This is a genomic window from Sphingomonas sp. SKA58 (assembly GCF_000153545.1).
Classification (GTDB): Bacteria; Pseudomonadota; Alphaproteobacteria; order Sphingomonadales; family Sphingomonadaceae; genus Sphingobium; species Sphingobium soli.
The window spans coordinates 305,838-348,044 of record NZ_CH959306.1 but is presented as its reverse complement, the minus strand read 5'-3'; the positions used below and the strand labels follow the sequence as shown (position 1 = coordinate 348,044).

The following is a 42,207-nucleotide window of genomic DNA, read 5'->3' as shown; positions in this document are numbered from 1 at the left end:
GACCGCAAGGGCGAACGGCGCGCCCGCGGCAGCGCGCGCAAGGCGTGAGACAGCGCGCATGACCAATCGCCTGGCCGTGTTCGATTGTGACGGAACGCTGGTCGACAGCCAGCATAATATCTGCGCCGCCATGACCCGTGCGTTCGAGGCGGTGCAGATCATGCCGCCAGAACGGCTGGCGATCCTGGCGGTGGTCGGGCTGTCGTTGCCGGTCGCGATGGCGCGTCTGCTGCCGGAGGCGGAGAGCGATTTCCACGACCATCTGGCCGAGCATTACAAACAGGCCTTCCGGTCGCTGCGGCAGGACAATGCCGTGTCGGAACCGCTTTATCCCGGCATTGCCGACCTGGTCACGGAACTGGATGCGGCGGGTTGGCTGCTGGGCGTGGCGACAGGCAAGTCCGATCGCGGCCTCAATCTCTGCCTCACGCATCATGGCATCATTGACCGATTCGTGACGCTCCAGACCGCCGACCGTCACCCGTCCAAGCCCCATCCGTCGATGCTGCTGACGGCGATGGCAGAAGCAGGCGCGGCACCCGAGACAACAGTCATGATCGGCGACACGAGTTTCGACATCGATATGGGGCTGGCGGCCGGCGCGCGCGCGATCGGCGTCGCATGGGGCTATCATCCGCCGCAGGAACTGACAGCGGCGGGCGCGCATGGCATAGCCATGGACAGCGCAGACCTGCGCCGCCATATCGGCGCGCCATGAGCGACAGCCCCCCTCCCCCACCCGTTGATCCAGAAAAGGTCGCGCGGCAGCGCCATTTCGCCATCGGCCTGTTCCGTCTGTCCGGCGCCTTCATCGTCATGTTCGGCTTCCTGGCGATCATGCAGCGATTTTCCTGGGTGCAGGGCGGCAAGGCCAAGGCGTTCGGGACCATCATGGTGCTGACCGGCCTGTTCCAGTTCGTCGTGGTGCCCCGCCTATTACTGGCGCTGTTTCGCAAGAGGCCGCCGCAATGAAACGCTTTTACAAGGATGTGGCCATCGTCGCGGGCAGCGAAGGCTTTGCCATCGAACTGGATGGCCGGGCCGTGCGCACGCCCGCGCGCGCGCTGCTGGCGCTGCCGACCCGGAACCTGGCCGAGGCCGTCGCGGCCGAATGGCGGGCGCAGGAGGGCGAAATCAATCCGGCGGCGATGATCTTCACCGGCCTGTCGAACGCAGCCATCGATCACATCGCGCCCAATCCGGGGGCGTTCGCGGCCGGCATCGCCCGCTATGCGCAGAGCGACCTGCTCTGCTATCGCGCGGACGGCCCTGACGCGCTCGTGGCGCGGCAGGCGGCGGCATGGGACCCGCTGCTGGACTGGGCGGCCAGCCGCTATGATGCGCCTATGATCGTGACCCAGGGTGTCATCCCAGTGTCGCAGCCCGAAGACAGCCTCGCGCGCCTGGAGGCGGCCGTGCGAACGCATGATCCTTTCATGCTCGCAGGATTGTCGACGCTCGTAACGCTGAGCGGATCGCTGATATGCGGGCTGGCGATCGCCGAGGGCGGATATGATCCCGAAGAGCTATGGCAGGCAGTGCAGGTCGACGAACAATGGCAGAGCGAGCAATGGGGGGAAGATTCAGAAGCAGCGGCGCGGAACCTGCTGCGCGCCCGCGAGTTTTCCACAGCCGGAGCGTTTTGCACGATGAGCCGAGTTTAAGGGACTCGGAACCGGGCTATTGCTTCGTTCATTGAAGGAGTTGAGACGCGCGGAAATCGCGCTGGATCGATTGTTTCGATGCAACCAGTTCAAGGAGACCCTGACATTGGCCCGATATGCCAAATTCGCCTATCTGACGTTCGCCGCGCCGCTTGCCCTGGCCGCGCCCGCCATGGCGCAGCAAACGCCTGCTGCTTCGACCAGTCCGGCAGCTCCAACCACTCCGGCTACCCCCGCCGATCCGGCAGCGCCAGCTGACGCCACCACAATGCCCGCCGATGGCGCCACCACACCCGCGCCGGCCACAACGGCACGCGAAATGACGCCGGACGAAATTGCCGCTTTCAATCAGGCGGTGACCGACTTCACGGCTGGCCAGAGCGCTCAGCAGGCCGGCGACAATGCCGGTGCCGTGGCAAAATATGACGCGGCGATCCCAGCCATCCGTACCGCAGTCGAAGCCGATCCCAGCAAGATCGACAATGTGAACTTCCTGGCCAATGCACTATACGCAGACGCCGCCGCCTATGGCGCGATGGGGCAGATGGACAAGGTGGTGTCGCTGTACGACGAGGCCCTGCCCTATTGGCGCAAGGTCGTGGAGGCCAAGCCCGAGGATACGGCCAGTCGCAATATTCTGGCCGGCATGCTGATCCAGATGGGCAACCAGAAGCTGGCGGCGCAGGACACGGATGGCGCTGATCCCTATTATCAGGAGGCGCTGACGCTGGCCCGCAAGTCCGCCGCCGCCCAGCCTGCCGACGCGGTGAGCAAGAATATCCTTCTGTCCGCACTGATCGGCGCCAGCCAGACGACGACGGAAGAAGGTCTGCGCGATGAAGCGTTGAACATGGGCAAGGCGATGATGGCCGACGGCACGATCGACGCGACAAATCGCCCTTCGATCGAAATCATGACCGGCGCGAAAGCCAGCTGAATGACGGGCCGGGATCAGGCATGGACACGCCTGATCCCGGCACATCGCGTCATCCCTGATCTTGATAGGCCATTTGCAATACGCCCCAGTGGCGTCCGCAAATGTGGATGGATGCAATGACCTGTTTCAACAGGATAATGGCGCCTTCGGCAGTGGGGCGGCGATAGGCCTTGATGCAAAAGGGTTGCGTCGTACGGCACTGCTCGCGCGTATCGGGGAAATCGAAAATCAGCCCCTGACGCGAATGTTCGGCATTCCAGACTGACTGCCCCGGACGTTGGGGATATGCGCGCTCCGGCATGGCGACCGCGCCAAAGGCATTGCGGTCCGTAAAGGTCATGCCGAACAGGCCCGTATAGGTCTTTGCCATTTCCTGGCGCACGCGGGCTGCCGGAACCATGATTGCTTGCACGGGATGGGTATATTGTTCAGGATCCGTGCCGGATATCGGCACATAGTCTTCGCTGAAAACGTCCGCTTCGGTGATATGCCCCTGAGCGATCGCCTGCTCGACCGCATCGGCCACGGCCTGGGCTGATTCGAGGCTGAACCGTATATAGGGCGAATCGGGAATATCGACGCCGCTTTCGGCCAGATATTGGAGCAGCAGATTGGTGTCTTCGCTGGCGCTGGTGATGCGGCGGGACAGACGCTGCAAACCACCGGCATTGTCGCTGGACGTGCTGGCCAAGGCTGACAGCCCCGCCCGGATTTCCCCCGCAGAACCCACCATCGACCCGATGCGTTGCGCGACCGTCTCGCTGTTGCTCGACAAATCCAGCATCAGCGCGGCGAGGCGTTCGACCAGCGCTTCGATATTGCGCGTATCGGACTGAGCCGTCCGGGCCGTCTGGGCGCCCCGCGAAATGCTGTCCAACATGCCGTCCGCCTCACCGGTCAGCGCAGCGATTGATCGTTCGATCGTCTGGGTCGCCGCTCCGGTTTCCTGGGCGAGCTTTTTCACCTCCGCCGCGACTACGGCGAAACCTCGCCCGGCGTCGCCAGCGCGGGCGGCTTCGATCGTGGCGTTGAGCGCAAGAAGATTGGTCTGGCTGGCGATGCCGCTGATGACGCTGGTGACATGGGCGACGGTTTTGAGCGCCTCACCAAAGCCATCGAGCCGCGCATGGATGCGGCTGACCTGCTCGATCAGGTCCACGAAATTCATATTGGCTGCCGACAGCTGCCGCCCGGAATCATCGATGATCGAGCGGGCTGCAATAGCCTTTTCGCGGGCATCCTGTCCGGCAAGCGACACGCGTTCGCCATCCTGCGAAAGCTGGGCCGCGGCAGAGCTGATGGCTTCAATCGTGCATGCCTGCTGCGTCACGCGTGTGGCCAATTCGCCGATATCGGCCTGAAGATCGAGCGTGCGGATGCCAAGGTCGCCAGATAATTTGGCGACCTTCATCACCGCGCGCGCGACATTGTCTGAATGCGTGTCCCTCATCACCATGTAGCCTTATGCTGGCATAGTAAATTATCGGTTAGCGCCACTTGCTTACCCTCTAGAGTGTCCCCGCGAGCGCGAGAATGACGCCTGCCGCGACAAGAATGAGACCAGCCAATTCGCTGCGACGCACGGTTTCACGCAGGTAGAAATGTCCGAACGCCATGGTGAATGCCACCTCCACCTGACCCACGATTCGCACGAGCGCGACGGGAGCGGTGGCAAAGCCGGTAAACCAGCAGGCCGAACCCAAGGCCGACAGGAGGCCGACCTGGCCGGACACGCGCCAGCTGCTCAAGACCCTGCGCATTTCGGCCGGCTCCCGCCACAATAGCCAGCCGCCCTGCATCACAGTCTGCAACGGGACCGTGACCGCCAACACGATCAAGGCGGCAAATACCGGAGTGTCGGTGTCCACACCCTGCGTCGCGCGGCGGATGCCGATCGCCGTGAGCGCAAAGAAAAAGCCGGAGGCGATGCCCGTGACTGCGGCTGGCTGACCCAAGGCGCGCACAAAATCCCATAGGCCCAATTTGCGACCGCCGGTCGACAGCAGCATGACGCCCGCGACCCCGCAACCGATCCCCGCCCAACTAAGCGGGGGCAGCGTTTCCCGCAGAAGAAAGAAAGACAGCACAGCGCCTTGGGCGGCTTCCGTTTTAGAATAGGCTGTGCCAACCACGAAATTGCGATACCGGAACGCACTGATCAGCAGATTGGTCGCGATGATCTGCGCCAGGCCACCAGCGCCGCAGAACAGCAGAAAATCCGCATTCAGCCGCGGCCAGGGGGTCGGAAAGACGACCAGATACAGTGCCAGCAGCGCCGTCGTGAAGGGCATGCCGTAAAGATAGCGGACAAGGCCCGCCCCGTTCAGGGAGAGACTTTCGCTCACCCGGCGCTGAACCGCCGTGCGCCACGCCTGAAGCGCGCCGGCGACCAAGGTAGCCGGCAGCCAGATGGGTGAACTGAACATGCCGCGTCCTATAACGGGGACGCGCGCCCCGTCATCCCATCATCGCAACCAAGGTGAAGAAGAGCGATAACGATATGCAGGCAAAACCATAGAGCAGCGGCAAACGCAGAAACGTGCTTGTTCGCGACAAATGGTAGGCATCCTTGAATTGCCGGTACATATGCCACGCCGCGAAAAGCAGCAGCCCGGTCGTCACAATTCCGCTGGTCACATGCAGCGCCGTCAATATCATCGACAAGGAGAACAGCAGCGACATAAAAGCAATGGAATAGGTCACGTAAATGGCGTGATCATATATTTTATAGCGGCGGCTGAAGGGAAAGAGCAGCCACATGAACGGCAGCGAGATCAGGATCAGCGCCCAGGAAAATTTATAGGCGTTGGCCTTTAGCTTGTAGTAAGCGAGTTCGGGATTTTTTGCGGCGGCGTTGATGGTTTTTCCCACTGTCTTCGCGACGCCGCCATTGACGCCGTCGGAGGTCAGGGAGTTGGCGATATTGCCGGCCAGCGTCAATCCTTCCCGGTCCTCCCGCGCATCCTCCAATGTGCTGGCCAGTGCCTTGCGCCGTTCGCTCGACAGATTGGGCTTGGCCAGGTCTGCCTCCAGCGCGCGAATGCGGGCGTCAGCCTTTGCCTGTTCCTGGGTGAGTTCGGCCCGGGCGGCTGCATTCATCTGCACGCCCTTGCCTTCGCCTTCCGGCCCGTGATGGCTGGTCAGCGAAAAGACCGCATACATCAGGAAGGCACTGAACAAAAACAGCGCGAAAGGCGACACGAACTTCGCCCGCTCCCCATGCACATAACGCCGTGTCAGCTTGCCTGGCCGCAGCGCGAGTTCGGGCAGCGTCGTGAATATCTTGCCTTCCAGATGCAGCACGCCATGCACAAGGTCATGCCCGATCGCGGCGAAGCTGCGATGCATATGCGCCGCCTGGCCGCATTGCGCACAGTAAGGCCCGCCAAGCGGCGCGCCGCAGTTCAGACAATCGCCATGGCCGGCCTGGTGCGCCTCCCCATGGGCGGGCTCGACAGCCCGCGCCAGCATCGCCCCGGTGACCGCGTCACCTGTCGCCTCGATTCCCCCGTTCATACCGGCAGACTATCAGCGGTGTATCACCAACGCCAGACAGCGAATGAGCGCCTTACGATGTTGTCGGATCAGGCTGCGCCAAGCTTGCCCGAATACAGCAGCCGGCCCTGCCCCAGCAGTCCCAGCACCTGTGGCACCAAATGCGGCGCGACGGCAAAGCAGCCTTCGCTGCGGCCGCATTTGCCCCAGGTCGCCACATGATCTTCCGTCACATAATCCGCGCCATGAACGACGATGGCGCGCGCTTCGGCATTGTTGTTCTGGGGATCAAGCCCGGCAAGACGCATCGACCGCCCATGCTGGCCGACATATTCCGCCTCCGTGCGGAACGCCCCCCGGCAACTGGCGAGGGAATTGAATTCGTTGGAGAAGCTATGCAGCCAGCCGGAATGGCCAGGGTCCGATCCCCGCCCGTGCGACACGAGATAACTATTTGCCTGCCCGCTCACCAGGTCGACGATATGCATCCGCATGTCCTTCGATGGGGCGTCGAAATCGACGATGCCGACACGGTCACGCAGAGGGAAGGCCGATCCATGCTGGTCCAGCGCGGCGCGCGCGCGATCCAGCAGCGCAGCATAGCGCGGCGTCGGCCTGGCAGGCGCAGCCGCGACAGGAGGAACCGGAGACGGCGCAGCGGGTTGAGGCATGACGGGCGGCGCGGCACGGCCCATGCTGTCCGACAGAAACGAAAAAGCGAGCCCGCTCAAAGCGAACTTCGTAAAATTGCGGCGATCCATGGCCGCTCTTATAGCAAAAGACGCGCGCCGATTGAACCCGGGCTCTGGCCGGTCACTCGCTGCTGTTGCTCGCTTCGTCGGCGGGCTGCACCGCTTCGCCGTCACGCGGAAGGCGCGACGTCATGCCGGTCGCCTCCGCGTCATCGAGAATCTGTTGCTCCTGTGAGATTGACGGCGGCGGCGCAACAGGGGCGGCCTCGACCTCGTTCTTCGGCTCGGGCATCGGTACGTCCGGTTCCTCGACAATCACATTTTCGACTGGCGGTTCGACCAGATTGTTGACCGGCGCCGGGGCATCTTCTTCCTTTTTGCCGCAAGCGGCCAGAGCAAGGGCGCCAGACAGCGCGATCAGGGCGAATTTACGCATGGAATCAGTCCTTTGATGCGATGGAGGCGGGAGCGGGAGCGGCGGTGGGATCGGCGCGGCTGCTCGATGCCTCGATCTTTTGCGCCAGCAGTTTGTCCCAGCCATAGGGGTCGTTGCGGAAGGACACGACGCCATCACCATTGGCGAAGGCCGTCCAGTAGAGGAGGTAGACCGCGACATCCTGAGGCAGCGACACCCGCTGCGTCTTGCCTTCGTCGATCAGGTTCTGGATCTGGCCGTTGAGGTCGGGGGAGGCGGCGACCATCTGCTCGGCCAGCGCCACCGGCTTTTCCAGGCGGATGCAGCCGTGGCTTGCCAGGCGATCATAGCTCGAAAATTTGCCGCGCGCGGGCGTGTCGTGCAGGTAAACGGCGAACGGGTTGTTGAAGTCGAACTTCAAACGGCCCAGCGCGCTGTTGGGACCTGCCGGCTGCACGATGCGCTCGCCCCCTTCGGGCGTCTTGACGATCTTGTAACCCTGCCGGATCAGCGTCGCCCGTCCTTTAGGGAAAAGTTCACGCCTGGCGATCGACATCGGCACATTCCAGGGCGGATTGACGACAATTGAATGGATGCTGGACGACAGCATCGGCGTCTGGTTATCCGGGCTGCCAGTAACGGCACGCATGGAGGTAACCGGCTGATCCCCTTCGAACAGGGTCAGCACGGCAGCGGCGATGTTCACCTGTACCCGATTGACGGGCAAGCTGCGCGGCATCCAGCGCCACCGTTCCATATTGGCCATGATCGCGGCGATACGATCATCAACGCCGACGTTGAGCGCGGCAAGCGTTCGGGCATCCAGATTGCCGGTGGGGTTGAGGCCATAGCGGCGTTGCGCCCGTTGGATGATGTCGGCCAGTTTTTCGTCCGGCGAGACGCTGGGGTCCTCCATAGCAATGCGTTTGCGAATAGCGTCGGACGACGAAGAGGCGGACAGCGACTGCCAACCGCCCTGGTCCCGAATTGCCTCGTAGCGGGCGAGCCCCTGCCGCAATGTCTCATACCCCGCCCAGGGCGGGGTCAGCCGGTTGGCCCAGCGGTCTAGATCATCGTCGGAAACGGCCTTGGCCAAGCCGGGGCGCGGATCGAATTTTTCCGGGCGCAGCGCCCAGATGTCGAGGAAGTCGGCCGTGTCGACGCGCCCGGTGCTGAGCGCGCGGGCGCGGTCGAGCATGGCATTCACAAGCGCTTCGCCATGGAGCGGGCCGCTGCGCTTCTGGCGGGCCATCAGCCCCTGCGCCGCGCCGGTCTTGAGCCAGTCATTGGCCCACGCCTCCTGCGCGGCGGACAGCGGCGGAATAGGAACGGGCGGACGAATTGCAGGAATGGGCTGCACCAAGCCCGATCCAGGCAGGGTTGGCGCAACGGCGGGCGGCGGCGTCTGCGCCAGGGCTGGTTGAGCGGCAAGCGATGAAGCGGCAAGGCCTATCATCGCCGCGACGGGAAAACGGGTCATGGAGGGGCGGTTCATGCTGGACCAGATAGCGCAAAGCTCTCTAGGTTCAAATCGCGATAGTGGAAAAGATCATGCTGCACGTTGTTCACCATCCTGCCTATGTCTCCCCTGCAACACCCGGCAGCGCCTATCGTTTCGACAAATATGGGCTGGTGATGGATGCCCTGACAGAGAGCGGAACGGCGATGACGGTTCATACGCCCGAGGTGATGCCGCGCGAATGGATCGAGGCCGTGCATGACCCCGCTTATGTGGACGAGGTGATAAGCCTGAGCGTCCCGCCCGAAAAGATGCGCAGGATTGGATTTCCGATCACCGATCGCGTGGCGACGCGGTCGCTGCTATCGCCGGGCGGCACGTGGGCCGCCGCGCGGCTGGCGAAAATCCATGGCTATGCAGCCAATGCAGCGGGCGGCAGCCACCATGCGCTGCACGACACAGGCGCTGGATATTGCGTGTTCAACGACCTGGCGATCGCGGCCACCCGGCTGATCGCGGAAGGTGACGCGAAACATATCCTGATCCTGGATTTGGACGTGCATCAAGGAGACGGCACGGCGGCGCTGATGGCGGGGCGCACCGACGTCTTTACGCTATCCATTCATGCCGAGCGCAACTTTCCCGTGCGCAAGGCGCGATCCAGCCTGGACATCGGGCTGGAGGATGGCATCGATGACCATGGTTATATGGCGGTCCTGACTTATGCCCTGCCGCGCGTGCTGGACGACTTCGCGCCCGACCTCATCCTGTATCAAGCTGGAGTCGACCCCCATGGCGAGGATCGGCTGGGCAGGTTGGAGCTGACCGACGCCGGCCTTGACGCGCGGGACCGTTTTGTCCTGCGACAGGCCCGCAAGCGCACTATTCCGGTCGCCAGCACCATGGGTGGCGGCTATGGCGCGAATCGCATGCTGATTGCGCGGCGCCATGCGGACTGCATGATCCGCATGGCGCAGGAAATGTGAGACTAACGGATCAGTGGGTGGTGGACGCATTTGCAGCGACCCTGGATTCCATGATTTTAGCCGCGATCAGGCCCGCAGCGGCGAGCGCGACGAAATCGCTGAACGCAAGATAAAGGAAATAGCCCCAGGGCGCATGGTTGAAGACCGGCTGACCGATATGCAGCCAGAGCACGGCCGCAATCGAAAACAGGATGGTCACGCGCATGCGGCTGCCGAAATCGGCCAGAGCGAAACGCAGCGCGAGCGCGATCAGGATACCGACCGCCAGCGCGAGGATCAGCCCGCCGATCAGGGACGCGCCATCAGTGACGGGAAATCCACTGCTGTTATAGAAGACCTGGGCGATAGGGCCGCGACCATAGAGGATGGTGCCCTGCGCGGTGGCCGGATCCGGGATGACATAGACGCCGGTGCCGGTGGCGTTCAGCCCCTGGGCGAGCGCAGCCTGAAGATTGGCGCTTTCCTGATCGCCCGCGCGACTGAACGCGAGTGCGCTGAGCGGCGTGCCCCAAAAGATGAAGCCGATAATATACATGGCGAGACCGCCAAGCAGCCCCCCGATGACCGAACGAACCATGATAGACCCCCATCCCTGCGGTGAAATCGCCGATTAAACGCGGGGTGAGGCAATTTTATCCGTTCAGTCGGACGGTCGGGCCGCCTTTTCCACGATTCCCGACACACCTTCGCGACGATCCAGCTCGTCAAGGACGTTATCCAGCGGGATATCGAGATCAGCCAGCAGCATCAGCAGATGGAAAAGCAAGTCCGCGCTTTCGCCCACAGCGCCGGCGCGGTCGTCGGCCATGGCCGCGATCACCGTTTCCACCGCTTCCTCGCCGACCTTCTGCGCAATCTTCGCGCGGCCTTTGGCCGCCAGCTTTGCGACATAGGACGCCGTCGGGTCAGCCGTGCGCCGCTGGCGGATGGTCTGTTCGAGATGATGAAGAGTCGCGCGCATGGGGCGCATCAAGCGCCGCGCGCGCGACCCGTCAAATGAATTTTACTTCCGGCGATTCTTGCGGCGCGCGACAACGGCGCGGCCACACAGTACGGCCGCGCCCATCGCGAACAGCGCCATCTGCTCGGGCTCGGGCACCGGCGTCGGCGTGCCGCCCGACGAACCGCCAGTGGACGAGCCGCCGCCCGACGAGGACGAACCACCGCCGCACTTGCCAAACCAGCATCCCCAGGTGGCCTGCGCCGGCGCGGGCACGGCTGCGCCCATCAAACCAGCGACCCCAACCATCAAAAGCATCTTCCCGTATTTCATGTCACACCCCTGCTGCCAAAGAATGAAATAGTTCTAGGGCTGGAAATACGGGACACGCACGCATCTTTCCAATGGATTAACCACGATAATGGCGGCGGGAATGTATCATTACGATCCACCCGTCAATCAGGCGGCGCGGACCGGCACCCCTGCTGCCGCCAACGCGCGATGCGCGTCGCCCACGCTATGCTGACCAAAATGGAAGATCGAAGCGGCCAGAACGGCGCTGGCATGCCCCTTGATCACGCCGTCGACAAGGTGATCGAGCGTGCCGACGCCGCCGCTGGCGATCACGGGCACGGATACCGCGTCGGCAATGGTGCGGGTGAGCGCCAGATCATAGCCCTGCCGCGTCCCGTCCCCATCCATCGACGTGACCAGCAATTCGCCAGCGCCCAGTTCCGCGAGGCGCAGCGCATGCTCCAGCGCGTCGATGCCAGTGGGCTGGCGCCCGCCATGGGTGAAGATTTCCCAGCGCCCCCCCCCAACCTTGCGCGCGTCCACGGAGCCGACGATACACTGGCTTCCGAAGCGATCGGCGATGTCGGCGACCAGTTCGGGACGGACGACCGCGGCGCTGTTGACCGCGACCTTGTCCGCGCCCGCCAGAAGCAGCGCGCGCGCGTCATCCGCGCTGCGCACGCCGCCGCCGACCGTGACCGGCATGAAGCACACCTCCGCCGTGCGCCGCACCACGTCCAATATCGTGCCGCGCGCCTCATGCGTGGCGGTAATGTCAAGGAAGCAGAGTTCATCCGCGCCGGCCGCGTCATAGAGCCGCGCCTGCTTCACCGGGTCGCCGGCATCCTTGAGGTCAACAAAATTGACGCCCTTGACCACGCGGCCATTGGCGACGTCGAGGCAGGGAATGACGCGGGTGCGGACGGTCATGCCGCCGCCTGCGCGACCGCCATGGCCGTCTTGAGATCAAGGCGGCCGTCGTAGAGCGCCCGGCCGGTAATGACGCCTTCGATCCCTTCATCGGCGTGAAGGCTAAGTATGCGAATGTCGGCAATGCCCGCCACGCCGCCGCTGGCGATCACCGGAATGTCGGTCGCGCGCGCGAGATCGACGGTTGCGTCGATATTGCATCCCTTGAGCAGGCCGTCACGGCCGACATCGGTGAAAAGCAGGCTGGCAACACCCGCATCTTCAAACCGGCGCGCCAGATCGACGACCGGCATGTCGCTCTTTTCCGCCCAGCCGTCAGTGGCGACGAACCCATCGCGCGCATCCACCGCGACAACGATGCCGCCCGGAAAGTCGCGGGCCGCCGCCTTGACGAAGGCGGGGTCCTTGAGCGCCGCGGTACCGATGACGATACGTGACACGCCAAGATCGAACCAGCGTTCCACGGCCGCGCGATTACGGATGCCGCCGCCCAACTGCACATGCCCTGGGAAAGCGTCGATGATTGCCTCGACCGCAGCAGCGTTGACCGCCTCGCCAGCAAAGCTGCCGTCCAGGTCCACCACATGGAGATGCTGCGCGCCTGCCTGAGCAAATATGTGCGCCTGCGCAGCAGGATCATCGCCATAAATGGTGGCGCGATCCATGTCGCCTTCGGCCAGCCGGACGACCTGGCCGCCTTTAAGGTCGATGGCGGGAAATACGATCAGGGACATGAGCGAAACCTTTACGCGCAGCGGCCGTCAGGGCCGCCAGTCGAGAAAGCGGGACAGGAAGGACAAGCCATAAGCCTGGCTTTTTTCCGGGTGAAACTGACAACCGATGATCGTGTCGCGCGCGACCGCAGCGATCAGCGGGCCGCCATGATCGGTCCGGGCAGCGACATGAGCGGGATCGGCCGCCTCGAAATGATAGCTGTGCAGGAAATAGGCTTCCCCCGGCTGGAGCAGACCCGGCGCGCCCGTCAGCGCCACATCGTTCCATCCCATATGCGGCACCTTGGCCTCGGCGTCGGCCGGTTCGATCCGCCGCACCGTGCCCGGAATCCAGCCCAGCCCTTCATGGCGGCCAAATTCCTCGCCCGCGTCGGCGAGCAGTTGCATGCCCACGCACACGCCCAGGAAAGGCGTGCCCCGCTGATTCACGGCCTCACCCATCGCCTCGACCATGCCGGGAATCGCGACCAGCGCGTCGCGACAGGCCCGGAACGCACCGACGCCCGGCAGCACAATACGGTCGGCCCGCGCCACCACCTCCGGATCGGCAGTGATAGCGACGTCCTGCGCGCCCGCTTTTTTCAGCGCATTATGCACCGAATGAAGATTGCCCGCGCCATAGTCGATGAGGGCGATGGTCATCGGCTTACAACATGCCCTTGGTCGACGGGATGGCGTCGGCCTTGCGCGGATCGACCTCCACCGCCTGACGCAACGCCCGTGCCAGCCCCTTGAACGCGCTTTCAACGATATGATGATTGTTGCTGCCGTAAAGCAGTTCGATATGCAGCGTGATGCCGGCCGCCTGGGCGAAGCTGTGGAAGAAATGCTCCACCATTTCGGTGTCCCATTCGCCCACCTTCGTGACGGTGAAGGGCAGCTTGCACACCAGCCATGGACGGCCGGAAATGTCGAGCGCAACGCGGCTCAGCGTCTCGTCCATCGGCGAATAGACGCTGCCGTAGCGGCTGATCCCGCGCTTATCGCCCAGTGCCTTTGCCACGGCTTCGCCAATGGCGATCGCGGTGTCCTCTGTGGTGTGGTGCTGATCGACATGCAGGTCGCCGACCGTCTTGACGGTCATGTCGATCAGCGAATGGCGCGAAAGCTGTTCGAGCATATGGTCGAAAAAGCCGATGCCGGTCGACACGGCGTAAAGCCCGGTGCCATCCAGGTTGACGGTCACATCGATCTGCGTTTCCGCAGTGTTGCGGTGAATTTCGGCCGTGCGCATGGCCGCCCTATAGCGTGTGGGACGCAGCATGCAATGTGCGCGCGCACGCTGGAGCGGGCTTGACCCCATGCTTAGGGCCGTTAGGACATTGCGCCATGAGCGATGACCTGCCCGACAGCCTGATTCCCTATGACGAAATCGTGCAGGAGGCGCTGCGCGCGGTCGTCGGCCGCGTGCTGGACGAAGTGCAGCAGACGGGCGGGCTGCCTGGGACGCATCATTTCTACATCACCTTCAAGACACAGGCGCCGGACGTCGACATTCCCAAGCATCTGGTCGAACGCTTCCCTGACGAAATGACGATCGTACTCCAGAATAAATTCTGGGACTTGAAGGTCAGCGATCAGCATTTCGAGGTGAGCCTGACCTTCAACCAGGTCGCGGCGCATCTGGTCATCCCTTTCAGCGCGATCACGGCCTTCGTCGATCCGGCCGTCAATTTCGCGCTCCAATTTCAGGTGCAGTCGGATGAAATCCCCGAACCGCATGACGAAGCGGAAAATGACGGGCCGCAGGTGACGAACGAGGATGGATCGAACGTCGTCACGGTGGATTTCGGCAAGAAGAAATAAGCGGCGGCCTACGCCTCTGGTTCAAATCGCATCGCCTGTTACAAGGTCCGCATGCGCAGTCTCTATCCACCCATCGAACCCTTTGCCTCCGGCCATCTCGACGTTGGCGACGGGCATCGCATCTACTGGGAACGGTGCGGCACCCCGGGCGCCAAGCCTGCCGTCTTTTTGCATGGCGGACCTGGCGGAGGCTTCAGCCCCGAACATCGGCGGCTAGTCGATCCCACCCGCTACGATCTGCTGCTGTTCGACCAGCGCGGATGTGGGCAGTCCACACCGCATGCATCGCTGGACGCAAACACGACCTGGCATCTGGTCGCCGATATCGAACGGCTGCGGGCCATGATGGGCGTCGACCAATGGCTGGTGTTCGGCGGCAGTTGGGGATCGACGCTGGCGCTTGCCTATGCGCAGACGCATCGCGCGCAGGTGAGCGAACTGGTGCTGCGCGGCATCTTCACCATCCGCCAGTCGGAAATAGACTGGTATTATCAGGAGGGCGCGAGCCGCATCTATCCCGACAAATGGGAGAGGTTCGTCGGCCCCGTCCCTGAAACAGAACGCGGCGATCTGGTTGCGGCCTATCGACAACTGCTGACCGGCGACGATCCTGCCGCACGGATCGCTGCGGCGCGGGCCTGGAGCGTGTGGGAGGGCGAGACCGTGCGCCTGCTACCCGACCCGGCGCTGTCGGCGGTGCATGACGCGGATGATTTCGCGCTCGCCTTCGCACGGATCGAAAATCATTATTTCACGCATCGCGGCTGGCTGTACGATGGTCAATTGATCGCCAATGCCGCTATATTGGCCGACATTCCCGGCGTCATCATTCATGGCCGCTACGACATGGCCTGCCCCGCCGAAACCGCCTGGGCCTTGCACAAGGCGTGGCCGCAGGCGCGCTTCGAACTGATCGAGGGCGCGGGCCATGCCTATAATGAACCGGGAATATTGGACGCACTGATCCGCGCGACCGACGATTTTGCAGGCTGAAGGGGGAGCATGCAATGATAAGATTGACCGGAACGGGCATGCTGGGCATCGCCATCCTCTTCATGGTCACGCTATCCGGCGTTCTATGGGGCTGTCCGGCCTATAATGTCTACAGCAAGGAACAGTCGGGCCGCGCCGCCTTGGCCGAAGCGCAATCCTCCCGCCAGATCGCGGTGCTCGAAGCGCGGGCGCGGCTGGAAAGTGCGAAGATGCTCGCTGATGCAGAAGTCGTGCGCGCAGAAGGCGCGGCACGTGCAAACCGAATCTTGCAGGATAGTCTGGGCGGTCCGGACGGCTATTTGCGCTATCTTCAGATTCAGGCCATCGACGCTAAAGATGCGAGCATCATTTACGTCCCAACCGAGAGCGGATTGCCTCTGCTGGAAAGCAGCCGGCTGGCGCCACGGACGAATGCGGCTAACTGATTTGGAACTGTCGAACGAAACCTGCTTTTGCCTTGAAAGAACGCGACCAGGAGTGGTGCAAATGATGACACGGATGCTGGGATGGGCGATGGTGCCCATGATCGCAACGCTTGCCGGTTGCGGGGAGCCCGCCAGGGATCAGGCCGTGACCGGGGACAATCAGGCCATCGCTGAAAGCGGCGCTGCGGCGCAGGTCGCCCAGCTGACGCCCGAGCAGCGCAATGGTGTCTTCGAGAAGGCGATCCGTGATTCGGGCGTCGCGTGCCCCGCCGTCACGGGATCGGAGCGGACGGAGATTCGACCGGGCGTCAAAGGCTGGAAAGCGCAATGCGACAATGACAGCGCGCATCTGATCGAAATCACGCCGGACGGTACCGCGAAGGTGACAAGCCGGACTTACTGATAACGGATTAAGCGGCGTAGATGGCAGGGCGGTAGCGGGCTTCCGGAATGGGATGACCGTGCTCGCGCGCGAAATCGAGCCATAGCCCGATCGCTACTTGGACCTCCGCAATGGCTTCACCTGGCGTGTCGCCATGCGCGGAGCACGGTTTGAGGTCAGGCACATCTGCAATCCAGACCTTGTCCTCTTTCGACCAGAAGACATTGATGTGATACTGATGGTCCATCATTCGTCCATGCTGAGTCCTTGTGCTTCGATCATATCAAGGAATTGCTCGACCTGATAGGTCTTGGCATCCTTGCCATTGGGTTGGATAATCAAAGGACGGTCGATGCCGGCGCGGCCGTAGACATGATGACTGCCGCTGACGCGGGTAAGGCGAAAGCCGAAGGCTTCGAGTAGCCTTTGGAAATCGCGAAAGCTGATGTTGCGGCTGCCTTGGAGCAGTCGTTGCAAGAGTTTGGCGGGTTTGACCATCGGGACATCCTTTCGATCCAACTTTTGCCAACTCGTGACATCGATTTGAATCGACTTCGCTATCCCTGGGCGGAAACTCTTGGATTGGTCCGGTAGCCCTAGCGCCCGAATTTCCGCTGTGTCTTCCCATATCGCAGCTTCCGCGTCCCCGGTTTGCCCTCCGTCGCGCGGCCACGTGGGGCGGCAACCTGCTCGTCTGCGGGCAGGCCAAGTTCCTCCGCTTCCAGCTTGCGGATTTCGTCGCGAATGCGGCCGGCTTCCTCGAACTCCAGATCGGCGGCGGCGGCGCGCATCTTCTTTTCCAGGTCCTCGATATAGGCGCGCAGATTGTGGCCGACCATATGCGGGCGATCGTCCAGCCCAGTGTCGACCGTGACCTGATCCTTGGATGCCACATGGGCGATGATGTCCCCGATCTGCCGCTTGATCGTGGTCGGCGTGATGCCATGCTCCAGATTATAGGCTTGCTGCTTCTCGCGCCGTCGCGACGTTTCGTTGAGCGCGCGTTCCATCGACCCGGTGATGCGGTCGGCATAGAGGATCACGCGGCCCTCCACATTGCGCGCCGCGCGGCCAATCGTCTGAATGAGCGAGGTTTCGGAGCGCAGGAAACCCTCCTTGTCCGCGTCGAGGATCGCGACCAGCCCACATTCAGGGATGTCCAGCCCCTCGCGCAGCAGGTTGATGCCGATGAGAACGTCGTAGACGCCCAGCCTCAGATCGCGGATCAGTTCAATGCGCTCCAGCGTCTCGACGTCGCTGTGCATGTAGCGGACCTTGATCCCGGCTTCATGCATGAACTCGGTCAAGTCCTCGGCCATCCGCTTGGTGAGAGTAGTCACGAGCGTGCGATAGCCCTGCGCCGCGACCTTGCGGCATTCGTTGATGAGGTCATCGACCTGATCCTCGACCGGCTTGATCTCGACCGGCGGGTCGATGAGGCCGGTGGGGCGGATCACCTGTTCGGAAAACACGCCGCCGGTCTGCTCCATCTCCCATGTGCCGGGGGTGGCGGACACGCTGACCGTCTGTGGCCGCATCGCGTCCCATTCGTTGAAGCGCAGCGGGCGGTTGTCGATGCAGCTAGGCAGGCGAAAGCCATATTCGGCGAGCGTGATCTTGCGCCGGTGATCGCCCCGCGCCATCGCGCCGATCTGCGGCACGGTCTGGTGGCTTTCGTCCACGAACAGCACGGCATTTTCAGGCAGATATTCGAACAAAGTCGGCGGCGGTTCGCCGGGCAGGCGGCCAGTCAAGAAGCGGGAATAATTCTCGATCCCCGCGCAGCTTCCTGTCGCCGCAATCATCTCCAAATCAAAATTGGTGCGCTGCTCGAGCCGCTGCGCTTCCAGCAGCTTGCCCTCGGCGACCAATTCCTTCAGCCGCTCGGCCAATTCGAACCGGATCGCTTCCATGGCCTGCTTCAGCGTCGGGCCGGGGGTGACATGGTGACTGTTGGGGAACACTTTCACATAATCGAGGCTGGCGATCTTCTTACCAGTGAGCGGATCGAATTCGACGATATCCTCAATCTCGTTGCCGAAGAAGCTGACGCGCCAGGCCGTGTCCTCATAGTGCGAGGGGAAGACTTCCAGATTGTCGCCCTTCACGCGGAAATTGCCGCGGGCAAAGCCTGCATCGTTACGCTTATACTGAAGCGCGACGAGTTTACGGATGATTTCGCGCTGATCCTCCACCCCGCCTTTCTTCATCGAAAAGGTCATGGCCGAATAGGTTTCGACCGATCCGATGCCATAAAGGCACGACACCGACGCCACGATGATGACGTCGTCGCGTTCCAGCAGCGCGCGGGTGGCCGAATGGCGCATCCGGTCGATGCTCTCGTTTACGCTCGACTCCTTCTCGATATAGGTGTCGGACCGCGGCACATAGGCTTCGGGCTGGTAATAATCATAATAGCTGACGAAATATTCGACTGCATTGTCGGGAAAGAAGCTCTTGAACTCGCCATAGAGCTGGGCCGCCAAAATCTTGTTGGGCGCAAGGATGAGCGCGGGGCGCTGCAACGCCTCGATCGTCTTGGCCATGGTGAAGGTCTTGCCCGAGCCAGTGACGCCGAGCAGCACCTGGTCCTTTTCGCCTTGCCTGGCCGCCGCCACCAGTTCGGCGATCGCGGTGGGCTGGTCGCCGGAGGGTTCATAGTCGCTTACCAGCGTGAACGGCCGCCCGCCCTCGCTCTTTTCCGGGCGCGCCGGACGATGCGGGACGAAGCTCTGGCCGGTTTCCGGCTCGGACAGGTCGGTGCGGATTTGAATTGTCATCGCGCCTTGATATGGTACCGGAACATAAGGGGTGCAACAGGGAGATCGGACGATGCGCGGAGCGTTTTTGACGATGCTGGGCTTGACCATGACGCTAGCGGCGTGCGGGGACCAGCCAGGCGAAAAGGCCGGTGACATTGCCGCGACCGACGCCATGAGCAAGACGCAGGTGAAAGAAGCCGTGGACAAGGTGCAGTTGAAACCCGGCCAGTGGCAGGGGCGCTTTACCATCCAGGACATCGACCTGTCCGGCATGCCCGGTGCGCCGGCAACGATGGAAGAGCAGATGAAGCGGATGATGAGCCAGACATCCCTCACCTATTGCGTGACCCCCGAAGAGGCCGCCAATCCCGGTGCGGAAATGTTTTCGGGGCAGGAAGACAAGAATTGCCGCTTCGCCGATTTTTCTGCCACGAACGGCAAGGTGAAGGGCCGCGTCTCCTGCAAGGCGGAGGGCGGCACCATGAACGCCGCCATGTCGGGCAGCTACGCGCCCGACAGCTATGCGATGGACATGGACATGAAGATGGAGGGCGGCCCCGAAGGCCAGACCATGGCAATGACAGCGCGTTCGGAGGGTAAGTGGATCGGCCCGAAATGTGAAGAGAATAAGTGATCGTCCGGCTGATCCTTTTACTGTCACTTAGCCTGAGCATCTGTTGCGGGCTTGCGAACGCTGCCGAACCGGACACGATCGTGGTGAACGGTCAGCGACTGACGAAAGAGGAAGCGCGCGCACGGGCGACCGACTTTGTCCGGCGCCTGGGCGTCGTCCAGGGAGACAGGCCGGCCGCGCGGTGGTCGTCGGGCATTTGCCTCAAGATCAAAGGTGTTTCGGCCGATATCGCGGACATTGTTGCGGCGCGCATGACGTCGACGGTCCAGAGGGTCGGCGCTCCAATCGCGGCGCGGAAATGCGAAACCAACCTTTTGGTCGCATTCGTAAGCGACGGACAAGAGCTCGCCGCCCTTGTCAATGAACGGCAGCCCGGCAGCATGACGGATATCCAAGGTCCAGAACGCCGCGAATTGCTCGAAGGCGATGCGCCTATTCGCTGGTGGTATACGATTGCCTATGGATCGGGCGACGGCGACGCCCTGTCATCGACCCCCTCTCCCATCACCGGGGGCAATGGCGAGGCAGGGGCATCCATATTGCCCGATGGCGTGCCAACGGGTGGCTCCTATGCGCCGAGCCTCATCCGCAGTCAGGCGATCCGGCTCATAAGTGCTGCCACCGTCATCATCGACGTGAACAGGGCCGAGGGCATCACGTTGAACGCCGCAGCGGATTACGCCGCGTTCGTTGGCCTCGCCGAAATCCGCCGAAATTCGCCGTCTTCTGTTCGATCGATCATCAACCTCTTCCAGGCTGAATACGGGTCCGACAGCCTGACGGACTGGGATTTCCGTTTCCTCACCGAATTATATTCTCTTCCGCTCAACCGTCTGGGTCGGCTTCAGCGCGGCTATCTGGTCAAGGCGCTTGTCGACGATGATGATATTGGCGAGGGTGAATAGGGATTTGCCCTGCTGGCTCTGCGGCCGGCCATTGGGCGCGCGGATCGAGTGGCATCATCCTGTGCCCAAGAGCCGGGGCGGGCGGGAGACGGTGGCGGTGCATCCCCTTTGTCATCGCACCATCCATGCAACCTTTACCAACGCGCAGCTGGCGCGCGACTTTGCCGGCCCCGCCGACCTACGCGCAGCCCCGGCGATCGCCACCTTCCTACGCTGGATCGAGGGAAAGCCGGCCGATTTCCATGTGCCCACGCGCGGCGCCCCACGACGGCGATGACAGGCCCCGATGTGCTTTGGTCTTGCACTTTGCGGCCGGGCAGTAGAGCCTTGCGCCATGGATCGATAACGGTTGGGAAGAGAGGATATGCGATTTGTGATGCTGGGCGCGATGGCCGCCCCGATGCTGGCCCTCGCCGCGTGCGGCAGTGATCCGACGCCCGCGCCGCAGGCCGAAGAGCCGCCCATCGTCATGCAGGCCGGGGAATGGGAACTGACCCGCAAGACCACCGGCTATAATACGCCGACCGTGACGCCCGCCCAATATCAGGAGGCGTTGAAGCAGATTGGCGAGGAGAAACTGTGCATTGCCTTCGACGCCGATAATGCGCCGGACGCCGATGCACTGGCCGGACCCGAGGGGCAGGATTGCGTCTACAAGGACAAGCTGGTGCGCAAGGGACGGCTGATCGCGACGCTTAGCTGCAAGGCCGGCGCGGGCGTGTCGGAACTGGTGGTGGAGGGCAATTATACCAACGACAGCATGACGCTGGGCACGACGATGACCAAGACGGAGGGCGGAAAGCCGGTGCTGCGCACCACGCACGACCTGACCGCGCGGCGCGTGGGCGATTGTCCGAAGGCGGGCTGACCCGGCACGCGACATCGACTGCGACAGGTGCACGGCTTTGCGCCGGGCTTCCGATAAACGCGACAGCCATGCACCCGCTGTCGCGTTTGCCGAAATGCCCCTACCCCGCCTTGCTCCGCGCCGCCGCCAGCACATCACCGGCAAGCCGCGCGTAATCGGCGCAGGCGCGCTGGAGCGCCGGGCCGCTGCCCGCGTCGCGCCATGCGCCGAAACAATGGCGATTCTGCGCCGCGCGCATCTGCCGCAGGCGTTCCCGCACTTCTACAGGCAGGCCGAGCCGCGGGGCGAAGCGCCGCCACGCTTCGGCGGCGCTGAAGATCCGGCGCTGCGGATGGACGCCAGGGTCCACGCCGGCGGCCACGCCCAGCCGGTCTAGGCGGTCGGCCTCGACAATGAGGTCGGTCAGGAACAGGTCCAGTTCGCGCAGGCCATTGCCGATGAGCCGGGCGGGCATGGCGTCACGGCGGCGGCCGCAGGCGTCGGGGCTGCTGCCTGTCGACATGCCATTGGCAAGGAAGGCGGCGGCGCGTTCGATACGGGCGACCTGATCGGCCAGAGCCGAGTAGGGATCGCCCGTCGCGGTCAGCTTTCGTCGCCCATCCGCAGCGCGGCAATGAAGGCTTCCTGCGGAATCTGCACGCTGCCATATTCGCGCATCCGCTTCTTGCCTTCCTTCTGCTTGTCGAGCAGCTTTTTCTTGCGGCTGATGTCGCCGCCATAGCATTTGGCGGTGACGTCCTTACGCATCGCCGCGATGGTTTCGCGCGCGATCACCTTGCCGCCGATCGCCGCCTGGATCGGGATTTTGAACAGGTGGCGGGGGATGAGGTCCTTCAACCGTTCGCACATATGGCGGCCGCGCGCTTCGGCGGCCGAGCGGTGGACGATCATGGAGAGCGCATCGACCGGCTCATTATTGACGAGGATGCTCATCTTGACGAGGTCGCCCTCGCGCGTGCCGATCTGGTGATAATCGAAGCTGGCATAGCCGCGGCTGATCGATTTCAGCCGATCGTAGAAATCGAACACGACTTCGTTGAGCGGCAATTCATAGGTTACCTGGGCACGCCCGCCGACATAGGTGAGGTTCTTCTGGATGCCGCGCCGGTCCTGACAGAGCTTCAGGATGCTGCCCAGATATTCGTCGGGGCAGTAGATCACTGCCTCGATCCAGGGCTCCTCGATCATCTCGATATGGTTGGGATCGGGCATGTCGGCGGGATTGTGCAGATGGCGCACCGTCCCGTCCTTCATATGCATGTCATAGACGACCGATGGCGCGGTGGTGATGAGGTCGAGATCATATTCGCGGGTCAGCCGCTCCTGGATAATTTCCAGATGCAAAAGGCCCAGAAACCCGCACCGAAAACCGAAGCCCAGCGCTGCAGAGGTTTCCATTTCGAACGAGAAGCTGGCGTCGTTAAGGCGCAGCTTGCCGATAGAATCGCGCAGCTTTTCAAAGTCGTTGGCATCGACCGGGAAGAGGCCGCAGAAGACGACGGACTGGACTTCCTTGAATCCCGGCAACGGTTTGGTTGCCGGGTTCTTGACCGTGGTGATGGTGTCGCCCACGCGCGTCTGGCTGATGTCCTTGATCTGCGCGGTGATGAAGCCGATTTCGCCCGGTCCCAACTCAGCCAGCTGCTCGATCTTGGGCCGGAAACAGCCCACCCGGTCGATCAGATGTTCGGTGCCGCCGATCATGAACTTGATATTCTGGCCCTTCTTGATGACGCCATTCATGACGCGCACCAGAATGACGACGCCGAGATAGGGGTCATACCAGCTGTCGACCAGCATCGCTTCCAAGGGCGCATCCCGGTCCCCCTTGGGCGCGGGGATCTTGGTGACGATCGCTTCCAATATGTCGTCGATGCCGATCCCGGACTTGGCGCTGGCCAGCACCGCTTCGGACGCATCGAGGCCGATCACCTCCTCGATTTCCGCCTTCACCTTTTCCGGTTCGGCGGCCGGCAGGTCGATCTTGTTGATGACGGGCACGATTTCGTGATCATGCTCGATCGACTGATAGACGTTGGCCAGCGTTTGCGCCTCCACCCCCTGGGCGGCGTCGACCACCAGCAGCGCGCCTTCGCAGGCGGCCAGGCTGCGCGAGACTTCATAGGCGAAGTCAACATGGCCTGGCGTGTCCATGAGGTTGAGCGCGTAGGTTTGCCCGTCCTTCGCGACATAATCGAGGCGCACGGTCTGCGCCTTGATCGTGATGCCGCGTTCCTTTTCGATATCCATATTGTCGAGCACCTGCGCGCTCATTTCGCGGTCGGTCAGGCCGCCGGTGCGCTGAATCAGGCGATCGGCCAGGGTCGATTTGCCATGGTCGATATGCGCGATGATCGAGAAGTTACGGATCTGGGACAGGTCAGTCATCGGCGCCCGATAGCAGCGATTCTCCGCCCTGTCAGCACGGCTGACGCGCGGTGCGCCATCTGTAGGCAAGTGGGTCACTCTATGCTAAGGGAAGCGCTCCTTTGCCGGGTCGCGCCATAAGAAAAAACGGCTGAACTTCACCGCATCAAGGGGAAAATTGGGGCAATGTCGAAAATCCTATCCGCGCTGGCCGCCACGGCGGTTCTGACCGCCGCGCCAGCGACGACCATCGCGCAGACCAACATGAGTTCTTCGGGCAAAACCTACAAGGACGGCACGACCAAGGGCGCGTCGTCCGGCCGGCGCTCGCAGGAGCGCGCAACCCGCGAAATCCCGCACTGCACGAAGATGCTGGGAACGGTCGCGATCGTCGAACCGGACAATCAGTGGTGGCGCGAACTTAATCTGGGCAGTCCAGAGGCCATCCTGAAGGTGTTCGTCCAGCAGTCCGGCTGTTTCCGCATGGTCAACCGCGGCCGGTCAATGCAGAGCCGTGCGATGGAACGCGCCATGGCGGACGCCGGCGAATTGCAGGCCGGATCGAATCTGGGCAAGGGCCAGGTGAAGGCGGCGGACTATTATCTGGAGCCCGACATCGTGTCGTCCAACCGCAATTCCGGCGGCGGCGGCATCGGCGGCGCGCTGGGCGGCCTGATGGGCGGCTTTGGCGGCGCGATCCTGGGCGGGCTCAACATCAAGAAGAAGGAAGCCAATGTCACCCTGTCGATCGTGAACGCGCGCACGACAGAGGAAGAAGCGCTGACCGAAGGCTATGCGCGCAAGACCGATGTCGGCTTTGGCGGCGGCGCAGGCGGCGGTTGGTGGGGCGGCTTCGCGGCGGCCGGCGGTGCGGGCTATCAGAATACGGAGATCGGCCAGGTCATCGTGCTGGCCTACCTCGACGCCTATACCAAGCTGGTGACGCAACTGGGCGGCTTGCCCGACAATGCAGCGGCGGCAGCGCCCGTCGCGCAATAAGGGTTGGCAGCAAACGAAGCAAAAGGGCGCGGCCAGCGATGGCCGCGCCCTTGTCATGTCTGGCTGGGCGTCACGCCGGGTATGAGCATGCGGGCGGTGCGGCGGCGCTTCCACCAGGCAAGGATGGCTTCGCCTGCCGGCCGTTCAACCAAGCGATTGATCGCGGTGCCGAGCAGCAGCGCCACGGTGAAGGCGGCAGCAAAGCCGATCCAGGGGCTGTAGCCGGCTTTCGCCATTTCCAGCATGATGACGAAGCCGACATGCTGATGGATGAGGTAGAAGGAATAGCTGATCCCGCCGAGCCAGATCAGTGGCTTCATGCGCAGGAAGCGAAGCCGCCCGTTGATGAGGGCGGTGAAGGCCGCAAGCAGCACGACGCCGACCAAAGTCACATCCCATGTCTCGATCGTCGCGATGGATAGCAACGCCAGAACGGCATAGGGCACCTGCTGCTTGAGGCTGCGCTCCCCCCGCCAGCAGCGATAGGCGAGCATGCCGATCACGAAGAAGGGCGTGTAGCGTAGCACAAGCAGCATGATGACGCGTTCAGGCATGTCGGGCCAGGCCCAGTAAAGCCAACGCAACAGCAGCCATCCCGCCAGCAGAGGCTCCAGACGACGCGTGCCGGCGAATTTCCAGATGCTGATCATGCAGAAATAGAAAGCGATCTCCACCGTCAGCGTCCAATAGGCGCCATCAACCTCCGGCAGGAAGGCGAAACCCTGGAGCATGGTGAAATTGGCGAGGATGGCGACGGGGCCGATCAGCAATTGTGTCGCATGGGCCAGATATTCAACCGCCAGCGTCAGCAGCATCGCCACGAGATAGGCGGGATAAAGCCGTGCGAACCGGTTGACCATGAAGTCGGCGACCGTGCCAATTCGATCGAGGGTGAAGAAGATCGCAAAGCCCGAAATGGTGAAGAACAGCAGCACGCGATAATTACCGCCGGGGAAGCTGAACGGGACATGCGCCGCTTGCGGAAAAAGCTCATGGAAGCGCGTCGAATAATGGAAGATCAGCACGCACAGCGCCCCGATCCCGCGCAAGGCGTCCAGTTCGGTCAGGCGACCATGGTTGAGCTTCGGGCGATCCATGCGCCTCTATAGCAATCAAGCAGCAACAAGTCCGCCACGAAGATGGTTAACCAGACATGATAAGCGGCCGATTTGCAGCGCGGCCCTTCCCGCTTTGATACAATCTGACCAAGGTGGAGCGCTCAACGTGATCATGATCATCCGCGCGGGTTCCCGATGCGCAAAGAGCCGGCGCTGCCCCATGCAGCGCCGGCTCTTGGTCAGGTGCCATGAGCGGCTATCCCGCCCTGTCAGAGGAACGGCGCCTTAGAGCGCCTTGCCATCCAGAATGGCGGCGATCGCCTTGGTCACGTCATCCATGTCCGCCATGCCGTCCACGCGGGACACAATGCCGCGCGCTTCATAGACAGGCAGGATGGGCGCCGTCTTGGCGCGATATTCGGCCATGCGCGTGCGCACCGTTTCCTCATTGTCGTCAGGACGGCGCTTGAATTCGTGGCCGTGGCACTTGTCGCATTCGCCATCGACCTTGGGCTGCTTGAAACGGTCATGATAGCCCGCACCGCAGGTGGCGCAGGTAAAACGGCCGGTGATGCGATCCACCAGTGCGTCTTCATTCACCTCAAGCTCGATGACATGGTCGAGCGTTCGATCGCGGTCCGACAGAATGGTGTCGAGCGCATGCGCCTGCGCTTCGGTGCGGGGATAGCCGTCGAAGATGACGCCGGTTTCGGGCGAGAGGGCGTCCAGCGCCTCGCCGATGATGCCCGACACAATCTCGTCCGACACCAGTTCGCCCGCTTCCATCACGGCCTTGGCCTTGAGGCCGATCGGCGTCCCCGCCTTCACCGCTGCGCGCAGCATATCGCCCGTCGATAGCTGCACCATGCCGAGATTGTCGACGAGGCGCGCCGCCTGCGTGCCTTTGCCCGCACCTGGAGGGCCAAGCAGAATGATGTTCATTGCGCGCATACTCCCCTGTTCGTTGCGCTGTGTCAGAGTGTCGGCGCGCCCCTCAGCGCAACCGCCCCTTGAGCTTCGCCTTCTTGATCAGATCCCCATATTGATGCGCCAGCAGATGGCTCTGAATCTGGGTCACCGTATCGACCGTAACATTGACTACGATCAGAAGGCTAGTGCCACCAAGGTAGAAGGGGATGCCCGCACGCGCGATCGCGAATTCCGGCACAAGGCAGATGAAGGCCAGATAGGCCGCGCCGATGACGGTGATGCGCGTCAGCACATAATCGAGATAATGTTCGGTATTCTTGCCCGGACGGATGCCGGGGATGAAGCCGCCATTGCGCTTGAGATTATCGGCCGTTTCTTCCGGATTGAACACCACGGCGGTGTAGAAGAAGCAGAAGAAGACGATGCCGAGCCCGTAAAGCGCCATGTAGACCGGGCTGCCGTGCGACAGATACTGGTTCAACGTCAGCACGAAATCGCCGAGCCGGCTTTCGCCCGCGACCGTCTGGCCCGCAAATTGGGAAATGGTCAGCGGCATCAGCAGCAGCGAGCTGGCGAAGATCGGCGGAATGACGCCGGCGGTGTTGACCTTCAAGGGCAGATGGCTGCGGTCCGCCTGCATCAGGCCCTGGCGCGTCTGGCGCTTGGGATACTGAATCAACACCCGGCGCTGCGCCCGCTCCATATAACAAATGAGCAGGATGAGGCCGAGCGCCATGACGATGACCAGCATGATCAGCAGGCCCGAAATGGAGCCTTCGCGACCCGATTTGAACAGGTTGCTCAGCGTCACCGGCAACTGGGCGACGATACCGGCCATGATGATGAGCGACACGCCATTGCCAATGCCGCGCGAGGTGATCTGCTCGCCCAGCCACATCAGGAACATGGTGCCGCCGATCAGCGACACGACCGCGGTGAGGCGGAACAGCAGGCCGGGATCGACCACCGCCTGGACGCCCGACTGCGCGCCGAAGCTTTCAAGGCCAGCGGCGATGAAATAGCCCTGCACCGCGGTCAGGCCGACCGTGCCATAGCGGGTATATTGGTTAAGCTTCTTGCGCCCGCTTTCACCTTCCTTCTTGATCGCCGCGAGTTGCGGCGAGAGGGAGGCGGCCAGCTGCACCACGATCGACGCGGTGATATAGGGCATGACGCCGAGCGCGATGAGGCTCATGCGCGACAACGAACCACCCGAGAAGGTGTTGAAGATGTCGAGGATGCCGCCATTGGTCTGCGCATACAGCGTCGACAGCGCGGTCGGATCGACCCCCGGCAGCGGCACGAAGCTTAAGAAACGGAACACAATCAGCGCGCCAAGCGTAAACCACAGGCGCTTCTTGAGATCGGTCGCCTGGCTGAATTTCGCGAGGCTGAGATTGGATGCGAGCTGGTCGGCTCTCGATGCCATGGTGGCTGCCCTTCAAAATCACTCTTGGGCCGGACAGACGCCCGACCGGAATCGCTAACCCCTTAAGCACCCAACTCCGTTCATGTCGAGCGAAGTCGAGACACGGAGCAGTCAGCCTTGCGTTTCTCGACTGCGCTCGAAACGAACAGGGAGAGGAGAAGCGTTCGGAAACCCCGAAACACATGACCCCGCCGACCCATATCGGGCAGCGGGGTCCTGCTTGCAAGACTCGTTGGTCAGTTCAGGCCTTGGTTGCGGCCTTCTTGGCCGCCAGGGCGCTGCCCTTCTTGGCCTTGGCCTTTTCCGCGGCCGGGACGACTTCGATCACTTCGACCTTGCCACCCGCCTTTTCGACGGCTTCGACAGCACCCTTCGACGCACCGGCAACCAGGAAGCTGACCTTCGCGGTCAGTTCACCCTTGCCCAGCAGGCGAACGCCATCCTTGCCGCCGCGGGCCAGGTTCGCTGCCTTGAACGCGGCATGATCGAGCGTCGCGGCAGCGTCCAGCTTGCCAGCGTCGATCGCCTTCTGCACTTCACCCAGGTTCACGATCGCGTAATCCTTGGCGAAGATATTGTTGAAGCCGCGCTTCGGCAAACGCATGTGCAGCGGCATCTGGCCGCCTTCGAAGCCATTGATGCTGACGCCCGAACGTGCCTTGGCACCCTTCTGGCCCCGCCCGGCGGTCTTGCCCTTGCCCGAGCCGATACCGCGGCCCACACGCATACGCCCCTTGCGGGCACCGGCATTGTCGTTGAGTTCGTTGAGTTTCATGTTCGCACTCGCTTTCGCTTTTATCGCGCTGGTCCCTGCGGGACCCTCTGAAGGAAGCGCCCCATAGCGCTTCCGCTAAAAAAACGAAAGAGGGGTCGCCCCCTCTCCCGCTTCAATCTTCATGGATGGAAGGCCTTAGCCTTCGACCACTTCCACCATATGGGGCAGCTTCTTGATCGCACCGCGGACTTCCGCCGTGTCTTCCAGCTCCACCACGCGGTGCATCTTGCCAAGGCCCAGGCCGATCAGAATCTTCTTCTGGCTCTCGGGGCGGCGGATCGGCGAACCGATCTGCTTGATCTTGATGGTTGCCATGTCCTGTTACTCCGCAATCGCTTCGGCGTCGGCCTGCGCGACGTCCGCCGAGGCACCACCGCGACGCAGAAGGTCGGCGACCTTCTTGCCACGACGCTGCGCCACCGACTTGGGGCTGGTCTGCTCGCCCAGCGCCGCGAAGGTCGCACGGATCATGTTATAGGGGTTCGACGTGCCGTTCGACTTGGTCACGACGTCAGCAACGCCAAGGCTTTCGAACACGGCGCGCATCGGACCGCCCGCGATGATGCCCGTACCGGCCGGGGCCGAACGCACCGTCACCTTGCCCGCGCCAAAATGGCCCAGACCATCATGATGGAGGGTGCGGCCTTCCTTCAACGGCACGCGGACCATCGCCTTTTTCGCGGCAGCGGTCGCCTTGCTGATGGCTTCGGGCACTTCGCGCGCCTTGCCATGACCGAAACCGGCGCGACCCTTGCCGTCACCGACGACCACCAGAGCGGCAAAGCCGAAGCGCTTACCACCCTTCACCGTCTTGGACACGCGGTTGATGTGCACCAGCTTCTCGATCAGTTCTTCGCCCTGATCCTCGTCACGGTTGCCGCGACGATCATCGCGACGACCACGGCCGCCACGATCACCACGGTTGCGATCTCCGCCCCCGCGGTTGCCACGACCACGGCCGGGGCCGCGATTTTCGGTCTGGGGCTGCTCGCCGCCTTCGACGGCGGCAGGTGCGCCAGGCTGGGCCTGGATTTGGTTTTCGTCAGCCATGATCAGAACTCCAGCCCGCCTTCGCGGGCGGCATCGGCCAGCGCCTTGACGCGGCCATGGAACAGGAAGCCGCCACGGTCGAACACGACCTTGGTGACGCCAGCGGCGGTCGCCGCAGCGGCGACGCGCTTGCCGACATCGGCAGCGGCTTCGGCGGTGGCGCCAGTCTTGGCGCGCACATCCTTGTCCAGAGTCGAAGCGGCGGCGACGGTCTTGCCGGCGGCGTCATCAATGACCTGGGCGTAGATGTGACGGCCCGAGCGATGGATGCTCAGACGAGGCTTGTCACCCGAACGCGCCTTGAGCCCGGTACGAACGCGGCGACGACGCCGATCGAAGAGGGAAAGCTTTGCCATCTTACTTCTTCTTCCCTTCCTTGCGGAAGATGAACTCGCCGTCATACTTGATGCCCTTGCCCTTATAGGGTTCGGGCTTGCGCCAACGACGGATTTCGGCGGCCACCTGGCCAACCTGCTGCTTATCGATGCCGCTGATCTCGACCGTGGTGTTATCCGGGGTCTTGATCTCGATGCCCTCGGGCACCGCGAAATCGACGTCATGGCTGTAGCCGAGCTGCAGCTTCAGGGTCTTGCCCTGGGCATTCGCACGATAGCCGACGCCGGTGATCAGCAGCTTCTTGGTGTAGCCTTCGGTAACGCCGGTGATCAGGTTGGCGATCAGCGTGCGCTGCATGCCCCAGAAAGCGCGAGCGCGCTTGCTGTCATTGGCAGGCTGCACGGCGATCTTGCCGTCCTCGACGTTGTAGGTCACTTCATCAGCCAGCGGAATGGCGAGGGTGCCCTTGGGCCCCTTCACCGACAGCTGACCATCAGCGATGGACGCGGTCACGCCCGAAGGTACGGTGACCGGCTTTTTGCCAGTGCGGCTCATCAGAACACCTCCGCCAGCACTTCGCCGCCGACATTCTGCTCACGCGCTTCAGCGTCGGACAGAACGCCGCGAGGCGTCGAGACAATCGTGATGCCTAGGCCGTTGCGCACGATCGGCAGTTCCTTGGAACCTGAATAGACGCGGCGGCCAGGCTTGGACACGCGGGCGACATGCTTGATCGCCGGCTGGCCCTCGAAATATTTCAGCTCGATGCGCAGGCCGGCATGCTTGCCGAGCGCTTCCTCGGAGTAGCCGCGGATATAGCCTTCACGCTGCAGCACGTCGAGCACGCGGGCGCGCAGCTTGCTAGCGGGGGACATCACGCTGTCCTTCTTCGCCTGCTGCCCGTTGCGGATGCGGGTGAGCATATCACCCAGGGGATCGGTCAATGCCATCTCAAATGATCCTTACCAGCTCGACTTGGTGACGCCGGGGATCAGGCCCTTGTTGGCCAGATCACGCAGCTGCACGCGGCAGAGACGGAATTTGCGGTAATAAGCGCGGGGACGCCCCGTCAGCTCACAGCGGTTCCGAATACGGGTCGGGTTGCCGTTGCGGGGGATCTCCGCCATCTTCAGACGCGCGATCAGACGATCGCTGTCGTCGGCCGCGGTATCATTCGCGATCGCCTTGAGCTTCGCATAGCGGCCGGCATATTTCTTCACCAGCTTCTTGCGGCGCTCGTTCTTGTTGATCGAACTCAGTTTCGCCATGACTTAAGTTCTCTTCCTTAGCTTAAGCGTTGGGAGAGAAGCGGGACCTGCAATCAGGCCGCCTGCTTCTCTTCGAGCGGGAAGGGGAAGCCGAAGAGGCGCAGCAATTCGCGCGCTTCATCGTCCGTCTTCGCCGTGGTGGTCACGATGATGTCCATGCCGCGCACCTTGTCGATGCGGTCATAGTTGATCTCCGGGAAGATGATCTGCTCCTTGATGCCAAAGGCATAGTTGCCACGACCATCGAAGCTCTTGGGATTGAGACCACGGAAGTCGCGCACGCGGGGCAGCGCAATGTTCACCAGGCGATCCAGGAACTCATACATGCGCTCGCGGCGCAGCGTGACCTTGGCACCGATCGGCATGCCTTCGCGCAGCTTGAACTGGGCGATCGACTTGCGAGCCTTGGTGATGACCGGCTTCTGGCCGGCGATCAGCTCCATTTCCTCGGCGGCCGACGTGACCTTCTTCTTGTCCTGCGTCGCTTCGCCCACGCCCATGTTGAGCGTGATCTTCTCGATGCGGGGGACTTCCATGACGTTCTTGTAACCGAACTTCTCGGTCATCGCCTTGGCGATTTCGGCGTCATAGAGCGCCTTGGAGCGCGGAATATATTTGTCGGCCATTACAGCACCTCACCGGACTTGACGGCGACGCGGACCTTCTTGCCGTCGCGATCCTCGAAACGGACGCGGGTCGGCTTACCATCCTTGTCGGCGACAGCGACGTTGGAAATGTGCAGCGGCGCAGGCTTGCGATCGATGCCACCCTGGGGGTTGGCCTGATCGGGCTTGCGGTGACGCGCATGCACGTTGATGCCTTCGACCAGCACGCGGTCTTCCTTGGGCATCACCTGAAGGACGGCGCCGGTCCGGCCCTTGTCCTTGCCAGCCAGGACGACGACCTTGTCGCCCTTCTTGATCTTAGCAGCGCTCATTACAGCACCTCGGGCGCAAGGCTGATGATCTTCATGTGCTTCTTGGCGCGCAGTTCGCGAACGACCGGGCCAAAGATACGGGTGCCGATCGGCTCCTCGTTCTTGTTGATGAGCACAGCGGCATTGCCGTCGAAGCGAATCACGCTGCCGTCAGCGCGACGCACGTCCTTGGCGGTCCGCACGATGACGGCGCGATGCACGTCACCCTTCTTCACCTTGCCGCGCGGCTGGGCTTCCTTGATCGAGACGACGATGATGTCGCCCACGCCAGCGAAGCGCCGCTTCGACCCGCCCAGCACCTTGATGCACTGGACGCGCTTGGCGCCGCTGTTGTCAGCGACGTCAAGATTGGATTGCATCTGGATCATGGATCCGGTTCCTTCTTATTTGGCCTACCGGGACAATTCCCGGCGGTTCCGAATTTCGTGTTCGACCCGGCAGATTCGAATGCACGAAGCGCGGGCCTGTAACCCTTTCGAAAGGAAAAGGCCAGCCCCGCGTTCGAACTTTCTAGCCCTTATGGGCCGGCAACTAATCCTCAGGCCGCCGTTTCGGGCGACTTGTGGGTGTCCACCCGCTCGATGACCTTCCAGGTCTTGAGCTTGGAAATCGGGGCGGTTTCCTCGATGCGGACCGTCTCGCCTTCCTTGTAGACATTGCCCTCGTCATGGGCATGATATTTTTTCGACAGGCGGATGATCTTGCCGTAGAGCGCATGCTTTACCTTGCGCTCCACCCGAACCACCACCGTCTTGTCGGTCTTGTCGGAAACCACCGTTCCCGTCAGCACGCGCTTGGGCATCGTGTGATTTCCTTCTTACTTCGCCACGCGGGCGCGTTCGCCCTGCAGCGTCTTGATCTGCGCGATGGTCCGGCGCACTTCACGCACCCGGCTGGGCTTTTCCAGCTGGTTGGTAGCGGCCTGAAAGCGCAGGTTGAACTGCTCGCGCTTCAGGTTGTTGAGTTCGGTCGACAGTTCGTCGTCCGTCTTGGTCTTGAGGTCTGCGACATTTGCCACGGCTTAACCCTCCAGGTGCGAGGTGTCGCCGAGGCGGGCAACGACCTTCGTCTTGATGGGCAGCTTCATCGCGGCGCGCGAGAAGGCCTCTGCTGCGAGCGGACCGGGCACGCCGTCCAGTTCGAACAGGATGCGGCCGGGCTTGACGCGCGCCGCCCAATATTCGACCGAACCCTTGCCCTTACCCTGACGGACTTCGGCAGGCTTCTTCGACACGGGCACGTCGGGGAACACTCGGATCCACAGACGGCCCTGACGGCGAAGGTGACGCTGGATCGCGCGGCGGGCCGCCTCGATCTGGCGAGCGGTGACGCGCTCGGGTTCCAGGGCCTTAAGACCATAGGCGCCGAAATTCAAAGCCGAACCGCCCTTGGCGTCGCCCTTGATCCGACCCTTGAAGGTCTTGCGGAACTTCATTTTCTTCGGTTGCAGCATGACGCTATTACCTTCTTATCTTCAGCGCGCCGGGCGCACGCCGGAGGTCTGAGCCTCCAGCATCAGCCGGTCGGTGGCCATCGGATCATGCCCAAGGATTTCGCCCTTGAAGATCCAGACCTTGATGCCGCACACGCCATAGGCGGTGTGCGCCGTGGCTTCGGCATAGTCGACATTCGCGCGAAGCGTGTGCAGCGGAACGCGGCCTTCGCGATACCATTCGACGCGCGCGATCTCCGCGCCGCCCAGACGGCCGCCGCAGGTGATCTTGATGCCTTCAGCGCCCAGACGCAGGGCTGACTGCACCGCGCGCTTCATCGCACGCCGGAACGCCACACGGCGCTCCAGCTGGTCGGCGATGCCCTGCGCCACGAGCTTGGAATCAACTTCCGGCTTGCGGATCTCGACGATGTTCAGCGACACGTCGGATGAAGTCAGGTTGCCCAGCTTCTTGCGCAGCTTTTCAATGTCCGCGCCCTTCTTGCCGATGATGACACCCGGACGGGCGGCATAGATCGACACGCGGCACAGCTTGGCCGGGCGCTCGATCACGACCTTTGAAATCGCGGCCTGGGGCAGCGTCTTCATGATATACTGGCGGATCTTGAGATCTTCCAGCAGGAGACGGCCATAGTCCTGGCCTTCCGCGAACCAGCGGCTGTCCCAGGTACGGTTGATCTGCAGACGCAGACCGATCGGGTTGCTCTTGTGACCCATGTGCTTACGCCTCCGCTTCTTCGCCAGCTTCACGCACGACAATGCGCACGCGGCTGAAGGGCTTGAGGATCCGGGTGGACTTGCCGCGGCCGCGCGCGTGGAAGCGCTTCATGGTGAAGCTCTTGCCCACCGATGCTTCCGCTACGACCAGTGCGTCGACGTCCAGATTGTGGTTGTTTTCCGCGTTGGCGATGGCCGAAGCCAGCACCTTGCGCACGTCGACCGCCATCGCCTTCTTCGAGAAAGCGAGGATGTTGAGCGCGTCCTCGACCTTGCGGCCGCGGATCAGCGTGGCGACCAGGTTCAGCTTCTGGGCCGAACCACGGATCTGCGTGCCAACGGCGAGCGCTTCATTGTCGGCGACGCGACGGGGAGCCTTTTCCTTGCTCATCAGCGCTTGCCCTTCTTGTCGGCGGCGTGGCCGGGGAAGAAGCGGGTCGGGGCGAATTCGCCCAGCTTGTGACCCACCATATCCTCGTTCACGGAGACCGGAACATGCTTGCGGCCATTATAGACGTTGAACGTCAGGCCGACGAACTGCGGCAGGATGGTGGAACGGCGCGACCAGGTCTTGATCGGCGCACGGCCACCCGCGTCCTGCGCGGCTTCCGCCTTCTTCAGAAGGCTGAGGTCCACGAACGGACCTTTCCAGACGGAACGAGCCATCTCGCTTACCTCTTCTTCTTCGCGTGGCGGCTACGGATGATGAACTTGTCCGTCGCCTTGTTGTGGCGGGTGCGCGCACCCTTGGTCGGCTTGCCCCATGGCGTCACCGGATGACGACCGCCCGAGGTCCGGCCTTCACCACCACCATGCGGGTGATCGACCGGGTTCTTCGCAACACCGCGCGTCAACGGACGCTTGCCCAGCCAGCGGTTACGACCGGCCTTGGCGAGATTGGTGTTGGCATTGTCCGGGTTCGACACGGCGCCGATGGTGCCCATGCAGTCCGAACGAATGTAGCGCTGCTCGCCCGACGACAGGCGGACCATCACCATGCCGCGATCGCGGCCGACGAGCTGGGCATAAGTGCCCGCCGAACGGCAGAGCTGACCGCCCTTGCCCGGCTTCATCTCGATATTGTGGATGATGGTGCCGACCGGCATCTGGCCCAGTTCCATCGCGTTGCCCGGCTTCACGTCGGTCTTCTTGCCGGCGATGATCTTGTCACCGGGGGCAAGACGCTGCGGCGCCAGGACATAGGCCTGGGTGCCGTCGGCATAGTTGACCAGCGCGATGAAGGCGGTGCGGTTGGGGTCATATTCCAGACGCTCGACCGTGCCTTCCACGTCCCACAGGCGACGCTTGAAGTCGATGATACGATAGCGCTGCTTGTGACCGCCGGCGATACCGCGCGAAGTCACATGGCCCTTGTTGTTACGGCCACCGGTCTTGCGCTTGCCTTCGGTCAGCGCCTTGACGGGCTTACCCTTGTGCAGGCTCGACTTGTCGACGAGGATCAGGCCGCGCTGTGCGGGACTGGTCGGATTATAGTGCTTGAGTGCCATCTATCCCGCCTCAGATTCCGGTGGTGACGTCGATGGACTGACCTTCGGCCAGCGTCACGATCGCCTTCTTCACGTCATTGCGCTTGTAGGGCTTGCCCTTCCAGCGCTTGACCTTGCCCTTCTGGACCAGCGTGTTGACCGCCTTCACGGTCACGCCGAACAGGGCTTCGACAGCTGCCTTGATCTCCGGCTTGGACGCGTCATTGGCGACCTGGAAGACCACGGCATTGTTTTCGGAGAGAAGCGTCGACTTCTCGGTGATGACCGGCGCGACAACGACGTCGAAATGACGATTGTCCACGGTCGCGGCTTCTTTCTTAGCCATTGAAACGGGCCTCCAGCTTTTCGACCGCGGCGCGGGTAAGCACCAGCGAATCGGCCTTCAGGATGTCGTAGACGTTGGCGCCAACGGCCGGCAGCAGGTTGACGCCGACGATGTTCGCCGAAGCCTTCGCGAAGCTGACATTCACCGCGTCGCCGTCGATAAACAGCGCCTTGTTGAGGTTCAGCTTGGCGAGATGCGCGACCAGGGTCTTGGTCTTGCCTTCCGCCACGTCGAAGCTGTCCAGAACGATCAGCGATCCGTCCTTGGCCTTAGCCGACAGCGCCATCTTGAGACCCAGGGCACGGACCTTCTTGTTGAGGTCGTGACCAAAGTCGCGGGCGCGGGCGCCGTGCGCCTTACCACCGCCGATGAAGATCGGCGCCTTGCGGTCGCCGTGACGGGCCGTACCGCCGCCCTTCTGACGGCCGAACTTCTTGCCGGTGCGGGCGACGTCCGAACGTTCACGGGTGGCACGAGCGGGCGCGCGACGCTTTTCCAGCTGCCAGGTTACGACGCGGTGCAGGATGTCGGTGCGGGGCTCGACGCCGAACACGGCATCGTTCAGCTCCAGCTCGCCGGCAGTCTGCGCGTCGAGGGTCTGTACATTGACCTTCATGGTTTAGCCCTCCTGGCCTTCGGTCGCTTCGGGAGCGGCCGCTTCATCAGCGGGCGTCTCGGCCGGAGCGTTGTTGCTGTTGGCAGCAGCCTTCAGGCTGGCCGGATAGGGAGCATCGGCGTGACGCGGAACCTTGACGGCATCCTTGACGGTCAGCCAGGTGCCCTTGGCGCCCGGAACACTACCCTTGACGAACAGGAGGCCACGCTCGACGTCGGTGCGCACGATTTCCAGATTCTGCTGGGTCCGCTCGCGATCACCCATGTGACCGGCCATCTTCTTGTTCTTGAAGACGCGACCCGGATCCTGGCGGTTACCGGTCGAACCATGGGCGCGGTGGCTGATCGACACGCCATGGGTGGCGCGCATACCGCCGAAGCCCCAGCGCTTCATCGCACCGGCAAAACCCTTACCCTGGGTATGACCGGCAACATCGACCAGCTGGCCGGCAACGAAATGATCGGCCGCGATTTCGGCGCCGACATCAAGGAGCGCATCCTCGGCGACACGGAATTCGACCAGACGAGCCTTGGGCTCAACCTCGGCCTTAGCGAACTGGCCGCGCTGCGGCTTGGCCACATTCTTGACCTTGGCGACGCCGGCGCCGAGCTGAACAGCGATATAGCCATCCCGATCGGTTTCCTTGCGCGCCACGACCTGGTTGCCTTCAAGGGCCAGAACCGTAACCGGTACGTGCCGTCCGTCCTCCTGGAACAGACGGGTCATCCCGACTTTCTTAGCGATCACGCCTGTGCGCATCACTGATTACTCCCATAGAGGCCCGCCTTAGCAGCGGGCGTATCCAACGAAAAAACCGCGCAGGATAACTCCTTCGCGGCCCAACCCAAATTAGCGATCACCCCGTCAGGGTCGGATGCCAACCCCTCTCGGGGAAGGCGACGGGGGACCAGGACCACGCGCCTTACCGGTTCACCGGTGGGGCCGTGCGGTATCCCTTGTGTCGTTTGAGCCTCTGCCTTGGCAAAGTGCCCGATACCCTGCCCGCCCATAAGCCCGAAGGCGGGGAGCAGGGACTTGCCGGCGTCAGGCCAGCTTGATTTCCACGTTCACGCCGGCAGCCAGATCCAGCTTCATCAGCGCGTCGACCGTCTGCGGCGTCGGCTGCACAATGTCAAGCATACGCTTGTACGTGCGGACTTCGAACTGCTCGCGCGACTTCTTGTCGATATGCGGGCCACGGTTGACCGTGAACTTTTCGATGCGCGTCGGAAGAGGAATGGGACCGCGGATGAGGGCGCCAGTACGGCGGGCGGTGTCGGCGATGTCGCCGGTCGCCTGATCGAGCACGCGATGATCGAACGCCTTGAGGCGAATGCGGATATTGCTGTCCATTGTTCCTGTACCGATGCGAAAGAGCCAAAAACCCGGAGCATTTTCGAAAGTCAGCCGGAGCAGCCGATGACTTGCGGAAATGCGCCAACAAAAAATATCCGCCCCTTCCCTGCCCTTCTAGCTCCAAGGGAGCCGGAGAAAGGCGATCCGGGGCGGCAAAAATTCCGAGCGGCGCGAATCAGACGATTCGCGCCGCTGCGGTCCTATATTACTTCGAGATCGTGCCGACAACCCCCGCGCCGACGGTACGACCGCCTTCACGGATGGCGAAGCGCAGACCCGGATCCATCGCGATCGGGGCGATCAGCTTGACGCCGAGCTTCACATTGTCGCCGGGCATGACCATTTCCGTGCCTTCGGGCAGGATCACTTCGCCGGTCACGTCGGTGGTGCGGAAGTAGAACTGCGGACGATAGTTCGCGAAGAACGGGGTGTGGCGACCGCCTTCTTCCTTCGACAGCACATAGACTTCGGCGTCGAATTCGGTGTGCGGGGTGATGGTGCCGGGCTTGGCCAGAACCTGACCGCGCTCAACTTCCTCACGCTTCGTGCCGCGCACCAGGGCGCCGATATTGTCGCCCGCACGACCTTCGTCGAGCAGCTTGCGGAACATTTCCACGCCGGTGACGGTGGTCTTGGCGGTCGGCTTCAGGCCAACGATCTCGACTTCTTCACCCACCTTGATGATGCCGGTTTCGACGCGGCCGGTGACCACGGTGCCGCGACCGGAAATCGAGAACACGTCTTCGATCGGCATCAGGAACGCCTTGTCGATCGGACGCTCGGGCTGCGGGATGAAGGTGTCGACAGCCTGCATCAGCTTCAGAACAGCTTCATGGCCGATTTCAGGGGTCTTGTCCTGAAGCGCGGCGACAGCCGAGCCGGCGATGACGGGGATGTTGTCGCCGTCGAAATCGTAGCTGCTCAGCAGTTCACGGATTTCCAGTTCGACCAGCTCGAGGATTTCGGCGTCGTCGACCAGGTCGACCTTGTTCATGAACACGACGAGCTGCGGCACGCCGACCTGACGGGCGAGCAGGATGTGCTCGCGGGTCTGCGGCATCGGGCCGTCGGTGGCCGAAACGACGAGGATCGCGCCGTCCATCTGGGCCGCACCGGTGATCATGTTCTTGACGTAGTCAGCGTGACCCGGGCAGTCGACGTGCGCATAGTGACGCGCTTCGGTTTCATATTCGACGTGGGCGGTCGAAATGGTGATGCCGCGCTCGCGCTCTTCGGGCGCCTTGTCGATGTTGGCGTAATCAACGAAGGTCGCGCCGCCGGTTTCGGCCAGCACCTTGGTGATCGCCGCGGTCAGCGAGGTCTTGCCATGGTCAACGTGACCGATGGTGCCGATGTTGCAGTGCGGCTTGTTCCGCTCAAACTTAGCCTTAGCCATTTTTTCCTACCTTCTAATCAAATCAGCTTGGTCAGACCGCTCGGCCGCGCCTCGCGAAGGCGCGTCCATAGCAGCAAATTTACAGATTACCAGCCCCAAACCGACCCGTTTTCACGGGTCGGCCCGGGTTTACCCTCAGGCCATCTTCGCCTTGACCTCGTCCGCAACATTCTGCGGCACTTCGTCATAATGCGAGAAGATCATCGAGTAGTTCGCACGGCCCTGGGTGAAGGAACGCAGCGAGTTCACATAGCCGAACATATTGGCCAGCGGCACCATGGCTTCAACCACCTGCGCATTGCCGCGCGTGTCGGTGCCCTGGATCTGACCACGACGGCTGTTCATGTCGCCAATGACGTCGCCCAGATATTCCTCCGGGGTCACGACTTCGACCTTCATGACCGGCTCAAGCAGGGTGATGCCCGACTTCTGCGCCGCCTCACGCATCGCTGCGCGGCCGGTGATTTCGAACGCCAGCGCCGACGAGTCGACGTCGTGATAGGCGCCGTCGTAGAGCAGGATTTCGAAATCGATGATCGGGAAGCCGATCAGCGAACCGGTGGCAGCGGTTTCGCGCATGCCCTTTTCGATCGCGGGAATATATTCTTTGGGAATATTACCGCCCTTGATCTCGTCCTTGAAGATGATGCCCGCGCCGCGCTCGCCCGGCGTCAGCTTCACCTTGATGCGGCCGAACTGGCCGGTGCCGCCCGACTGCTTCTTGTGGGTGTAGTCGATGTCGACCGGCTTCTTGAGATATTCGCGATAGGCGACGTGCGGCGCGCCGACATTCGCCTCGACCTTGAACTCGCGCTTCATACGGTCGACGAGGATTTCGAGGTGCAGTTCGCCCATGCCCTTGATGATGGTCTGGCCCGATTCATGGTCGGTCGAGACGCGGAAGGACGGATCCTCGGCGGCCAGGCGGTTGAGGGCGACGCCCATCTTTTCCTGATCGGCCTTGGTCTTGGGTTCCACCGACAGCTCGATGACCGGCTCGGGGAATTCCATCCGCTCCAGGATGATCGGCTGGCGCTCGGCGCACAGCGTGTCACCCGTGGTCGTTTCCTTCATGCCGGCCAGCGCGACGATGTCGCCGGCGTAAGCGGTGTCGATATCCTCGCGGCTGTTGGCATGCATCAGCAGCATGCGGCCGATCTTTTCCTTCTTGTCCTTCACCGAGTTCAGATAGGTGCCCTTGGTGAGCGTACCCGAATAGATGCGCAGGAAGGTGAGCGAGCCCACGAAGGGGTCGTTCATGATCTTGAACGCCAGGCCCGAGAAGGGCGCGTCGTCGGCGGTCGGCCGGCTGTCGGGCGTTTCGCCGTCCATCTTGACGCCCTGGACGTCTTCGATGTCGAGCGGCGAAGGCAGATAGTCGACAACCGCGTCGAGCAGGGGCTGAACGCCCTTGTTCTTGAACGCGCTGCCGCACAGCACCGGCACGAAGGCGTGGCCCAGCGTGCCCTTGCGGATCAGCTTCTTGAGCGTCGCGGTGTCGGGCTCATTGCCTTCCAGATAGGCTTCCATCGCCTCGTCATCCTGTTCGACGGCGAGTTCGATCAGCTTTTCGCGATATTCGGCAGCCTTGTCGGCGAGGTCGGCGGGGATGTCTTCATAGTAGAATTCCGCGCCCAAGCTTTCATCCTTCCAGATGATCGCGCGGTTTTCGACGAGATCGACCAGACCCTTGAAATCGCTCTCCGCGCCGATGGGCAAATAGAGAACGGCCGGGGTCGCGCCCAGGCGATCGATGATCGTCTGCACGCAGTAATAGAAGTCAGCGCCGGTGCGATCGAGCTTGTTGATGAAGCACATGCGCGGCACTTTATACTTGTCCGCCTGGCGCCACACGGTTTCCGACTGCGGCTCCACGCCTGCAACGCCGTCAAACGCGGCAACCGCGCCGTCGAGCACGCGCAGCGAACGCTCGACTTCGATGGTGAAATCGACGTGGCCGGGGGTGTCGATGATGTTCAGACGATGTTCGGGACCCTTGCCCTCAGCCGCCTTCCACACGCAGGTCGTCGCAGCCGACGTGATGGTGATACCACGTTCCTGCTCCTGCTCCATCCAGTCCATGGTCGCAGCGCCGTCATGGACTTCGCCGATCTTGTAGGACTTGCCGGTGTAGTAAAGGATGCGCTCGGTCGTGGTGGTCTTGCCGGCGTCGATATGCGCCATGATACCGAAATTACGATAATGTTCGAGCGGATGGCTGCGGGCCATGATGCTTCTCCGTTGCCGGCGCACCGGCGGTGAGGGGATTCGTTTGTTCTGCGCGAGGCCCCTAAACCAATCCGTCCGCCATGGGTAGCACCCCTGACGAACGGACCGATGTTCAAGACCCTGTTGGATAGGCGGGC

Annotated in this window: 59 protein-coding genes; 14 read left to right on the top strand and 45 right to left on the bottom strand. The window is 62.5% G+C overall.

The window, feature by feature from the left end:
* Positions 1-58 precede the first annotated feature (58 nt).
* The 4 genes from SKA58_RS02100 (at position 59) to SKA58_RS02085 (ending at position 2,601) form a co-directional block, all read left to right on the top strand.
* Positions 59-718, top strand: a complete 660-nt coding sequence (locus SKA58_RS02100; RefSeq protein ID WP_037542018.1) for an HAD-IA family hydrolase — start codon at positions 59-61, stop codon at positions 716-718.
* The gene (locus SKA58_RS02095) at positions 715-972 is read left to right on the top strand and encodes a hypothetical protein (protein ID WP_009820683.1); all 258 of its coding nucleotides are present in this window, start codon (positions 715-717) and stop codon (positions 970-972) included. The genes SKA58_RS02100 and SKA58_RS02095 overlap by 4 nt, the downstream gene beginning before the upstream one ends.
* Entirely contained in the window at positions 969-1,664 is a 696-nt protein-coding gene (locus SKA58_RS02090) for an ATP12 family chaperone protein (RefSeq protein ID WP_009820682.1), read from the top strand. Before SKA58_RS02095 ends, SKA58_RS02090 begins: the two co-directional genes overlap by 4 nt.
* 106 nt (positions 1,665-1,770) lie before the next feature.
* Positions 1,771-2,601, top strand: a complete 831-nt coding sequence (locus SKA58_RS02085) for a hypothetical protein (RefSeq protein ID WP_037542452.1) — start codon at positions 1,771-1,773, stop codon at positions 2,599-2,601.
* Positions 2,602-2,650: 49 nt separating this feature from the next.
* Here SKA58_RS02085 and SKA58_RS02080 read toward each other — a convergent pair whose 3' ends face one another.
* The 6 genes from SKA58_RS02080 to SKA58_RS02055 all read right to left on the bottom strand — a co-directional run bounded on the left by SKA58_RS02080 (position 2,651) and on the right by SKA58_RS02055 (position 8,683).
* Complete coding sequence (locus SKA58_RS02080) at positions 2,651-4,012, bottom strand: methyl-accepting chemotaxis protein (RefSeq protein WP_037542451.1); 1,362 nt, start codon at positions 4,010-4,012, stop codon at positions 2,651-2,653.
* 97 nt (positions 4,013-4,109) lie between these two features.
* A complete protein-coding gene (locus SKA58_RS02075) occupies positions 4,110-5,027 on the bottom strand; it encodes a DMT family transporter (RefSeq protein ID WP_009820679.1) in 918 nt (305 codons plus the stop codon).
* A 31-nt stretch (positions 5,028-5,058) separates the two neighbouring features.
* Complete coding sequence (locus SKA58_RS02070; protein WP_009820678.1) at positions 5,059-6,117, bottom strand: DUF3667 domain-containing protein; 1,059 nt, start codon at positions 6,115-6,117, stop codon at positions 5,059-5,061.
* A 68-nt stretch (positions 6,118-6,185) separates the two neighbouring features.
* Positions 6,186-6,857, bottom strand: coding sequence for a murein L,D-transpeptidase catalytic domain-containing protein (locus SKA58_RS02065; protein ID WP_009820677.1), 672 nt, complete (start codon positions 6,855-6,857; stop codon positions 6,186-6,188).
* A gap of 52 nt (positions 6,858-6,909) precedes the next feature.
* Positions 6,910-7,224: a hypothetical protein gene (locus tag SKA58_RS02060; protein WP_009820676.1), complete on the bottom strand. Its 315-nt coding sequence runs from the start codon at positions 7,222-7,224 to the stop codon at positions 6,910-6,912.
* Positions 7,225-7,228: 4 nt separating this feature from the next.
* Positions 7,229-8,683 (bottom strand): L,D-transpeptidase family protein, encoded by a 1,455-nt coding sequence (locus SKA58_RS02055; RefSeq protein ID WP_009820675.1) that lies wholly within the window; start codon positions 8,681-8,683, stop codon positions 7,229-7,231.
* A 71-nt stretch (positions 8,684-8,754) separates the two neighbouring features.
* Between SKA58_RS02055 and SKA58_RS02050 the strand changes: the two genes are divergently transcribed.
* Positions 8,755-9,648, top strand: a complete 894-nt coding sequence (locus tag SKA58_RS02050; RefSeq protein ID WP_037542449.1) for a histone deacetylase family protein — start codon at positions 8,755-8,757, stop codon at positions 9,646-9,648.
* A 10-nt stretch (positions 9,649-9,658) separates the two neighbouring features.
* On the opposite strand, the gene SKA58_RS02045 is transcribed toward SKA58_RS02050, so the two are convergent.
* The 7 genes from SKA58_RS02045 to hisB form a co-directional block, all read right to left on the bottom strand.
* Positions 9,659-10,225 carry a hypothetical protein gene (locus tag SKA58_RS02045; RefSeq protein WP_009820673.1) on the bottom strand — a complete coding sequence of 189 codons (567 nt, stop codon included), beginning with the start codon at positions 10,223-10,225 and terminating at the stop codon, positions 9,659-9,661.
* Positions 10,226-10,288: 63 nt separating this feature from the next.
* Positions 10,289-10,609 carry a phosphoribosyl-ATP diphosphatase gene (locus SKA58_RS02040; RefSeq protein WP_009820672.1) on the bottom strand — a complete coding sequence of 107 codons (321 nt, stop codon included), beginning with the start codon at positions 10,607-10,609 and terminating at the stop codon, positions 10,289-10,291.
* Between the two features lie 42 nt (positions 10,610-10,651).
* Positions 10,652-10,921, bottom strand: coding sequence for a PEP-CTERM sorting domain-containing protein (locus SKA58_RS02035; RefSeq protein WP_009820671.1), 270 nt, complete (start codon positions 10,919-10,921; stop codon positions 10,652-10,654).
* Between the two features lie 126 nt (positions 10,922-11,047).
* Positions 11,048-11,812: an imidazole glycerol phosphate synthase subunit HisF gene (hisF, locus tag SKA58_RS02030; protein ID WP_009820670.1), complete on the bottom strand. Its 765-nt coding sequence runs from the start codon at positions 11,810-11,812 to the stop codon at positions 11,048-11,050.
* Positions 11,809-12,546 carry a 1-(5-phosphoribosyl)-5-[(5-phosphoribosylamino)methylideneamino]imidazole-4-carboxamide isomerase gene (gene hisA / locus SKA58_RS02025; protein ID WP_009820669.1) on the bottom strand — a complete coding sequence of 246 codons (738 nt, stop codon included), beginning with the start codon at positions 12,544-12,546 and terminating at the stop codon, positions 11,809-11,811. Before hisA ends, hisF begins: the two co-directional genes overlap by 4 nt.
* 27 nt (positions 12,547-12,573) lie before the next feature.
* Complete coding sequence (gene hisH, locus SKA58_RS02020) at positions 12,574-13,188, bottom strand: imidazole glycerol phosphate synthase subunit HisH (RefSeq protein ID WP_009820668.1); 615 nt, start codon at positions 13,186-13,188, stop codon at positions 12,574-12,576.
* A gap of 4 nt (positions 13,189-13,192) precedes the next feature.
* A complete protein-coding gene (gene hisB / locus SKA58_RS02015) occupies positions 13,193-13,780 on the bottom strand; it encodes an imidazoleglycerol-phosphate dehydratase HisB (protein ID WP_009820667.1) in 588 nt (195 codons plus the stop codon).
* Between the two features lie 95 nt (positions 13,781-13,875).
* On the opposite strand from hisB, the gene SKA58_RS02010 reads away from it, so the two are divergent.
* From SKA58_RS02010 to SKA58_RS01995, 4 genes are all read left to right on the top strand, one after another.
* Positions 13,876-14,352, top strand: coding sequence for an SspB family protein (locus tag SKA58_RS02010; RefSeq protein ID WP_009820666.1), 477 nt, complete (start codon positions 13,876-13,878; stop codon positions 14,350-14,352).
* A 51-nt stretch (positions 14,353-14,403) separates the two neighbouring features.
* Positions 14,404-15,345: a prolyl aminopeptidase gene (pip, locus tag SKA58_RS02005; protein WP_009820665.1), complete on the top strand. Its 942-nt coding sequence runs from the start codon at positions 14,404-14,406 to the stop codon at positions 15,343-15,345.
* Between the two features lie 14 nt (positions 15,346-15,359).
* Positions 15,360-15,770 (top strand): membrane protease subunit, encoded by a 411-nt coding sequence (locus tag SKA58_RS02000; RefSeq protein WP_037542015.1) that lies wholly within the window; start codon positions 15,360-15,362, stop codon positions 15,768-15,770.
* 61 nt (positions 15,771-15,831) lie between these two features.
* Positions 15,832-16,173, top strand: a complete 342-nt coding sequence (locus SKA58_RS01995; protein WP_009820663.1) for a hypothetical protein — start codon at positions 15,832-15,834, stop codon at positions 16,171-16,173.
* A 7-nt stretch (positions 16,174-16,180) separates the two neighbouring features.
* Here the strand turns inward: SKA58_RS01995 and SKA58_RS01990 are convergent, their stop codons facing one another.
* From SKA58_RS01990 to uvrB, 3 genes are all read right to left on the bottom strand, one after another.
* Positions 16,181-16,402 (bottom strand): type II toxin-antitoxin system HicB family antitoxin, encoded by a 222-nt coding sequence (locus SKA58_RS01990; RefSeq protein WP_009820662.1) that lies wholly within the window; start codon positions 16,400-16,402, stop codon positions 16,181-16,183.
* Positions 16,399-16,650: a type II toxin-antitoxin system HicA family toxin gene (locus SKA58_RS01985; RefSeq protein ID WP_009820661.1), complete on the bottom strand. Its 252-nt coding sequence runs from the start codon at positions 16,648-16,650 to the stop codon at positions 16,399-16,401. Before SKA58_RS01985 ends, SKA58_RS01990 begins: the two co-directional genes overlap by 4 nt.
* Before the next feature lie 98 nt (positions 16,651-16,748).
* Positions 16,749-18,932 (bottom strand): excinuclease ABC subunit UvrB, encoded by a 2,184-nt coding sequence (uvrB, locus tag SKA58_RS01980; RefSeq protein WP_037542014.1) that lies wholly within the window; start codon positions 18,930-18,932, stop codon positions 16,749-16,751.
* Positions 18,933-18,984: 52 nt separating this feature from the next.
* Between uvrB and SKA58_RS01975 the strand changes: the two genes are divergently transcribed.
* Complete coding sequence (locus tag SKA58_RS01975; RefSeq protein WP_037542013.1) at positions 18,985-19,548, top strand: DUF3617 domain-containing protein; 564 nt, start codon at positions 18,985-18,987, stop codon at positions 19,546-19,548.
* 23 nt (positions 19,549-19,571) lie between these two features.
* Here the strand turns inward: SKA58_RS01975 and SKA58_RS20190 are convergent, their stop codons facing one another.
* Positions 19,572-19,943: a hypothetical protein gene (locus SKA58_RS20190; RefSeq protein WP_232209348.1), complete on the bottom strand. Its 372-nt coding sequence runs from the start codon at positions 19,941-19,943 to the stop codon at positions 19,572-19,574.
* On the opposite strand from SKA58_RS20190, the gene SKA58_RS20185 reads away from it, so the two are divergent.
* The 3 genes from SKA58_RS20185 to SKA58_RS01960 all read left to right on the top strand — a co-directional run bounded on the left by SKA58_RS20185 (position 19,929) and on the right by SKA58_RS01960 (position 21,321).
* Positions 19,929-20,453 (top strand): hypothetical protein, encoded by a 525-nt coding sequence (locus SKA58_RS20185; RefSeq protein WP_228221609.1) that lies wholly within the window; start codon positions 19,929-19,931, stop codon positions 20,451-20,453. The two genes, SKA58_RS20190 and SKA58_RS20185, sit on opposite strands and share 15 nt — an antisense overlap.
* Complete coding sequence (locus SKA58_RS01965; RefSeq protein WP_050762989.1) at positions 20,428-20,730, top strand: HNH endonuclease; 303 nt, start codon at positions 20,428-20,430, stop codon at positions 20,728-20,730. The genes SKA58_RS20185 and SKA58_RS01965 overlap by 26 nt, the downstream gene beginning before the upstream one ends.
* Before the next feature lie 87 nt (positions 20,731-20,817).
* Positions 20,818-21,321, top strand: coding sequence for a DUF3617 domain-containing protein (locus SKA58_RS01960; RefSeq protein ID WP_009820656.1), 504 nt, complete (start codon positions 20,818-20,820; stop codon positions 21,319-21,321).
* 100 nt (positions 21,322-21,421) lie between these two features.
* Here the strand turns inward: SKA58_RS01960 and SKA58_RS01955 are convergent, their stop codons facing one another.
* Positions 21,422-21,823, bottom strand: a complete 402-nt coding sequence (locus SKA58_RS01955) for a hypothetical protein (RefSeq protein ID WP_009820655.1) — start codon at positions 21,821-21,823, stop codon at positions 21,422-21,424.
* 80 nt (positions 21,824-21,903) lie between these two features.
* Positions 21,904-23,709 (bottom strand): translation elongation factor 4, encoded by a 1,806-nt coding sequence (gene lepA, locus SKA58_RS01950; RefSeq protein ID WP_009820654.1) that lies wholly within the window; start codon positions 23,707-23,709, stop codon positions 21,904-21,906.
* Between the two features lie 243 nt (positions 23,710-23,952).
* Here lepA and SKA58_RS01945 point away from each other — a divergent pair, with 243 nt between their 5' ends.
* Positions 23,953-24,687 (top strand): CsgG/HfaB family protein, encoded by a 735-nt coding sequence (locus SKA58_RS01945; protein ID WP_050763001.1) that lies wholly within the window; start codon positions 23,953-23,955, stop codon positions 24,685-24,687.
* 53 nt (positions 24,688-24,740) lie between these two features.
* Here the strand turns inward: SKA58_RS01945 and SKA58_RS01940 are convergent, their stop codons facing one another.
* The 26 genes from SKA58_RS01940 to fusA form a co-directional block, all read right to left on the bottom strand.
* Complete coding sequence (locus SKA58_RS01940) at positions 24,741-25,784, bottom strand: acyltransferase family protein (RefSeq protein ID WP_009820652.1); 1,044 nt, start codon at positions 25,782-25,784, stop codon at positions 24,741-24,743.
* Positions 25,785-26,030: 246 nt separating this feature from the next.
* On the bottom strand, positions 26,031-26,687 hold the full coding sequence (locus tag SKA58_RS01935; protein WP_009820651.1) for an adenylate kinase: 657 nt from the start codon (positions 26,685-26,687) through the stop codon (positions 26,031-26,033).
* Positions 26,688-26,739: 52 nt separating this feature from the next.
* Complete coding sequence (gene secY, locus SKA58_RS01930; RefSeq protein ID WP_009820650.1) at positions 26,740-28,104, bottom strand: preprotein translocase subunit SecY; 1,365 nt, start codon at positions 28,102-28,104, stop codon at positions 26,740-26,742.
* Between the two features lie 241 nt (positions 28,105-28,345).
* The gene (gene rplO, locus SKA58_RS01925) at positions 28,346-28,879 is read right to left on the bottom strand and encodes a 50S ribosomal protein L15 (RefSeq protein WP_009820649.1); all 534 of its coding nucleotides are present in this window, start codon (positions 28,877-28,879) and stop codon (positions 28,346-28,348) included.
* Positions 28,880-29,014: 135 nt separating this feature from the next.
* Positions 29,015-29,194: a 50S ribosomal protein L30 gene (gene rpmD / locus SKA58_RS01920; RefSeq protein WP_009820648.1), complete on the bottom strand. Its 180-nt coding sequence runs from the start codon at positions 29,192-29,194 to the stop codon at positions 29,015-29,017.
* Between the two features lie 6 nt (positions 29,195-29,200).
* Positions 29,201-29,929: a 30S ribosomal protein S5 gene (rpsE, locus tag SKA58_RS01915; RefSeq protein WP_009820647.1), complete on the bottom strand. Its 729-nt coding sequence runs from the start codon at positions 29,927-29,929 to the stop codon at positions 29,201-29,203.
* A 2-nt stretch (positions 29,930-29,931) separates the two neighbouring features.
* Complete coding sequence (rplR, locus tag SKA58_RS01910; RefSeq protein ID WP_009820646.1) at positions 29,932-30,285, bottom strand: 50S ribosomal protein L18; 354 nt, start codon at positions 30,283-30,285, stop codon at positions 29,932-29,934.
* A 1-nt stretch (position 30,286) separates the two neighbouring features.
* Entirely contained in the window at positions 30,287-30,820 is a 534-nt protein-coding gene (gene rplF, locus SKA58_RS01905; RefSeq protein ID WP_009820645.1) for a 50S ribosomal protein L6, read from the bottom strand.
* Positions 30,820-31,215, bottom strand: a complete 396-nt coding sequence (gene rpsH / locus SKA58_RS01900) for a 30S ribosomal protein S8 (RefSeq protein ID WP_009820644.1) — start codon at positions 31,213-31,215, stop codon at positions 30,820-30,822. Before rpsH ends, rplF begins: the two co-directional genes overlap by 1 nt.
* A 12-nt stretch (positions 31,216-31,227) precedes the next feature.
* Positions 31,228-31,533: a 30S ribosomal protein S14 gene (gene rpsN, locus SKA58_RS01895; RefSeq protein ID WP_009820643.1), complete on the bottom strand. Its 306-nt coding sequence runs from the start codon at positions 31,531-31,533 to the stop codon at positions 31,228-31,230.
* A 53-nt stretch (positions 31,534-31,586) separates the two neighbouring features.
* Positions 31,587-32,159, bottom strand: coding sequence for a 50S ribosomal protein L5 (gene rplE / locus SKA58_RS01890; protein ID WP_009820642.1), 573 nt, complete (start codon positions 32,157-32,159; stop codon positions 31,587-31,589).
* Entirely contained in the window at positions 32,159-32,470 is a 312-nt protein-coding gene (gene rplX, locus SKA58_RS01885) for a 50S ribosomal protein L24 (protein ID WP_009820641.1), read from the bottom strand. The genes rplE and rplX overlap by 1 nt, the downstream gene beginning before the upstream one ends.
* A complete protein-coding gene (rplN, locus tag SKA58_RS01880; RefSeq protein ID WP_009820640.1) occupies positions 32,470-32,838 on the bottom strand; it encodes a 50S ribosomal protein L14 in 369 nt (122 codons plus the stop codon). The genes rplX and rplN overlap by 1 nt, the downstream gene beginning before the upstream one ends.
* A 170-nt stretch (positions 32,839-33,008) precedes the next feature.
* Complete coding sequence (gene rpsQ / locus SKA58_RS01875) at positions 33,009-33,272, bottom strand: 30S ribosomal protein S17 (RefSeq protein WP_009820639.1); 264 nt, start codon at positions 33,270-33,272, stop codon at positions 33,009-33,011.
* 15 nt (positions 33,273-33,287) lie between these two features.
* Positions 33,288-33,488, bottom strand: coding sequence for a 50S ribosomal protein L29 (gene rpmC / locus SKA58_RS01870; RefSeq protein ID WP_009820638.1), 201 nt, complete (start codon positions 33,486-33,488; stop codon positions 33,288-33,290).
* Between the two features lie 3 nt (positions 33,489-33,491).
* Positions 33,492-33,923, bottom strand: a complete 432-nt coding sequence (gene rplP, locus SKA58_RS01865; protein WP_007686573.1) for a 50S ribosomal protein L16 — start codon at positions 33,921-33,923, stop codon at positions 33,492-33,494.
* A gap of 21 nt (positions 33,924-33,944) precedes the next feature.
* Positions 33,945-34,640, bottom strand: coding sequence for a 30S ribosomal protein S3 (gene rpsC / locus SKA58_RS01860; RefSeq protein ID WP_009820637.1), 696 nt, complete (start codon positions 34,638-34,640; stop codon positions 33,945-33,947).
* A gap of 4 nt (positions 34,641-34,644) precedes the next feature.
* The gene (gene rplV, locus SKA58_RS01855) at positions 34,645-35,031 is read right to left on the bottom strand and encodes a 50S ribosomal protein L22 (protein WP_009820636.1); all 387 of its coding nucleotides are present in this window, start codon (positions 35,029-35,031) and stop codon (positions 34,645-34,647) included.
* Entirely contained in the window at positions 35,031-35,306 is a 276-nt protein-coding gene (rpsS, locus tag SKA58_RS01850; protein WP_009820635.1) for a 30S ribosomal protein S19, read from the bottom strand. Before rpsS ends, rplV begins: the two co-directional genes overlap by 1 nt.
* A 5-nt stretch (positions 35,307-35,311) precedes the next feature.
* On the bottom strand, positions 35,312-36,148 hold the full coding sequence (rplB, locus tag SKA58_RS01845) for a 50S ribosomal protein L2 (RefSeq protein ID WP_009820634.1): 837 nt from the start codon (positions 36,146-36,148) through the stop codon (positions 35,312-35,314).
* A gap of 10 nt (positions 36,149-36,158) precedes the next feature.
* Complete coding sequence (locus SKA58_RS01840) at positions 36,159-36,473, bottom strand: 50S ribosomal protein L23 (protein ID WP_004208721.1); 315 nt, start codon at positions 36,471-36,473, stop codon at positions 36,159-36,161.
* A complete protein-coding gene (gene rplD, locus SKA58_RS01835; protein ID WP_009820633.1) occupies positions 36,466-37,089 on the bottom strand; it encodes a 50S ribosomal protein L4 in 624 nt (207 codons plus the stop codon). Before rplD ends, SKA58_RS01840 begins: the two co-directional genes overlap by 8 nt.
* Before the next feature lie 3 nt (positions 37,090-37,092).
* On the bottom strand, positions 37,093-37,848 hold the full coding sequence (gene rplC / locus SKA58_RS01830) for a 50S ribosomal protein L3 (RefSeq protein ID WP_037542012.1): 756 nt from the start codon (positions 37,846-37,848) through the stop codon (positions 37,093-37,095).
* Positions 37,849-38,133: 285 nt separating this feature from the next.
* A complete protein-coding gene (gene rpsJ, locus SKA58_RS01820) occupies positions 38,134-38,442 on the bottom strand; it encodes a 30S ribosomal protein S10 (protein ID WP_007686587.1) in 309 nt (102 codons plus the stop codon).
* Positions 38,443-38,650: 208 nt separating this feature from the next.
* Positions 38,651-39,841 (bottom strand): elongation factor Tu, encoded by a 1,191-nt coding sequence (gene tuf, locus SKA58_RS01815; RefSeq protein WP_009820631.1) that lies wholly within the window; start codon positions 39,839-39,841, stop codon positions 38,651-38,653.
* Between the two features lie 135 nt (positions 39,842-39,976).
* A complete protein-coding gene (fusA, locus tag SKA58_RS01810) occupies positions 39,977-42,070 on the bottom strand; it encodes an elongation factor G (RefSeq protein ID WP_009820630.1) in 2,094 nt (697 codons plus the stop codon).
* Positions 42,071-42,207 lie beyond the last annotated feature (137 nt).

What these genes read in the sequence shown, in the direction of transcription:
- rpsJ (WP_007686587.1), bottom strand. Translation starts at nt 38,442, where the DNA reads ATGGACAGCAATATCCGCATTCGCCTCAAGGCGTTCGATCATCGCGTG.
- SKA58_RS02070 (WP_009820678.1), bottom strand. Translation starts at nt 6,117, where the DNA reads ATGAACGGGGGAATCGAGGCGACAGGTGACGCGGTCACCGGGGCGATG.
- SKA58_RS01995 (WP_009820663.1), top strand. Translation starts at nt 15,832, where the DNA reads ATGATGACACGGATGCTGGGATGGGCGATGGTGCCCATGATCGCAACG.
- SKA58_RS02100 (WP_037542018.1), top strand. Translation starts at nt 59, where the DNA reads ATGACCAATCGCCTGGCCGTGTTCGATTGTGACGGAACGCTGGTCGAC.
- rplV (WP_009820636.1), bottom strand. Translation starts at nt 35,031, where the DNA reads ATGAGCAAGGAAAAGGCTCCCCGTCGCGTCGCCGACAATGAAGCGCTC.
- lepA (WP_009820654.1), bottom strand. Translation starts at nt 23,709, where the DNA reads ATGACTGACCTGTCCCAGATCCGTAACTTCTCGATCATCGCGCATATC.
- rplC (WP_037542012.1), bottom strand. Translation starts at nt 37,848, where the DNA reads ATGCGCACAGGCGTGATCGCTAAGAAAGTCGGGATGACCCGTCTGTTC.
- SKA58_RS01985 (WP_009820661.1), bottom strand. Translation starts at nt 16,650, where the DNA reads ATGGTCAAACCCGCCAAACTCTTGCAACGACTGCTCCAAGGCAGCCGC.
- rplD (WP_009820633.1), bottom strand. Translation starts at nt 37,089, where the DNA reads ATGAAGGTCAATGTACAGACCCTCGACGCGCAGACTGCCGGCGAGCTG.
- SKA58_RS02065 (WP_009820677.1), bottom strand. Translation starts at nt 6,857, where the DNA reads ATGGATCGCCGCAATTTTACGAAGTTCGCTTTGAGCGGGCTCGCTTTT.
- SKA58_RS02095 (WP_009820683.1), top strand. Translation starts at nt 715, where the DNA reads ATGAGCGACAGCCCCCCTCCCCCACCCGTTGATCCAGAAAAGGTCGCG.
- rplO (WP_009820649.1), bottom strand. Translation starts at nt 28,879, where the DNA reads ATGAAACTCAACGAACTCAACGACAATGCCGGTGCCCGCAAGGGGCGT.
- SKA58_RS02035 (WP_009820671.1), bottom strand. Translation starts at nt 10,921, where the DNA reads ATGAAATACGGGAAGATGCTTTTGATGGTTGGGGTCGCTGGTTTGATG.
- rplP (WP_007686573.1), bottom strand. Translation starts at nt 33,923, where the DNA reads ATGCTGCAACCGAAGAAAATGAAGTTCCGCAAGACCTTCAAGGGTCGG.
- SKA58_RS01960 (WP_009820656.1), top strand. Translation starts at nt 20,818, where the DNA reads ATGCGATTTGTGATGCTGGGCGCGATGGCCGCCCCGATGCTGGCCCTC.
- uvrB (WP_037542014.1), bottom strand. Translation starts at nt 18,932, where the DNA reads ATGACAATTCAAATCCGCACCGACCTGTCCGAGCCGGAAACCGGCCAG.
- SKA58_RS01975 (WP_037542013.1), top strand. Translation starts at nt 18,985, where the DNA reads ATGCGCGGAGCGTTTTTGACGATGCTGGGCTTGACCATGACGCTAGCG.
- fusA (WP_009820630.1), bottom strand. Translation starts at nt 42,070, where the DNA reads ATGGCCCGCAGCCATCCGCTCGAACATTATCGTAATTTCGGTATCATG.
- SKA58_RS02055 (WP_009820675.1), bottom strand. Translation starts at nt 8,683, where the DNA reads ATGACCCGTTTTCCCGTCGCGGCGATGATAGGCCTTGCCGCTTCATCG.
- SKA58_RS02060 (WP_009820676.1), bottom strand. Translation starts at nt 7,224, where the DNA reads ATGCGTAAATTCGCCCTGATCGCGCTGTCTGGCGCCCTTGCTCTGGCC.
- rplN (WP_009820640.1), bottom strand. Translation starts at nt 32,838, where the DNA reads ATGATCCAGATGCAATCCAATCTTGACGTCGCTGACAACAGCGGCGCC.
- rpsH (WP_009820644.1), bottom strand. Translation starts at nt 31,215, where the DNA reads ATGGCATTGACCGATCCCCTGGGTGATATGCTCACCCGCATCCGCAAC.
- SKA58_RS02000 (WP_037542015.1), top strand. Translation starts at nt 15,360, where the DNA reads ATGATAAGATTGACCGGAACGGGCATGCTGGGCATCGCCATCCTCTTC.
- hisH (WP_009820668.1), bottom strand. Translation starts at nt 13,188, where the DNA reads ATGACCATCGCCCTCATCGACTATGGCGCGGGCAATCTTCATTCGGTG.
- SKA58_RS01965 (WP_050762989.1), top strand. Translation starts at nt 20,428, where the DNA reads ATGATGATATTGGCGAGGGTGAATAGGGATTTGCCCTGCTGGCTCTGC.
- rplE (WP_009820642.1), bottom strand. Translation starts at nt 32,159, where the DNA reads ATGGCCGACAAATATATTCCGCGCTCCAAGGCGCTCTATGACGCCGAA.
- SKA58_RS20185 (WP_228221609.1), top strand. Translation starts at nt 19,929, where the DNA reads ATGACGGATATCCAAGGTCCAGAACGCCGCGAATTGCTCGAAGGCGAT.
- rplF (WP_009820645.1), bottom strand. Translation starts at nt 30,820, where the DNA reads ATGAGCCGCACTGGCAAAAAGCCGGTCACCGTACCTTCGGGCGTGACC.
- pip (WP_009820665.1), top strand. Translation starts at nt 14,404, where the DNA reads ATGCGCAGTCTCTATCCACCCATCGAACCCTTTGCCTCCGGCCATCTC.
- rpsQ (WP_009820639.1), bottom strand. Translation starts at nt 33,272, where the DNA reads ATGCCCAAGCGCGTGCTGACGGGAACGGTGGTTTCCGACAAGACCGAC.
- rpsC (WP_009820637.1), bottom strand. Translation starts at nt 34,640, where the DNA reads ATGGGTCACAAGAGCAACCCGATCGGTCTGCGTCTGCAGATCAACCGT.
- rpmD (WP_009820648.1), bottom strand. Translation starts at nt 29,194, where the DNA reads ATGGCAACCATCAAGATCAAGCAGATCGGTTCGCCGATCCGCCGCCCC.
- hisF (WP_009820670.1), bottom strand. Translation starts at nt 11,812, where the DNA reads ATGACCGTCCGCACCCGCGTCATTCCCTGCCTCGACGTCGCCAATGGC.
- SKA58_RS02010 (WP_009820666.1), top strand. Translation starts at nt 13,876, where the DNA reads ATGAGCGATGACCTGCCCGACAGCCTGATTCCCTATGACGAAATCGTG.
- rplR (WP_009820646.1), bottom strand. Translation starts at nt 30,285, where the DNA reads ATGGCAAAGCTTTCCCTCTTCGATCGGCGTCGTCGCCGCGTTCGTACC.
- SKA58_RS01935 (WP_009820651.1), bottom strand. Translation starts at nt 26,687, where the DNA reads ATGAACATCATTCTGCTTGGCCCTCCAGGTGCGGGCAAAGGCACGCAG.
- hisA (WP_009820669.1), bottom strand. Translation starts at nt 12,546, where the DNA reads ATGTCCCTGATCGTATTTCCCGCCATCGACCTTAAAGGCGGCCAGGTC.
- SKA58_RS02040 (WP_009820672.1), bottom strand. Translation starts at nt 10,609, where the DNA reads ATGCGCGCGACTCTTCATCATCTCGAACAGACCATCCGCCAGCGGCGC.
- rpsE (WP_009820647.1), bottom strand. Translation starts at nt 29,929, where the DNA reads ATGGCTGACGAAAACCAAATCCAGGCCCAGCCTGGCGCACCTGCCGCC.
- SKA58_RS02045 (WP_009820673.1), bottom strand. Translation starts at nt 10,225, where the DNA reads ATGGTTCGTTCGGTCATCGGGGGGCTGCTTGGCGGTCTCGCCATGTAT.
- SKA58_RS01940 (WP_009820652.1), bottom strand. Translation starts at nt 25,784, where the DNA reads ATGGATCGCCCGAAGCTCAACCATGGTCGCCTGACCGAACTGGACGCC.
- SKA58_RS02080 (WP_037542451.1), bottom strand. Translation starts at nt 4,012, where the DNA reads ATGAAGGTCGCCAAATTATCTGGCGACCTTGGCATCCGCACGCTCGAT.
- SKA58_RS02090 (WP_009820682.1), top strand. Translation starts at nt 969, where the DNA reads ATGAAACGCTTTTACAAGGATGTGGCCATCGTCGCGGGCAGCGAAGGC.
- rplB (WP_009820634.1), bottom strand. Translation starts at nt 36,148, where the DNA reads ATGGCACTCAAGCACTATAATCCGACCAGTCCCGCACAGCGCGGCCTG.
- hisB (WP_009820667.1), bottom strand. Translation starts at nt 13,780, where the DNA reads ATGCGCACGGCCGAAATTCACCGCAACACTGCGGAAACGCAGATCGAT.
- SKA58_RS02075 (WP_009820679.1), bottom strand. Translation starts at nt 5,027, where the DNA reads ATGTTCAGTTCACCCATCTGGCTGCCGGCTACCTTGGTCGCCGGCGCG.
- SKA58_RS01945 (WP_050763001.1), top strand. Translation starts at nt 23,953, where the DNA reads ATGAGTTCTTCGGGCAAAACCTACAAGGACGGCACGACCAAGGGCGCG.
- secY (WP_009820650.1), bottom strand. Translation starts at nt 28,104, where the DNA reads ATGGCATCGAGAGCCGACCAGCTCGCATCCAATCTCAGCCTCGCGAAA.
- SKA58_RS01955 (WP_009820655.1), bottom strand. Translation starts at nt 21,823, where the DNA reads ATGTCGACAGGCAGCAGCCCCGACGCCTGCGGCCGCCGCCGTGACGCC.
- SKA58_RS02050 (WP_037542449.1), top strand. Translation starts at nt 8,755, where the DNA reads ATGCTGCACGTTGTTCACCATCCTGCCTATGTCTCCCCTGCAACACCC.
- rpsS (WP_009820635.1), bottom strand. Translation starts at nt 35,306, where the DNA reads ATGGCTCGTTCCGTCTGGAAAGGTCCGTTCGTGGACCTCAGCCTTCTG.
- tuf (WP_009820631.1), bottom strand. Translation starts at nt 39,841, where the DNA reads ATGGCTAAGGCTAAGTTTGAGCGGAACAAGCCGCACTGCAACATCGGC.
- SKA58_RS01990 (WP_009820662.1), bottom strand. Translation starts at nt 16,402, where the DNA reads ATGATGGACCATCAGTATCACATCAATGTCTTCTGGTCGAAAGAGGAC.
- SKA58_RS01840 (WP_004208721.1), bottom strand. Translation starts at nt 36,473, where the DNA reads ATGGCTAAGAAAGAAGCCGCGACCGTGGACAATCGTCATTTCGACGTC.
- rplX (WP_009820641.1), bottom strand. Translation starts at nt 32,470, where the DNA reads ATGAGCGCTGCTAAGATCAAGAAGGGCGACAAGGTCGTCGTCCTGGCT.
- rpsN (WP_009820643.1), bottom strand. Translation starts at nt 31,533, where the DNA reads ATGGCGAAACTGAGTTCGATCAACAAGAACGAGCGCCGCAAGAAGCTG.